The 57,671-nt window shown below is 65.9% G+C and carries 47 protein-coding genes and 1 tRNA gene (2 of these 48 cut by a window edge); 26 read left to right on the top strand and 22 right to left on the bottom strand.

What is annotated here, in order from left to right:
* The 5 genes from AC3WJR_RS11815 to AC3WJR_RS11835 form a co-directional block, all read right to left on the bottom strand.
* Positions 1–642: the 5' portion of an HpcH/HpaI aldolase/citrate lyase family protein gene (locus AC3WJR_RS11815; RefSeq protein ID WP_492725208.1), read on the bottom strand. 177 nt of this gene lie to the left of the window's left edge; 642 of the gene's 819 nt are visible here — the first part of the coding sequence; it begins with the start codon at positions 640–642; its stop codon lies beyond the left edge, outside the window.
* Positions 639–2,177, bottom strand: coding sequence for an efflux transporter outer membrane subunit (locus tag AC3WJR_RS11820; protein WP_492725211.1), 1,539 nt, complete (start codon positions 2,175–2,177; stop codon positions 639–641). The genes AC3WJR_RS11815 and AC3WJR_RS11820 overlap by 4 nt, the downstream gene beginning before the upstream one ends.
* On the bottom strand, positions 2,174–5,374 hold the full coding sequence (locus AC3WJR_RS11825) for an efflux RND transporter permease subunit (protein ID WP_492725213.1): 3,201 nt from the start codon (positions 5,372–5,374) through the stop codon (positions 2,174–2,176). The genes AC3WJR_RS11820 and AC3WJR_RS11825 overlap by 4 nt, the downstream gene beginning before the upstream one ends.
* Before the next feature lie 10 nt (positions 5,375–5,384).
* Complete coding sequence (locus tag AC3WJR_RS11830; RefSeq protein ID WP_492726128.1) at positions 5,385–6,653, bottom strand: efflux RND transporter periplasmic adaptor subunit; 1,269 nt, start codon at positions 6,651–6,653, stop codon at positions 5,385–5,387.
* Positions 6,654–6,798: 145 nt separating this feature from the next.
* Positions 6,799–8,067, bottom strand: a complete 1,269-nt coding sequence (locus tag AC3WJR_RS11835) for a metal-dependent hydrolase family protein (RefSeq protein WP_492725215.1) — start codon at positions 8,065–8,067, stop codon at positions 6,799–6,801.
* Positions 8,068–8,115: 48 nt separating this feature from the next.
* Between AC3WJR_RS11835 and AC3WJR_RS11840 the strand changes: the two genes are divergently transcribed.
* The 4 genes from AC3WJR_RS11840 to AC3WJR_RS11855 all read left to right on the top strand — a co-directional run bounded on the left by AC3WJR_RS11840 (position 8,116) and on the right by AC3WJR_RS11855 (position 16,305).
* Positions 8,116–10,332, top strand: a complete 2,217-nt coding sequence (locus tag AC3WJR_RS11840) for a penicillin acylase family protein (protein WP_492725217.1) — start codon at positions 8,116–8,118, stop codon at positions 10,330–10,332.
* A gap of 253 nt (positions 10,333–10,585) precedes the next feature.
* Positions 10,586–11,770, top strand: a complete 1,185-nt coding sequence (locus tag AC3WJR_RS11845) for an efflux RND transporter periplasmic adaptor subunit (RefSeq protein ID WP_492726130.1) — start codon at positions 10,586–10,588, stop codon at positions 11,768–11,770.
* Positions 11,771–11,774: 4 nt separating this feature from the next.
* Positions 11,775–14,942, top strand: a complete 3,168-nt coding sequence (locus tag AC3WJR_RS11850; protein ID WP_354281803.1) for an efflux RND transporter permease subunit — start codon at positions 11,775–11,777, stop codon at positions 14,940–14,942.
* Between the two features lie 88 nt (positions 14,943–15,030).
* Positions 15,031–16,305, top strand: a complete 1,275-nt coding sequence (locus tag AC3WJR_RS11855) for a DUF445 domain-containing protein (protein ID WP_492725220.1) — start codon at positions 15,031–15,033, stop codon at positions 16,303–16,305.
* Positions 16,306–16,327: 22 nt separating this feature from the next.
* Here the strand turns inward: AC3WJR_RS11855 and AC3WJR_RS11860 are convergent, their stop codons facing one another.
* Positions 16,328–16,999, bottom strand: coding sequence for an HAD family hydrolase (locus tag AC3WJR_RS11860; RefSeq protein ID WP_492725222.1), 672 nt, complete (start codon positions 16,997–16,999; stop codon positions 16,328–16,330).
* Between the two features lie 62 nt (positions 17,000–17,061).
* Between AC3WJR_RS11860 and AC3WJR_RS11865 the strand changes: the two genes are divergently transcribed.
* The 4 genes from AC3WJR_RS11865 to AC3WJR_RS11880 are packed head-to-tail and all read left to right on the top strand — an operon-like array spanning position 17,062 to position 20,566.
* Positions 17,062–18,159, top strand: a complete 1,098-nt coding sequence (locus tag AC3WJR_RS11865; protein ID WP_354281797.1) for an ABC transporter permease — start codon at positions 17,062–17,064, stop codon at positions 18,157–18,159.
* Positions 18,159–18,992 (top strand): ABC transporter ATP-binding protein, encoded by an 834-nt coding sequence (locus tag AC3WJR_RS11870; protein ID WP_354281795.1) that lies wholly within the window; start codon positions 18,159–18,161, stop codon positions 18,990–18,992. Before AC3WJR_RS11865 ends, AC3WJR_RS11870 begins: the two co-directional genes overlap by 1 nt.
* Positions 18,993–18,995: 3 nt before the next feature.
* A complete protein-coding gene (locus tag AC3WJR_RS11875) occupies positions 18,996–19,967 on the top strand; it encodes an MlaD family protein (protein WP_354281794.1) in 972 nt (323 codons plus the stop codon).
* Positions 19,964–20,566, top strand: a complete 603-nt coding sequence (locus AC3WJR_RS11880; RefSeq protein WP_354281792.1) for an ABC-type transport auxiliary lipoprotein family protein — start codon at positions 19,964–19,966, stop codon at positions 20,564–20,566. Before AC3WJR_RS11875 ends, AC3WJR_RS11880 begins: the two co-directional genes overlap by 4 nt.
* 15 nt (positions 20,567–20,581) lie before the next feature.
* On the opposite strand, the gene AC3WJR_RS11885 is transcribed toward AC3WJR_RS11880, so the two are convergent.
* Complete coding sequence (locus AC3WJR_RS11885; RefSeq protein ID WP_492725226.1) at positions 20,582–21,484, bottom strand: peptidylprolyl isomerase; 903 nt, start codon at positions 21,482–21,484, stop codon at positions 20,582–20,584.
* Between the two features lie 122 nt (positions 21,485–21,606).
* On the opposite strand from AC3WJR_RS11885, the gene AC3WJR_RS11890 reads away from it, so the two are divergent.
* Both AC3WJR_RS11890 and AC3WJR_RS11895 read left to right on the top strand, forming a co-directional pair.
* Positions 21,607–21,697: transfer RNA gene (locus AC3WJR_RS11890), tRNA-Ser, on the top strand.
* A 535-nt stretch (positions 21,698–22,232) separates the two neighbouring features.
* Positions 22,233–22,850, top strand: coding sequence for a PEPxxWA-CTERM sorting domain-containing protein (locus AC3WJR_RS11895; RefSeq protein WP_492725228.1), 618 nt, complete (start codon positions 22,233–22,235; stop codon positions 22,848–22,850).
* Between the two features lie 55 nt (positions 22,851–22,905).
* Here AC3WJR_RS11895 and AC3WJR_RS11900 read toward each other — a convergent pair whose 3' ends face one another.
* Entirely contained in the window at positions 22,906–24,237 is a 1,332-nt protein-coding gene (locus AC3WJR_RS11900) for a dicarboxylate/amino acid:cation symporter (RefSeq protein ID WP_492725230.1), read from the bottom strand.
* Positions 24,238–24,402: 165 nt separating this feature from the next.
* On the opposite strand from AC3WJR_RS11900, the gene epsC reads away from it, so the two are divergent.
* From epsC to AC3WJR_RS11935, 7 genes are all read left to right on the top strand, one after another.
* Positions 24,403–25,380 carry a serine O-acetyltransferase EpsC gene (gene epsC / locus AC3WJR_RS11905; protein ID WP_492725232.1) on the top strand — a complete coding sequence of 326 codons (978 nt, stop codon included), beginning with the start codon at positions 24,403–24,405 and terminating at the stop codon, positions 25,378–25,380.
* Positions 25,377–26,162 carry a gamma-glutamyl-gamma-aminobutyrate hydrolase family protein gene (locus tag AC3WJR_RS11910; RefSeq protein ID WP_492725234.1) on the top strand — a complete coding sequence of 262 codons (786 nt, stop codon included), beginning with the start codon at positions 25,377–25,379 and terminating at the stop codon, positions 26,160–26,162. The genes epsC and AC3WJR_RS11910 overlap by 4 nt, the downstream gene beginning before the upstream one ends.
* A complete protein-coding gene (locus tag AC3WJR_RS11915) occupies positions 26,159–26,422 on the top strand; it encodes a hypothetical protein (protein WP_492725236.1) in 264 nt (87 codons plus the stop codon). The genes AC3WJR_RS11910 and AC3WJR_RS11915 overlap by 4 nt, the downstream gene beginning before the upstream one ends.
* A gap of 204 nt (positions 26,423–26,626) precedes the next feature.
* Positions 26,627–29,113 carry a TonB-dependent receptor plug domain-containing protein gene (locus AC3WJR_RS11920; RefSeq protein WP_492725238.1) on the top strand — a complete coding sequence of 829 codons (2,487 nt, stop codon included), beginning with the start codon at positions 26,627–26,629 and terminating at the stop codon, positions 29,111–29,113.
* Positions 29,114–29,195: 82 nt separating this feature from the next.
* Entirely contained in the window at positions 29,196–30,206 is a 1,011-nt protein-coding gene (locus AC3WJR_RS11925; protein WP_492725240.1) for a cell wall hydrolase, read from the top strand.
* 250 nt (positions 30,207–30,456) lie between these two features.
* Positions 30,457–31,116, top strand: coding sequence for a sugar transferase (locus AC3WJR_RS11930; RefSeq protein WP_354281764.1), 660 nt, complete (start codon positions 30,457–30,459; stop codon positions 31,114–31,116).
* Positions 31,103–32,557, top strand: a complete 1,455-nt coding sequence (locus tag AC3WJR_RS11935; RefSeq protein WP_492725242.1) for an O-antigen ligase family protein — start codon at positions 31,103–31,105, stop codon at positions 32,555–32,557. The genes AC3WJR_RS11930 and AC3WJR_RS11935 overlap by 14 nt, the downstream gene beginning before the upstream one ends.
* Here AC3WJR_RS11935 and AC3WJR_RS11940 read toward each other — a convergent pair.
* From AC3WJR_RS11940 to AC3WJR_RS11960, 5 genes are read right to left on the bottom strand one after another with little or no spacing between them, the layout of a single operon-like run.
* Positions 32,464–33,147 (bottom strand): hypothetical protein, encoded by a 684-nt coding sequence (locus AC3WJR_RS11940; RefSeq protein WP_492725244.1) that lies wholly within the window; start codon positions 33,145–33,147, stop codon positions 32,464–32,466. The genes AC3WJR_RS11935 and AC3WJR_RS11940 overlap by 94 nt on opposite strands.
* Positions 33,144–35,303, bottom strand: coding sequence for a GumC family protein (locus tag AC3WJR_RS11945; RefSeq protein ID WP_492725246.1), 2,160 nt, complete (start codon positions 35,301–35,303; stop codon positions 33,144–33,146). The genes AC3WJR_RS11940 and AC3WJR_RS11945 overlap by 4 nt, the downstream gene beginning before the upstream one ends.
* Positions 35,304–35,328: 25 nt before the next feature.
* Positions 35,329–36,645 carry an outer membrane beta-barrel protein gene (locus AC3WJR_RS11950; RefSeq protein WP_492725248.1) on the bottom strand — a complete coding sequence of 439 codons (1,317 nt, stop codon included), beginning with the start codon at positions 36,643–36,645 and terminating at the stop codon, positions 35,329–35,331.
* A complete protein-coding gene (locus AC3WJR_RS11955) occupies positions 36,642–37,169 on the bottom strand; it encodes a hypothetical protein (protein WP_492725250.1) in 528 nt (175 codons plus the stop codon). The genes AC3WJR_RS11950 and AC3WJR_RS11955 overlap by 4 nt, the downstream gene beginning before the upstream one ends.
* Before the next feature lie 42 nt (positions 37,170–37,211).
* Positions 37,212–37,736, bottom strand: coding sequence for a polysaccharide biosynthesis/export family protein (locus AC3WJR_RS11960; protein ID WP_492725252.1), 525 nt, complete (start codon positions 37,734–37,736; stop codon positions 37,212–37,214).
* A gap of 410 nt (positions 37,737–38,146) precedes the next feature.
* On the opposite strand from AC3WJR_RS11960, the gene AC3WJR_RS11965 reads away from it, so the two are divergent.
* The 3 genes from AC3WJR_RS11965 (at position 38,147) to AC3WJR_RS11975 (ending at position 40,205) form a co-directional block, all read left to right on the top strand.
* The gene (locus tag AC3WJR_RS11965) at positions 38,147–38,290 is read left to right on the top strand and encodes a hypothetical protein (protein ID WP_354281750.1); all 144 of its coding nucleotides are present in this window, start codon (positions 38,147–38,149) and stop codon (positions 38,288–38,290) included.
* A 101-nt stretch (positions 38,291–38,391) separates the two neighbouring features.
* Positions 38,392–39,009, top strand: a complete 618-nt coding sequence (locus AC3WJR_RS11970) for a transglutaminase-like cysteine peptidase (RefSeq protein WP_492725254.1) — start codon at positions 38,392–38,394, stop codon at positions 39,007–39,009.
* 101 nt (positions 39,010–39,110) lie between these two features.
* Entirely contained in the window at positions 39,111–40,205 is a 1,095-nt protein-coding gene (locus tag AC3WJR_RS11975; RefSeq protein WP_492725256.1) for a glycosyltransferase, read from the top strand.
* Here AC3WJR_RS11975 and AC3WJR_RS11980 read toward each other — a convergent pair.
* Positions 40,202–41,299, bottom strand: coding sequence for a glycosyltransferase family 4 protein (locus tag AC3WJR_RS11980; RefSeq protein ID WP_492725258.1), 1,098 nt, complete (start codon positions 41,297–41,299; stop codon positions 40,202–40,204). The genes AC3WJR_RS11975 and AC3WJR_RS11980 overlap by 4 nt on opposite strands.
* A gap of 302 nt (positions 41,300–41,601) precedes the next feature.
* Between AC3WJR_RS11980 and AC3WJR_RS11985 the strand changes: the two genes are divergently transcribed.
* The 4 genes from AC3WJR_RS11985 to xylA all read left to right on the top strand — a co-directional run bounded on the left by AC3WJR_RS11985 (position 41,602) and on the right by xylA (position 47,109).
* Positions 41,602–43,101, top strand: a complete 1,500-nt coding sequence (locus tag AC3WJR_RS11985) for an oligosaccharide flippase family protein (protein WP_492725260.1) — start codon at positions 41,602–41,604, stop codon at positions 43,099–43,101.
* A gap of 104 nt (positions 43,102–43,205) precedes the next feature.
* Positions 43,206–44,315 carry a glycoside hydrolase family 43 protein gene (locus tag AC3WJR_RS11990; RefSeq protein ID WP_492725262.1) on the top strand — a complete coding sequence of 370 codons (1,110 nt, stop codon included), beginning with the start codon at positions 43,206–43,208 and terminating at the stop codon, positions 44,313–44,315.
* Positions 44,316–44,323: 8 nt separating this feature from the next.
* Positions 44,324–45,778, top strand: a complete 1,455-nt coding sequence (gene xylB, locus AC3WJR_RS11995; protein WP_492725266.1) for a xylulokinase — start codon at positions 44,324–44,326, stop codon at positions 45,776–45,778.
* 20 nt (positions 45,779–45,798) lie between these two features.
* Positions 45,799–47,109, top strand: a complete 1,311-nt coding sequence (gene xylA / locus AC3WJR_RS12000; protein ID WP_492725271.1) for a xylose isomerase — start codon at positions 45,799–45,801, stop codon at positions 47,107–47,109.
* A 95-nt stretch (positions 47,110–47,204) separates the two neighbouring features.
* Here the strand turns inward: xylA and AC3WJR_RS12005 are convergent, their stop codons facing one another.
* The 7 genes from AC3WJR_RS12005 to AC3WJR_RS12035 form a co-directional block, all read right to left on the bottom strand.
* Positions 47,205–48,428, bottom strand: a complete 1,224-nt coding sequence (locus tag AC3WJR_RS12005) for a glycosyltransferase family 87 protein (RefSeq protein ID WP_492725275.1) — start codon at positions 48,426–48,428, stop codon at positions 47,205–47,207.
* A gap of 196 nt (positions 48,429–48,624) precedes the next feature.
* Positions 48,625–49,209, bottom strand: a complete 585-nt coding sequence (locus AC3WJR_RS12010) for a nucleotidyltransferase family protein (RefSeq protein ID WP_492725277.1) — start codon at positions 49,207–49,209, stop codon at positions 48,625–48,627.
* On the bottom strand, positions 49,206–50,138 hold the full coding sequence (locus AC3WJR_RS12015) for an XdhC family protein (protein WP_492725279.1): 933 nt from the start codon (positions 50,136–50,138) through the stop codon (positions 49,206–49,208). The genes AC3WJR_RS12010 and AC3WJR_RS12015 overlap by 4 nt, the downstream gene beginning before the upstream one ends.
* 119 nt (positions 50,139–50,257) lie before the next feature.
* Complete coding sequence (locus AC3WJR_RS12020; protein WP_492725281.1) at positions 50,258–52,465, bottom strand: xanthine dehydrogenase family protein molybdopterin-binding subunit; 2,208 nt, start codon at positions 52,463–52,465, stop codon at positions 50,258–50,260.
* 24 nt (positions 52,466–52,489) lie between these two features.
* Positions 52,490–54,715, bottom strand: coding sequence for a xanthine dehydrogenase family protein molybdopterin-binding subunit (locus AC3WJR_RS12025; RefSeq protein WP_492725283.1), 2,226 nt, complete (start codon positions 54,713–54,715; stop codon positions 52,490–52,492).
* Complete coding sequence (locus tag AC3WJR_RS12030) at positions 54,712–55,686, bottom strand: FAD binding domain-containing protein (protein WP_492725285.1); 975 nt, start codon at positions 55,684–55,686, stop codon at positions 54,712–54,714. Before AC3WJR_RS12030 ends, AC3WJR_RS12025 begins: the two co-directional genes overlap by 4 nt.
* Positions 55,683–56,204, bottom strand: coding sequence for a 2Fe-2S iron-sulfur cluster-binding protein (locus tag AC3WJR_RS12035; RefSeq protein ID WP_354281726.1), 522 nt, complete (start codon positions 56,202–56,204; stop codon positions 55,683–55,685). The genes AC3WJR_RS12030 and AC3WJR_RS12035 overlap by 4 nt, the downstream gene beginning before the upstream one ends.
* A 147-nt stretch (positions 56,205–56,351) precedes the next feature.
* On the opposite strand from AC3WJR_RS12035, the gene AC3WJR_RS12040 reads away from it, so the two are divergent.
* Positions 56,352–57,374, top strand: a complete 1,023-nt coding sequence (locus AC3WJR_RS12040; RefSeq protein ID WP_492726132.1) for a glycerophosphodiester phosphodiesterase — start codon at positions 56,352–56,354, stop codon at positions 57,372–57,374.
* Positions 57,371–57,619 carry a hypothetical protein gene (locus tag AC3WJR_RS12045; RefSeq protein ID WP_354281722.1) on the top strand — a complete coding sequence of 83 codons (249 nt, stop codon included), beginning with the start codon at positions 57,371–57,373 and terminating at the stop codon, positions 57,617–57,619. Before AC3WJR_RS12040 ends, AC3WJR_RS12045 begins: the two co-directional genes overlap by 4 nt.
* Before the next feature lie 39 nt (positions 57,620–57,658).
* Here AC3WJR_RS12045 and AC3WJR_RS12050 read toward each other — a convergent pair whose 3' ends face one another.
* On the bottom strand, positions 57,659–57,671 hold the end of the coding sequence (locus AC3WJR_RS12050) for an alpha/beta fold hydrolase (RefSeq protein WP_354281721.1). Its footprint extends 692 nt past the window's final position; the window shows 13 of its 705 coding nt (coding positions 693–705); its start codon lies off the right edge, out of view — the gene reads right to left on this strand; it ends in the stop codon at positions 57,659–57,661.

Below are 57,671 nucleotides of genomic sequence, written 5' to 3' on the forward strand. Positions count from 1 at the left end.
CTGCGCGGGGTGGATCAGCGTCTTGCCGTCGAAGCCGAACGCCGCACCCTGCGCGCACTCCGCTGCAAGTTCGGGGGTGTCCGCAAGCACGTTCGACACGCCATCAAGCGCGATCAGCCGATGCGCTCGCGCCGCCGTGACGATTGCGACCAGATGCGGCAGCAACGGCAACCGATCGCTCCCCGGCGTGCAACGCATGTCCTTCGCCAGATCATTCGTCCCCGCGATCAGGCACGCCAGCCCCGGTGCCGCCGCAATCGCTGGCAACGCGAGCATCGCCGCGCACGTCTCGATCATCGCCCATAACGGCACATCGCCCAACGTCGCGCGCGCCAGCGCAAGATCGTCGGGGTGCGAAACCTTGGGCAACAGCACCGCATCGAAGCCCGCGCCGCGCGCCGCCTCCAGATCCGCCTCGCCCCATTCGGTATCGAGCGCGTTGACGCGCAACACGAGCAACCGATCGCCGAACCCGCCGGTCCACGCCGCCGCAATCGCCTGCGCGCGCGCGTCCACCTTGCTGTCGGGCGCGACCGCGTCCTCCAGATCGAGGATCACCGCATCGCACTCGAGCCCGCGCGCCTTGTCGATCGCGCGCGCATTCGACGCGGGCATGAACAAGGCGCTGCGGATCCGCCTCATGGCTGCACCACCGGTTCGCGCCGCACCGGCGCGGGGGAATCTTCCCAGCCGCCGCCGAGCGCCTTGAACAGGCTGATCTGCGCATCCGCCACCGCAGCGTCCGATTGCGCGAGCGCGGCGCGCGCGTCGGCACGGTCGCGTTCGGCCTGGATCAGCAACAGGAAGCTGTCCGCACCATAATCGAAGCGCAGTTGCGACAGTTTCGCCGCCGCGCTGCTCGACGCTTCGGCACGGCGCAATGCCGCGTTGCGATCGAGCGCGCCCGAATACCGCGCGAGCGCCTGTTCGACCTCCTGCAATGCCGTCAGCACGCGCCCATCGAACGTGGCAAGGCTCGCATCTGCGCCTGCCCGCGCCTGACGGATCCGCGCCCGCGCGATCGTCTGGTTGGGGAAGCTCCACGAGATCAGCGGCCCGGCCGAATAGGTGACCGCGCTGCTCTTGAACAACTGGCTCCCGCGTTGCGCATTGAGCCCGATCGACCCGAGCAGCGAGATCTTCGGATAGAGCTCGGCAGTCGCGATCCCGATCCGCGCGGTGTCGGCGGCGAGCGTGCGCTCGGCCTGGCGCACGTCGGGACGCCGCCGGATCAGCGCAGCACCGTCGCCGATCGGCAGGATGTCGCGCACCGTCGGCGGCGTGGAGCACGCGTTGGCCGCTGCATCGATCTGCTCGGGCGGCAAGCCCGTCAGCACCGCAAGCGCATACAGCGACGCGCGCCGCTCCGCCTCGAAGCCGGGGATCGTCGCCTGCGTCTGCGCGAGCAGCACGTCCGCGCGATCGACATCGCGCCGCGTGCCGCGCCCGGCGGTGAACAGCGTGTTGGTCAGCCCGAGCGTGCGTTGCTGGAGCTTGACCGTTTCCTCGGCGACCCCGCGCTGCTGCGCATTGCTACACGCGCTGGCATAGGCGCGCGCCGTCTCAGCGGCGACCGAGACGCGCGAGGCGTCGAGCTGTGCCTGCGCCGCCTGGACGTCGCCGCGCGCCGCCTCGATCGCGCGGGTGATGCCGCCAAACAGGTCGACTTCATAAGAGGCGTCGAACCCGAGCTTGAAACTGTTAAAGACGAACGACTGCGGCGTCACTGCACCGCCAGTCCCCGTACCGGTTCCAGTTCCTGTCCCGGTCCCAGTCCCGGTTCCAGCCCCAGTTCCGACGCCGGTCCCCGCCCCTCCGAAACCAAGGCTTGCCGTATTGATCTGCGCGCGCGTGAAGCTCGCGTTCGGCCCGGTCGTCGGCAGCCGGGCTCCGCGCTGTTCGGACAGAACGGCGCGGGCACGCTCGAGGTTGCCCGCCGCAATGCGCACGTCGGTATTGTGCGCCAGCGCATCTGCGACCAGCCGGTCGACCACGGGGTCGTTGTACAAGCGCCACCAATGGTCAGGGAGCGGCGTCGGGGTGATCCCCTTGCCGATCCCGGCCTCGGCGAACGCGCCACCCGTGGGCGGCACCGGCGTCGTCGGCGTCTTGTAGTTGGGCCCCACGACGCACGCCGAAAGCGCGAACGCGGGGAGGACGGTCAGAATACGCTTCATGCCGGTTTTCCTTCCGGAGCGGGCAGCTGGGCGGGCGCGTGATCGTCCGTCCCCGGCCGCTTTCGGCGCAGTTTCGAGGCAACCCAGTCACCCCCCTTGCGGCTGATGACGTAGAAGCTCGGCGTGAACAGCAGGCCGAACGTCGTCACGCCGATCATCCCGAAGAACACCGCCACGCCCAACGCCTTGCGCATTTCCGCGCCAGGCCCCGACCCGAGCACCAGCGGCAACACGCCGAGGATGAACGCGATCGACGTCATCAGGATCGGGCGCAGGCGCTGCTCGGCGGCATGTTCCGCCGCCGCATACAGTTCCATCCCGGCATCCTCATTGGCGCGCGCGAATTCGACGATCAGGATCGCGTTCTTCGCCGCCAGACCGATCAGCACGACCAGCCCGATCTGAGTCAGGATGTTATTGTCCATTCCCATCAGGTTCACGCCCACGATCGCCGCGAGCAGGCACATCGGCACGATCAGGATGACTGCGAACGGCAGCACCAGACTCTCATAATTCGCCGCCAGCAGCAGGAACACGAACAACACCGCCAACCCGAACACCAGCGAGCCGGTATTCCCCGCCTGCTGCTGCTCGAACGCGATCTCGGTCCATTCGTAGCTCATGCCCTTGGGCAGCGTCTCGCCCGCGATCTTGGCCATCGCCTGCAAGCTCTGCCCGGAGGAATAGCCGCGCGACGTGTCGCCCTGCAATTCCGCCGACGGGTAGAGGTTGTACCGCACCACGCGGTACGGCCCGGTATCGTTGCGCAGCGTCATCACCGCATCCAGCGGCACCATGTTGCCCGCAGCCGAGCGAGTCCGCAAATGCCCGACATCGGACACCTGGTCGCGGTAGGGCGCATCCGCCTGCGCGGTCACGCGGTAGGTGCGCCCCAGATAATTGAAGTCGTTGATGTACGACGACCCCAGATAGCTGCCGAGCGTCGAGAACACGTTCGACACGGGCACTCCCAGCTGCTCGGCACGCTCTCGGTCGATGTCCGCGAACAGGCGCGGGGTGCGGTTGTTGAAGGTGGTGAACGCCGCGGTGATTCCAGGCGTCTGGTTCGCCTTCGCCATCATCCCGAACGCGGCACCTTCCAGCGCCTTAAACCCGAGATTGCCGCGATCCTCGATCAACATCTTCCAGCCGCCGCCGGTCCCGATCCCGCGCACCGGCGGTGGCGGGATGACGAGCAGCAAGCCCGCACTGAGCGGCGCGAACGCCTGTCGCATCTCGTTGGCGATCGCATCCGCGGCGCCACGGTCGGCATGGGGTTTGAGCGTGATGAACATCGCGCCGCCATTGGACGCGGTCGAGAAGGTCGCACCATCGAGACCCGCGAACGCCACCGTATCCTGCGTCGCAGGGTTCTTGTGCGCGATTTCGGCCGCGCGCCGGATCAGCTCGTCGGTCCGCTGGAGCGATGCGCCCGGCGGCAACTGCGCCGCGACAATCAGATACCCCTGATCCTGCGCGGGAATGAACCCGGTCGGGGTCGCGGTGAAGCGCCAGCCGGCCAGCCCGATCAGGATGACATAAGCGATCCCGATGATCGCAAGGCTGCGGATCGCGCGTGCGGTGAACTTGCCGAAGCGATTGCCCAGCCAGTCGAACCCGCGGTTGAAGCCGCGTGCGAACCGCGTCCCCAGCCCGCGGATACCGGGCTTGGGCTCGGCATCATGCTTGGGCTTGAGAATCAGCGCGGCGAGCGCGGGCGACAGCGTCAGCGAAACGAATGCCGAGATGGCGGTCGCCGAGACGATCGTCAGCGCGAACTGCTGATAGAATTGCCCCGAGATGCCCGGAATGAAGCTCGTCGGGATGAACACCCCGCACAGCACCAGCGCGATCGCGATCAGCGCGCCCGACACTTCGTCCATCGTCTTGTGCGCGGCATCGAACGGGGAGAGGCCCTCCTCTTCCATCAGGCGTTCGATATTCTCGACCACGACGATCGCGTCGTCGACCACGATCCCGATCGCGAGCACCATGCCGAACAGCGACAGGTTGTTGAGCGAGAAGCCGAACGCCGCGAGCACCGCGAGGCTGCCGAGCAGCGACACCGGGATCGCAATGATCGGGACGAGCGCCGCGCGCCAGCTTTGCAGGAACAACAGCACGACCAGCGCAACCAGCACCAGCGCCTCGACCAGCGTATGCTCGACCGCTTCGATCGACGCCTGGATGTATTCGGTCGGGTTGTACGGGATCGAATAGGCGAGCCCCGGCGGGAAGGTCTTGGCGACGTTGGCGACTTCCGCCTTCACCGCATCCGCCGTGCTGAGCGCGTTCGAACCCGGCAACTGCGTGATGCCGATCGCGGTCATCGACTTGTTGTTGAGCATCGCGTTGATCGTGTAATCCTGCGCGCCCAGCTCGATCCGCGCGACGTCGCGCAGACGCGTCAGTCGCCCCTGGGCATCCCGCTTGACGATGATCGCGCCGAATTCCTCGGGCTTGGTCAACCGTCCGGTCGCCTGGATCCCGAGCTGGAACGCGGTCCCGCCCTCATTGAACGGCGGCTGCCCGACCGAACCCGCGGCGACCTGTGCGTTTTGCGCGCGGACCGCGGCGGTGATCTCGTCGACCGTCAGGTTGCGCGATGCGGCACGGTCGGGATCGACCCAGACGCGCATGTTGTAATCACGCCCACCGAACACGCGCACGCCACCCACGCCGGGAATTCGCGACAGGCGATCGATCAGCTGCGTGGTGGCGTAATTGGAGACGTAGGAGGAACTCAGCGACCCGTCGGGCGACGTCAGTGCGACCACCATCAGGATGTCGGGAGAGTTCTTGCGGACCGTCACGCCGATCTGGCGGACTTCCTCGGGCAGGCGCGGCTCGGCGGTGGAGACGCGGTTCTGCACCAGCACCTGCGCCTGGTCGACGTTGGTGCCCTGCTTGAACGTGACGGTGATCGCGAGCGCGCCGTCACCGGTCGCGGACGAGGACATGTAGATCATGTTCTCGACGCCGTTGATCGATTCTTCGAGCGGCGCGGCGACGGTGGCGGCGAGCGTTTCCGCGTTCGCCCCCGGGAAGGTCGCGTTGACGACCACGGTCGGCGGCGCGATCTCGGGATATTGCGCGACCGGCAGGCCCGGATAGGCGACGACCCCGAACACGATGATGAGGATCGACAGGACCGCCGCGAAGATCGGGCGATCGATGAAGAAATGGGGGAATTTCACGGGCTGCGCCTTAGTTCGCTGTCGCGTCGGAAGCGGGGGGTGCGCTTTCCTGGGTCGACTGCGGCGCGGTGTCCGCGGCCTTGGGCTTCATCTTGACGAGGTTTTCCTTGACCGTCGCGCCCGGTTGCAGCGTCGTGATGCCGTCGATCACGACATGCTCGGTCGGGGCGAGCCCCGACTTGACGACGCGAAGCCCCTCGACCTGCGGGCCGGTCTCGACCGGACGGGCGATGACCTTGCCTTCCTTGCCGACGACATAGACGAGCTTGCGCGTCTGGTCGGTGATGACCGCTTCATCGGGCACCAGCATCGCGCGGTAATGGCCCGATCCGAGCAAGCGTGCGCGACCGAACAGCCCCGGCGTCAGGAAGCCGTCGGGATTGGCGATGACGGCATGCGCGCGGATCGTCCCCGAATTGGGATCGATCGCATTGTCGACGAATTCCATCTTGCCGTGCCACCGGAAGCCCTTCTCGTCGGCAAGCTGGACGTCGACCGGGTTGTGCGTCGTGCGCGACGAGCCACGCTCGCCGGTCTTCGCCTGACGCAGATATTTGAGGTAGAAGCTTTCGGCCCCTTCGAAGGAGAACCAGATCGGGTCGGTCGAGACGACGCGGGTGAGGACGCTGGTGGCCTCGGTCGCATAATTGCCGGTGCTGACGCGCCGGTCCGACACGATCCCGGTGATCGGCGAACGCACCGTGGTGAAGCCGAGGTTGAGCTGCGCGGTCGTCACATTGGCACGCGCGGCGCCAAGGTCGGCCTGCGCGGTGCGGACCGCGGCGAGCTTGGTCTCATATTCCTCGCGCGCGATTGCTTCGGCCTTGAGCAGCACGTTGGCGCGGGTGAGTTCGGATTGCGCATTGGTCACCGACGCCTGCGCCTTGGCGACCTGCGCGCGCGCTTGCGCCAGTGCGGCCTGATACGGGCGCGGGTCGATCGTGAACAGGGCATCGCCCTTCTTCACGCGCTGCCCGTTGGCGAAGAAGATCCGCTCGATCGTGCCCGACACGCGCGGGCGCAGCTCGACGTCCTGGATCGCCTCGAAGCGGCCTACGTATTCATCCCAATCGGTCACGTCGCGCTGCAAGGGTATGGCGACACTGACCTGCGGCATCGGGGGCGGCGGCGGTGCCTTTTGCGAACAGGCCGCAAGCAGACCGAAAGCGGCCGCACCAACAACCGGGCGCAAGATGCGCGCATGTGAACTCGTCAATGTCTGATCCCCATTTGGCGCATCGCTCGGCGGCCGGCCAGTGCGGCTCTGCTCTTCCGGCACGCCGCCGCTATGCAGGGACAAAAGTGCTGCCGCCGATGCTGCAATGCAAGAAGAATATACCGCCCGATCGGTACATATTTGCTAACACACTGTTTAAACGCCGTTATTATTCGGTGCGTGAGACAGCCGGGGCGAGATCGTCTCCTCAGCGCGGCACGACTGCCCCGCCCTTCATCACCCAGTCGACGTGCTGCACCGCCCCTGCATCCCGCATCAGGTGGCCCCGTACCGCGATCAGGTCGGCAAGCAGACCGGGCTTGATGCTGCCGCGATCGGTGAGGTGGAAGGCGCGGGCATTGCCCGATGTCGCAGCGATGAGCACATCGCTGATCGGCATTCCGGCTTGTGCCAGCAGCACCATTTCGCGCGCATTCTCGCCATGCGCGAACACGCCGACGTCGCCCCCCATGCAGATCGGCACCCCGGCCGAGCGCGCCAGCGCCAGCGACGCGCGGTTCTCCGCAACCGCCTGCGACACCGGATCGCCGCCGCTCCAGCCACGATAGCGCGATACCGCATCGGAGGCGGCGAGCGTCGGGCACAAGGCGATCCCCCGCGCCGCCATCGCCCGAAAGATCTCGGCTGTGCCACCATAGCCATGTTCGATCGTGTCGGCCCCGGCGGCGATTGCGCGACGCATGCCTTCGGGGGTGGAGGTATGGACCGCGACGGTCCGTCCAGCATCATGCGCGGCGGCGACCGCAGCGGTCATTTCGGCTTGCGAGAAGGTCGCGCGGCTGGGCTCGCCCGGCCCCCAGCGATAGTCGCCGTACAGCTTGACCACGTCCGCCCCTGCCGCGATCTGGCTGCGGACCACGCGGACCACGTCGTCCACGCCGCTCGCTTCCTCCGCGCCCTGCGGAACGTCGGCGCCTGGCTCATAGCCCTTGGGCCCGTACGCCCCCTTGGCCACGATCGCGCGCGTCGCGACGAGCATCCGCGGCCCCGGCACGATCCCCTGCGCGATCGCCTGCTTCAGCCCGACATCAGCATAGCCCGCCCCCTCGGTTCCGAGATCGCGTTCGGTCGTGAAGCCCGCGAGCAACGTTGCTCGCGCGCTCACCGTGGCACGCGCGGTGCGCAGCGCGAGCGGTTCGTGGAGCACCTGATCGTCCCACGATGTCTCGTTATAGGGGTGGAGGAACAAGTGCCCATGCCCCTCGATCATCCCGGGCATCAGCGTTTCGCCCGGCAAGTCGATCGTCTCCGCGCCCGCCGGCACCGCGAGCGCAGGCCCGACCGCGACGATCCGTTCGCCCGTCACCAGCACCTGCCATCCGGCATGCGCGACCGGATCGACCCCGTCGAACACCGCCGCGGGCCGCAACAGGATCGTGCGCGTCGGTGCAGGTGCTGCCCCCATCGCCAGCAAGGCCACCCCGATCAGCCACGTCTTCGCGATCCGCCGCATCATCCACCCCAAGAGTTGTCGCGAGGCACGATGCCCGATAGCGTCGCCCCCATGGATACCCCCGCCCCCGCCATGCGCAAGCGCGCTGCTCTCCTTCTGGCGGCAACGCTGCTGTCGACCGCGGCTGCGCCAGCGCCCGCGCCAGCGGACCGGGCCCGCTGGAAGGCGGAAGCCGCCCGCGTCACGATCACGCGCGATACCTGGGGGATCGCGCATGTCCGCGGCACGACCGACGCGGATGCGGTGTTCGGCGCGATCTACGCGCAGGCGGAAGACGATTTCGCTCGCATCGAGGCCAATTACCTGACCGCACTCGGCCGTACCGCCGAAGCCGAGGGCGAGACCGCCTTGTGGGCGGACCTCCGCCAGCGCCTGTTCGCCGACCCGGTCGATCTGCAAGCGCGCTATGCCGAGAGTCCCGCCTATCTGCAGGCGCTGATGCGCGCGTGGGCGGACGGGCTCAACTACTACCTCGCGACGCACCCCGGGACTCGCCCCAAGGTGCTGACGCGGTTCGAACCTTGGATGGCGCTGTCGTTCACTGAGGGCAGCATCGGCGGCGATATCGAACGCATTTCGCTGACCGACCTCGCCGCTCTTTACGGAGGCCAGCGCATCGCGGTGGCCGAGGAAGACGCCGGCCCCGTCCCCCGCGAACCCCGCGGATCGAACGGCATCGCGATAGCGCCTCGCAACACGGTCGACGGGCACGCGCTGCTGTTGATCAACCCGCACACCAGCTTCTACTTCCGCGCCGAATTGCAAATGACCAGTCGCGAGGGGCTCAATGCCTACGGCGCGTCGACCTGGGGGCAGTTCTTCATCTACCAGGGCTTCAACGAGAAAGCCGGGTGGATGCATACCTCCTCGGGCGTCGACAATGTCGATTCCTTTGCGGAGGACATCACCCGCGCCGGCAACGCGATCACCTACCGCTATGGCAGCGAACAGCGACCGGTCACGACGCGAGCCATTACCCTCGCCTTTCGCAAGGCGGACGGCAGCTTCGCGCGCCGCAGCTTCACGACTTATGCCACCCACCACGGCCCGATCGTCGCGGCACAGGGCGGCAAGTGGATTGCACAAGGGCTGATGTGGAAGCCCGTCCCCGCACTGGAGCAAAGCTGGCTCAGGACCAAGGCGCAGGACCTTGCGAGCTACATGAAGGTCGCCGAGCGTCAGGCCAATTCATCGAACGACACGCTGTTCGCGGATGCCAAGGGGCAGATCGCCTATCTTCACCCGCAATTCGTGCCCGTTCGCAACGACGGGTTCGATTATGCCAAGCCGGTCGACGGCGCGAACCCCGCAACCGACTGGAAGGGCCTGCACACCGTCGCCTCGCTGCCGAATGCGATCGACCCCGGCGTCGGCTGGGTGCGCAACACCAACGACTGGCCGTGGAGCGCTGCTGGCCCCGACAGTCCCAAGGCCAAGGACTATCCCCGTTATATGGACACGTTCGGCGAGAACCCGCGCGGGGTCCATGCCGATCTGCTGCTCACGGGCAAGCACGACTTCACGCCGGAACGGCTGATGGCCGCCGTCTATGACAGCTACCTGCCCGCCTTCGCGCGGCTGATCCCCCCGCTGCTCAAGGCGTATGACGCGCTGCCCGACAAGGACGCGCGCCGCGTGAAACTAGCGGGGCCGATCGGCGTGCTGCGCGGCTGGAACTATCGCTGGGGTGCGGACTCGGTCGCGACCACGCTCGGCGTGCTGTGGGGCGGCAAGATGTGGCGTGAGGCAGGCACCTTCATTCAAGCCGAGCAGATCAATGTCCCCGATTACATCGCCACCCGCGTTCCCGACGCGCGCAAGCTCGACGCGCTGGGCGAAGCCGCCGACCAACTGACCCGCGACTTCGGGACGTGGCAGGTCGGCTGGGGCCAGATCAACCGCTTCCAGCGGCTCGACGACTCGATCCAGCCGCATTTCGACGATGCGAAGCCGAGCATCCCCGTACCCTTCACCTCGGCGCAATGGGGCAGCCTCGCGTCGTTCGGCGCGCGGCCCTACTCCAATACCAAGAAACTGTACGGATCGAGCGGCAACAGCTTCGTCGCAGTGGTCGAGTTCGGACCCAAGGTCCGCGCCTGGGCGGTGACTGCGGGTGGCGAAAGCGGTGATCCTGCGTCCCCGCATTTCCGCGACCAGGCAGAACGTTATGCCGGCGGCGCGCTGCGTCCGGTATGGTTCTACCCCGCCGACATTACCGCGCATACCGCACGCCAGTACCGCCCGGGGGCAGCAGCACGCAAACGTTGAACAATGCCGCCCGGCACATCCAACGTGGCAACGCTGTCAGATGCCGCAGCGCAACACACGTTCAATTCCTGCGGTCAGGCTGTACGCTCGCCTTGCAGCGCGGTTGGAAAAGCGGCATGTAACGCACGAAAATTACCCCTCTTGAGGTTGGTGGTTTATTCCTATAACACAGTGTTGCAAGCACGAAGGCTGCTCTCGGGCGGTACGGGCGGGGGGTAGGGTCGCAAGACCCTAAGGATCTGGATTGACTCAGATGAATTACGAGACGCGTGCGATCGGCAATGAGGAGGTACTTGGGCTCCCGAGTCCGGACGCGCCGCGCCGGGGACGGACCGGGCTGATCATCGGGATCATTACCGTCATCGCGATCGTGGCGGCGATCGCGTATTTCACGATGGGGCGCGCAAAGCCGGTCACGAAGGCGGTCGAGCAATTACCGCTCGTGTCGGTCGTGGTGCCGGGGCGGTCGAGCGTCGCGCGCGTCGTCTCGGCGACCGGATCGCTGGCCGCGCGCCGCGAAATGCCGATCGGCGTCGCGGGTGACGGTGGCATGGTGACGCGCGTCCTGGTCGAGCCCGGCCAGTGGGTCGCCAAGGGGCAGGTCCTCGCGCTGGTCGACCGCTCGGTCCAGACGCAGACGGCTGCGTCGCTCAACGCGCAGATCGCGGTCGCACGATCGGATGCCGCGATCGCGCAATCCGAACTCGATCGTGCCCAGACGCTGGTGACGCGCGGGTTCCTCTCCAAGGCCGATCTGGAACGCAAGGCAGCGACCCGCGATGCCGCTTTGGCGCGCGTCAAGGTCGCGCAGGCGACGCTCGGCGAGGCCAATGCGCGCACCAACCGGCTCGACATTCGCGCTCCTTCGGCGGGTCTTGTGCTGACCCGCGCAGTCGAGCCGGGGCAGATTGTCGGCCCGGGCACGGGGACGTTGTTCCGACTGGCCGACGGCGGCCAGATGGAAATGCGGGCGCAGATCAGCGAAGCCGATTTGCGCGGCCTGCGGATCGGCGCACGCGCTCAGGTCACGCCGGTCGGCGGCAGCGACAGCTTCACCGGAGAAGTGTGGCAGGTCTCCCCCGTGATCGATCCGACAAGCCGGCAAGGCATCGCGCGCATCGCCCTGTCGTATAATCCCGCGCTCCGCCCCGGCGGGTTTGCCTCGGCTTCGGTCGTCTCGGGCATGACCGACGTGCCGCAGCTGCCCAACTCGGCGATCCAGAGCGACGAAAAGGGCAATTTCGTGTATGTGATGGGTGCCGGCGACAAGATCGTCCGGCGCGCGATCAAGGTTGGCGAAGTGTCGGACAGCGGCGTCTCGATCGTCGAGGGGCTCAACGGCACCGAGCAAGTCGTCCTGTCGGCAGGAGCCTTCCTGACGCCGGACCAGAAGGTCAGACCGACGCGCGTCGCGGCGGCCACGGCAAAGCAGGGGTAGCACGATGAGCTTCCGGAACATCTCGGCCTGGTCGATCCGCAATCCGGTCCCGTCGCTGGTCCTGTTCTTCATGCTGACGATGGCCGGCATCGTCAGCTTCACGCGGCTCGACGTCAACAACCAGCCCGACATCGATTTTCCGGTCGTCATCGTCGAGATCAGCCAGCCCGGCGCCGCGCCGACCGAGCTCGAGACGCAAGTCACGCAGCGAGTCGAGGCGGCACTGCGCAGCCTCCAGGGAATCGACGAGATCGATTCCACCGTGACCGAAGGCGATTCGCAAACCGTCGTCCAGCTCGCGATCGGCACGCCGATCGACCGCGCGGTCGAGGACGTCCGCTCCGCAGTCGCGCAGATCCGCAGCAACTTGCCCGACGGTATCCTCGAGCCGCAGATCATGCGCGCCAACACCACCGGCAACGATCTCGCGAGCTATGCCGCGATCAGCACCGACATGACGGTCGAGCAGCTCAGCTGGTACATCGACAACAATGTCGCCAAGGAATTGCTGTCGGTACCGGGCCTTGCCGGCGTCAACCGCAACGGCGGCGTCGATCGCGAGATCCGCGTCATCCTCGATCCCGCCAAGCTTTCCGCACACGGTCTGACCGCATCGCAAGTCAACCAGCAGTTGCGCCAGGTCAACCTCAACGCCGCGGGCGGCCGCGCACAGCTCGCCGGGTCCGAACAGTCGGTCCGCGTGCTCGGCAACGCGCAAAGCGCGTACCAGCTCGGCCAGACGCAGATCGCCACCGGGCTTGGGCAGACGCTCAAGCTCGCAGATCTTGGCCGTGTGCAGGATCTCTACGCCGAGCAACGCTCATCGTCCGCGCTCAACGGCCAGCAAGTGCTGTCGTTCGATTTCCAGCGCGCCAAGGGCGCGTCGGACGTCACGGTGTTCGAGGAAGCCGAGAAGAAGCTCGCCGCGCTCGAGGCGCGCAACCCCAAGGTGCATTTCAAGCGCATCTCGGACTCGGTCAAATACACCAAGCAGCAATATGATTCGGCAATGGAAGCGATGGTCGAGGGCGCTTTGCTCGCGGTCGTCATCGTGTTCGTATTCCTGCGCGACTGGCGCTCGACGATCATCTCCGCGCTCGCGATCCCGCTGTCGGCGATCCCGACCTTCTGGGTCATGGATCTGCTCGGCTTCACGCTCAACAACATGACCCTGATGGCGCTCAGCCTCGTTGCGGGCGTGCTGGTCGATGACGCGATCGTCGAGATCGAGAACATCGTCCGGCACATGCGCATGGGCAAATCCGCCTATCAGGCCTCGATCGACGCCGCCGACGAGATCGGTCTCGCGGTGCTCGCGACGACCATGGCGATCGTCGCGGTGTTCCTGCCGGTTGGCCTGATGCCGGGCATTTCGGGCCAGTTCTTCAAGAACTTCGGCCTGACCGTCGTCGCTTCGGTGCTGATGAGCCTTGCGGTCGCGCGTCTCATCACGCCGATGCTCGCCGCCTATTTCCTCAAGGCGCAAGGCGAGGCTTCGCATGGCGAGGGCTGGATCATGGATCGCTACATGGCGATCCTGCGCTGGACGCTGCTCCATCGCTGGTCCGCGATCCTTGCGGGTGCGGTTGCATTCGGGGCGACGATCTATCTGTTCATGTCGATCCCAGCGACGTTCCAGCCGCTGCGTGACAGCGATTCGAGCACTGCGAACGTCGAAATGGTGCCGGGTACGACGCTTGCGGAAACAAAGGCCGTCGTCGCGCAGGTCGCGGACATCCTCCAGAAACAGCCAAGCGTCGAATCGGTCTATTCGCGTGCCTTCGTCGGCAACGGTCGCGTCACCGCGATCTTCAAGCCGAAGAAGGAGCGCACGATGAAGAGCTACGACTTCGAACGTGCGCTCGCCCCGACACTCCAGACGATCCCCGACGCGCGCGTTTCGTTCCGCTCGTCGAGCGGCTGGGGTAGCGGTGGCCGTGCGCTGACCGTTACGCTCGGCAGCGACGATCCCAAGATCCTTGCCGAAACGGGTGCCAAGCTGGTCGAACAGATGAGCAGACTGCCCGATATCGTCGCGCCGCGGATCAGCGGGGACCTCAAGCGTCCCGAGATCGTCATCACGCCGCACATGGACCTTGCCGCGAGCATGGGGGTGACGACCGCCGCCATGTCGAGCGCGATCCGCATCGCGACGCTTGGTGACATCGACCAGAACAGCGCCAAATTCTCGCTGTCCGATCGCCAGATCCCGATCCGCGTCGCGCTCGACCAGGATTCGCGTCAGCGGCTGTCGACGATCCAGAACCTGCCGGTGCAGACCGCGAGCGGAGGATCGGTCCCCTTGAGCGTCGTCGCCGACATCGGCTTCGGTGCAGGCCCGACCAAGATCGAACGCGTCGCGCAGCAGCGCCAGCTGACGATCGGTGCGGATCTCGCGCCCGGCGTCGTCAGCGGCACCGCGCAGAAGGAGATCCACGAACTCCCGCTGTTCAAGACGATGCCGATCGGGGTCAAGGAACTCGTCCTCGGCGAGTCGAAATGGCAGGAAGAGCTGATCCAGAACTTCATCATCGCGCTGGTTGCGGGTATTTTCCTGCTCTTCGCGGTGCTGGTCCTGCTGTATCGCCGCCTGTTGCCGCCGTTTATCAACATAATGTCGCTGCTGGTCGCACCGCTTGGCGGGTTGATCGGGCTGGCGGTCACAGGCACGCCGATCTCAATGCCGGTCTATATCGGGTTGATTATGCTGCTCGGGATCGTCGCCAAGAACTCGATCCTGCTGGTCGACTTCGCACTGGAGGAGATGAACAAGGGCGTCGACGTCGTCACCGCGATCATCGACGCCGGACACAAGCGTGCACAGCCAATCGTGATGACGACCGTCGCGATGGTCATGGGGATGATGCCGACCGCGCTCGCGCTGACCGGCGACGGATCGTCGCGCGTGCCGATGGGGATCACCGTGATCGGCGGGTTGATCCTCTCGACCGTGCTGACGCTGCTGATCGTGCCCGCCAGCTTCAGCCTTGCGGTCGGGATCGAAAGCCGGGTGGGACCCGTCTTGCGGCGTCGCCTGCTTACCTATCGTCCCGGCGACGATGGCGGCCCGCTGATCGAACACCGTCCCCCGACCCCGCCGCAGCTAGGTCCGGGCGACCCGGGGCGGATCCCGTACAAGCCCGGCGACGACAAGCCGCAACCCGCGGAATGATCTGACGATCCTCCGAACCTCGCGGAAAAAGCGTTCGTTGCACACAGCGACGCTTGAACATTCCGCGACTTCGGGGATTGGTCCCGCAATGCGACGTTCCCCCCCAACCCGTGCGTTCGAAGCACCACCGGCGGGGCTGGTGCGCATGCGCTGGATCGCGGGCGGTCTGCTCGTGGCGATGGCCATCACCTTCTTCGTGGCGCGCACGCTTTACGATCCACGCACGTCGTTCGGCGCCTCCATGGGGTTCGTCCGCGCCTTTGCGGAGGCAGCGATGGTCGGCGGGCTGGCGGACTGGTTCGCGGTCACCGCCCTGTTCCGCCACCCCTTCGGGCTCCCCATCCCGCACACCGCGATCATACCGCGGAACAAGGATCGCATCGGCACCACACTCGCTGCGTTCCTGCGCGACAACTTCCTGATTCCGCGCGTCGTCGCGCGGCGGATGAACGGGCTCGACATCGCGGGCGCGGCAGGACGCTGGCTCGCCAATCCGCCCGGCGGCGACGGTCGCTTACGACGCGGCGCATCGCGGCTCGCGGCGCACATGCTCGAAGCGTTCGATCAGCAGCGGCTCGGCGGGATGGTCAAGGCCGGAATCGGCCAGCGCCTGCGCGCGCTCGATGCCGCACCGCTGCTCGGTCAGGCACTGACCGCGGCGATCGCGGAAGACCGCCACCTTCCGCTGCTCGACGGAATCGTCCGCTGGGCGGCGCGCGTGCTGGAAGCAAACGAGCATCTGGTGCGCGCAATGGTGAGCGAACGCTCTGGATCGATGATGCGCTGGACCGGTCTCGACGAGACGCTTGCGAACAAGATCATCGCCGGGTTGAACGGCCTGCTAACGGGCATCGCAGCGGACCCCGATCACCCGCTACGCGAAAAGGCCGAAGAAGGTCTCGCCAAGCTCGCGGATGATCTGATGCACGATCCCCGGATGCGCGAGCGCGTTGCGGCGGTGAAAAGCGAGATCATCGACAATCCCGCGATGCAACGCTGGCTCGACGGTCTTTGGGAACAGGCGCGCACCGGAATGCTCAAGCTTGCACGTGATCCCGACCGGGTTTTGGCGGGGCCAGTCGGCGATGCGCTGCGCCAGTTGGGCGGCACGCTCCAGACCGATCCGCGACTGCGCCTGACGATCAATCGGTTCGTGCGGCGCGCCGTCGTCGGCCTGGCGGCGGACTATGGCGACGGCATCGTCCGGCTGGTGTCCGAAACGGTGCAGGGGTGGGATGCGCAGACTATCACGCGGCGGCTGGAAAATGCGGTGGGCAAGGATCTGCAATATATCCGCGTCAATGGAACGCTGGTCGGCGGACTCGTCGGCCTCGCGATCCACGCGATCGACGTCACGCTGTGACGCCCGCTCGTCTCCGGGGGCGCTACCGTGTCCAGTCCTCGACCGCCCAGCCGCGCAATGCCGCCATCGCGCGAAGCGGCGGATGCGGGTTCACCGCAATCCCCACGTCCGCCCACTCCAGCGCAGGCGCGTCCGAGGCATGATCGGAATAGAAGCGGATCACCGCGTCCTCGCGGGCAATCCCCTGCTCCGCCATCCACGCCTCGATCATGCGGAGCTTGGCGGGCCCGTAGCAATTCTCCCCGTCGATCCTGGCGCGAACCCGGCCGTTCTGTCGGACCACGTTGGTCGCAATCACCGCATCGAACCCGAGTTGCTCACCAATCGCCTCGGCATAAAAGCCGTACGACGCGGTCGCCATGACGATGCGGTAGCCCGCTGCGCGGTCCGCCGCAATCTGGTCTCGCGCTCCGGCATAGATACCCGATTCGGCGACGGTAGCAGCAAAGCGACTCGCGGCGCGCTTCGCCGCGGCCTCGGTCATGTTGCCGCCAAGCAGCAGGCGTTGCGCGATTTCCTTCAGCCGCGCCCGCCCCATCAGGCGAAGTGTATAGCCCAGCCCGGCAACCGCCACGATCGGGAACAAGCCGAGCCGCCACGGCGCATTCGCGCGTGCGGTGGCGACCAGGAACGGCGTCCAGGTCGGTGCATAGGTGAGCGTTTTGTCCATATCGTAGACGGCAAGATGGTGCATGGCAGCGTTCAAACCACACCAACGCTTGCCGATCCACCCCGATTGCAGCAAGGAAGGCGCGCATGACCGATACGGCCGCCTTCTCCCAGGACAGCGACACGGTACGCTTCACCGGCAGCCTCGTGCTTGCCCGGATTGGCGACCTGCCCGAACGCCTCCGTGACTCCACCGAAAAGGTCGCGCATATCGACCTGAGTGGGGTGGAACGGATCGATACGGTCGGTGCCTGGATCGTCCACCGCTTCGCCGCGCAGCACAAGGCCGACATCATCGGGCTCGACGCGGACGGCGAACATCTTCTCGAACAGGTCGCCAACGCCGACCAACCGGTTGCAATGCGCCCTGCCCCCGTCGGCAGCTTCCAGCGAGTCGTCGGGGAACTGGGCGATTCGGTCGTCCAGGCGGGGCACACGCTCTATGGCCTGCTCGGATTCTTCGGTGCGACGCTGATCGCCTTCTGGAATGTCGCGACTCACCCGAAGCGGTTCCGCTTCAACGCGGTGGTTCAGCGGTTCGAGGTCGTAGGCGTGACCGCGCTCGGAATCATTGGCCTGATGAGCTTCCTGATCGGAATCGTCATCGCGCAACAGGGCTCGGTCCAGTTGCAGCAATTCGGGTTCGAAGTGTTCACGATCAACCTGGTCGGGCGAATCACGCTGCGCGAATTGGGCGTACTGATGACCGCGATCATGGTCGCTGGCCGCTCCGGCTCGGCCTTCGCCGCGCAATTGGGCACCATGAAGCTGACCGAGGAAATCGATGCGATGCGCACGATCGGCGTATCGCCGATGGAAGCACTAGTGCTCCCTCGCGTCATCGCATCGGTGGTGATGATGCCGTTGCTCGGCATGTACGCCTCGATCATCGCGATCGTTGGCGGCGGATTGTTGTGCTGGGTTTCGCTCGACATTCCCCCCGTGACGTTCGTCCAGCGCATCCGCGAAGTCGTGCCCGTCACCGATCTCTACGTCGGGCTGATCAAGGCACCGTTCTTCGGGTTGATCATTGCGATGGCAGGCTGCTTCCAGGGAATGCTGGTCGAGGGCGATGCCGAACAGGTCGGCACGCGCACGACCGCGGCAGTGGTTCAGGCGATTTTCCTCGTCATCGTGCTCGATGCCTTCTTCGCCGTGTTCTTCACCTCGATCGGGTGGTCGTAATGGAAACCGGTAACGCCAAGGGCAAAGAGAACGACGACGTCATCGTCGTCCGCGATCTGGTCAACGGGTTCGGCGAACAGCTGGTCCACGACGGGGTCAATCTGTCGGTCCGCCGCGGCGAGATCATCGGGGTCGTTGGCGGGTCGGGCACCGGCAAATCGGTGCTGATGCGCTCGATCATCGGACTCCAGGCACCAAAGTCGGGGTCGATCGAGGTCTTTGGCGAATCCACGCTCAATCGTGAGACGACCGAACTGTCCGACCTGACCAAGCGCTGGGGGGTGCTGTTTCAGGGCGGCGCGCTGTTCTCCACGCTGACGGTTGCCGAAAACGTGCAGGTCCCGCTGCGCGAATTCTATCCGGGGCTCGATCCTGTCCTGCTCGACGAAATTGCCGCCTACAAGGTGGTGATGAGCGGCCTTCCAGCCGACGCCGGCCCCAAGTTTCCGTCCGAACTGTCGGGCGGAATGCGCAAGCGTGCTGGCCTGTCGCGTGCGCTGGCGATGGACCCCGAGCTGCTGTTCCTCGACGAACCGACCGCAGGGCTCGACCCGATCGGGGCTGCGGCGTTCGACGAGCTTACGCGCTCGCTCCAGAAAACGCTTGGCCTGACTGTCTTCCTCATCACGCACGATCTCGACACGCTCTACGCTATCTGCGACCGGATCGCGGTGCTGGCGGACAAGAAGGTGATCGCGGTCGGGACGATCGACGAACTGCTCGCGCTGGACCATCCGTGGATCCAGGAATATTTCAAGGGACCGCGCGGCCGCGCCGCGACGGCGACACTCGAGCGCAACGAACATGCTGACGCTGCAGCGGAAGGGCAATAGCTGATGGAAACCCGCTCGAACCATGTGCTGGTCGGATCGGTCGTGCTCATCCTGCTGACGGTGATGCTGCTGTTCCTGGTGTGGATCCTCCGCTGGGGCACCGCCACCGACAAGGAATATGACATCTTCTTCAAACAGTCGGTCGACGGTTTGGCGAAGGGATCTGGCGTCGCCTTCTCAGGCGTGGTGTCGGGTCAGGTGAAGGAGATCGCGCTGTGGAAGCCCGATCCCTCGCTCGTCCGCGTCCGCATCAGCGTCAATCCCGACACGCCGATCCTGATCGGCACGACCGCGTCGTTGCAGGGCAGCTTCACCGGCACCAGCACGGTCCAGCTCGACGGCGCGGTCAAGGGTGCCCCGCCAATCACCTGCCCGGCCGAGAATCCGCTCGCGGATTGCCCCAACGGCGTACCGACGATCCCGACCAAGCCTGGCGGACTCGGCGCGCTGTTGAGTTCCGCGCCACAGCTGCTCGAGCGGATCTCGACGCTGACCGAGCGCCTGTCGGACATGCTGTCGGACAAGAACCAGCAATCGATCGCGGGCATCCTTGCCAACACCAACCGCCTGAGCGCGGCGCTGGCAGATCGCGGGCCTGAAATCGCGGCGACGCTCGCGGAAACGCGCGTCGCGATCCAGAAGGCCGGTGTCGCCGCACAGCAGATCGGACAGCTCGCGGATACGACCAACGGCGTGCTGAAGGACGACGTCAAGCCGGTGATGGCGAACCTCAACAAGACGATCGCTTCCGCACAGCACAGTGCCGAGACGCTCGATGCGGCGATCGGTGATGCGCGCCCGGGGCTCCAGGCCTTCTCCAAGCAGACGATCCCCGAAGTCGGTCAGCTCGTCCACGACCTGCGCCAGATGTCGATGGCGTTGACCTCGGTCGCCGAAAAGGTCGATCGCGGTGGTGCGGGAGCGCTGGTCGGCCAATCGAAGCTGCCTGATTACAAGCCCGGAAAGGGACAGTGACCATGATCCGTTCGACCTCCAAATCGCTGCTCGCGCTGACGGCGCTGGCGTCGCTGTCCGGCTGCATCAGCTTTGCTGCAAAGCCACCGCCGTTCCTGATGACGCTGACCTCCGCCAACACGCTGCCGGTCAACCAGACGCAGTCGTCGAGCACGTCGCCGACGATCACGATCCAGGTCCCCGCCGTTGCCCAATCGCTGGCGGGCGTGCGCGTGCCGGTGCAGTCGAGCACAACGACGATCGCCTATGTCGCCAATGCGCAATGGGTAGAGCCGCCGTCGCGGATGTTCGCGCGACTGCTGTCAGATACGATCCCGCCGCGCACCGGGAAGATCGTGCTGAGCAGCGCGCAATCCTTCTCGGATCCGGGCGCGGTTCTCTCGGGCGAACTTCGCTCGTTCGGCGTGGATGCGGGCACCAACATGGCGGTCGTCGCCTTCGACGGCTCGTTGATCCGCAGCACCGGCAAGGTCGTCGAGAAGCGCCGCTTCGAAGTCCGCGTGCCTGTGAGCAAGGTCGAGGCGGGTCCAGTTGGCGCAGCGCTCAACACCGCTGCCAATCAAGTCGCGGTCGAGGTGGCGGACTGGGTCGGGCGGTAACGAAGCGCCGCCACCTTAACCGGTTGGCACGACTTTCCGTACCGGGCCCATCAGGTTGCACAGGTCCGCCGTCCCCGCTGGGACGGTAAAGAACGGCAGCCCGCGATTGGCGCGCGCTTCCAGCGTGGCGGCAAAGGCGGGCGTGCCTGGGCGCAGATACTGATAGGCGAGCTGCTCGGCGGCCGGCAGATCCGCCGCGATAACGATCCGCTTGATCGGCACGCGCATCTTCGGGTCCTCATACAGCCCAAGCCCCCCGCCGGTCCCGCGCGGCAACGCCGACAGCGCCCCCATTCCGTCGATCACGCGCCCCACCACAGCGATGTTGCGGTCGAGGTGGCGCGGCGCATGGCCGATCACGGTGTACAGGTCCCCGCCCGCCCCCGTATCCGGCGCCAGATCGCGCGCGACGCCGACCATGCCGTAGCAATGCGGCAGCCACTGCCGCTTGCCGTCCCCCGCCAGCGGCCAGCCGCTCGTGCTGAAACCTGTGCGAGACGCATAGGCGTCGCTATACGGATTGGCGACGACGGAACCGTGCGCGCCCCACGCCCACTCATATTCCGCCGGGGGCCGCATCGTGATCCCGGCGGCGGGCGGCTTCTTTTCGGTCGCATCGCCCCATTGCGTGACGTAATTGTCCTGTACGCGGTACACCGTAGCATCGCCCCACCAGCCGCTGCGCACGATGGTGCGGATGTTGGCGACGTGGACGGGCGCAAACTCGGGTGCGAGCCAGATGACGCTGCGCTGCCCGTCGGCGAAATCGATCAGCAGCAGATCCTCGGGCTTGATCGCTCCCCACGCCTCGGCGGGTGCCGCCGCGGCGATCTGTGTCGCCGTTTGCTTCGGCGGCGCAGTGGCGGGCGCGGCCTGCGCAGCGGCTAGGAGCGAGACGAGCAGCGGGATCATGGTCATTTCGACATCGTGACATGCGCGTCTGCCATGATGCAATCCCCACCTGATTTGCACGCACCGTATCGGCACGCTTGCACAGTGCCCGACGACGCTCTAGGGCCACGTTTCTGTCCAGGACATGCGGAGCGGTGGCCGAGTGGTCGAAGGCGCTCGCCTGGAAAGTGAGTATACGTCAAAAGCGTATCGAGGGTTCGAATCCCTCCCGCTCCGCCACTTGTTCGCCCCTCGCCGTCATCCGGGTCTTGGGCCAACACTACCGGACCTGTCGGATCGGCAGACATATTGTCACGAAATGTTTCTATCCATCGGCGGCTGACATCAAAGCAAACGATTCAAGCAGTTAGCACTTTTTCGCAAATTGCCAAACATTATCAGAATTTATCGGCAATCTTTGAATAACCGTTTGTTTTTAAATCAATAACCGCTCAGACCAACGGAGCAACTTAGGAAGCTTTTGGCAGGATTCGACCATTTCTCTCAAACTTTAGTATTAGGTACCTGAAAAACCGACTGTCGACCTGCTTTACGACTCCTTTCTGCTACCGGTCCCAAGGCTGACGCAACCTGCGTCTGGCATGGCTTTTGCTCGTTAACCATCGCCATCGTTGGCGTGTCGTCTGGGAAGACTGTCATCCTGTGCTGCCCGTTCGCGTTGGTCGGAGACGGATCGTCGTCTCCGTTCATTCGCATGCGCAAGACCTCGGTCCGTCATCGACATCTTGGCATGCCAAGCAGGGGATGTTCTGTCATGAAGACGCTTTACCGCTGTTTATCCGGGCTGGCTGTTGCGGCCCTCGCCACGACCCTTGGCGCGACGACGGCCAATGCCGTCGCCTTTACCGATACGATTCAGGCACCGACGGGCTTTTTCCTGCCCGCCGGGGTCGATCCGTTCGCGGCACCCTATTATCGCGAGGCGGATCAGGACTGGGGCTGGCGGCACAATCCGATCACCACGCCGTTCAGCACCGCGACGTTGAACATCAGCGCGTTCGACGTCGACTCGCCGTTCGAGATCGATACCATCTATGCCTATGACAATGGTGTTCGCACGCGGATCGGAAACCTGACCGGCCTGGACGATACCTATTCGTTCGCGAGCTTCACACTTGGCGCGACGTTCTTCGACGACATTGCGAACGGGCTGCGCGTCGAGGTCGATATCGACGCAGAGGACGACGGCTGGGTCCTGACGCTGGTCAAGTCCGCCGTCTCGGTAGACGGCGGCGCTTTGCCGCCCCCGATGCCAGGCGCAGTTCCCGAGCCGGGGACATGGGCGATGTTTCTCGGCGGGTTCGGCCTGATGGGTGCCGCCATCCGCCGCCGCAAGCGGCAAGCGCCGACCCTCCAAACGACGCTCGCCTGAGACCTGCCACCCCTGCGCCGCAGTAGAGGCGCAGGGGTGTACGCTCCGGGGCTTGTCAGGCGATCGTGGCTGCCGGGACCGTGGCGCGATCCTGCCCGAATGCCGTGAGATCGAGGATCCCTGCCCGCTTCGCGACGATCGTCGGTACCAGCGCCTGCCCCGCGACATTGACCGCGGTGCGCCCCATGTCGAGGATCGGGTCGATCGCGAGCAACAGCCCTGCCCCCTCCAGCGGCAGCCCCAGCGTCGACAGCGTCAGCGTCAGCATCACGGTCGCGCCGGTCAGCCCCGCAGTTGCCGCCGATCCGATCACCGAGACGAACGCGATCAGTCCGTAGTCCGAGGCGTGCAGCTGCAACCCGAAGAATTGCGCGACGAAGATCGCCGACAGTGCGGGATAGATCGCCGCACAGCCGTCCATCTTGGTGGTCGCGCCGAGCGGCACCGCGAAGGCGGCATAAGCGCGCGGCACGCCGAGCCCGTGTTCGGTCACTTGCTCGGTCATCGGCAGCGTGCCGACCGACGATCGCGAAACGAACCCCAACTGGATCGCGGGCCAAGCATGGCCGAAGAAGCGCAGCGGGCTGAGCCCGTTCGCGAGCAGCAGCAGCGGATAAACCACGAACAGCACCAGCGCGAGCCCAAGGTACACCGCGCCAGCGAACGATCCGAGTGCGGACAGCGAACTCCAGCCGTAACGGATCACCGCATCGCCAATCAGCGCGGCGGTACCGATCGGCGTCAGCGCGATCACCCAGCGCAGCAGCCGACGGAAGACGACGAGCGCGGAGGCGTTGAACGCGAGGAACCCCGCCCCGCCCTCACCGCTGCGCACCGCCGCCGCGCCGATCGCGATCGCCGCGACGATGATCTGGAGCACGTTGAACGACACCGAGGTCTTCGCCACGCCGTCCTCAATCGTGGTCGACGCGCCGATCCCGAAGACATTGGCGGGCACCAGGCCCTTCAGGAAATCGAGCCACGATCCGCTGCTCGACGGCAGCTTGGCGGCGGTGCGGTCGATCCCGGCGTGGAGCCCCGGTTCGATCACCAGACCGAGCACGATCCCGATCGTCACCGCGATCAGCGCGGTCAGCGCGAACCACAACAGCGTCTGCACCACCAGCTTCGCGGCATTCTCGAGATCACGCAGCGCCGCGATCGACGCGACGATCGCGGTGAACACCAATGGCGGGACGAGCGCCTTGAGCAACTGCACGAAGATCTGCCCGGTGGTGTGCAACGCTTCCCCGAGGATCGCCGCCGAGGGTCCGTCGAACGCGCGTCCGGCAAAGCCCAGCGCAAGGCCGATCGCCATGCCAAGCAAGACTTGCGCGCCAAACGGCAGGCGCAAGGCGGGGCGCGAAGCCGGCGCGGATAAGGACATGGACGAACTCCGATTGCGTAAGACGTCCCGTCGCGCGGGCGCGCAGGACGCGATCCTTGTGGACCAAGCCGGCCGTAACGTCCGCAAAGGCATGCTTGCGCCAACCGAAGCAATTCTTTCATATCATACCACCGTAGTGGGATATGATCGGGGCTGGAGGTTCCGATGACGACCCACGCCGCTTTCGCCAAGCACCCGCACCCCACCACCCCACCGTCTCCCGTTTATGCGGCGGTCGCGGATCTGCGCGCGGCGCGCGATGCGTGGCGCAGTCGCCAGGACGAGGCCCGCGACGTCGCGAGCTTTCCGTCGCGCAGCGCGCTGGAACAGGTCGTCGCGTTGCTGTCGGCGACACTGTATCCGCGGCGTCTCGGGCATTTCCGCGGGTCTGCGCTGGAGGAGGACCAGTTCGTCGTCGCGCGTCTGCTCGCCGCGCTGACCGAACTCGAACGCGAGATCGGCGCCGAACTCGGCTATTGGCAACATGAGGCAGGACCGTTCGACCCAGATCATGCTGCGACGATCACCCGGCTGTTCACCGCGACGCTGGGCGACATCCGCCGCCTGGTCGACAGCGACGTGGACGCCGCGTTCCTCGGCGACCCTGCCGCGCGCAGCGTCGACGAAATCCTCGTCTGCTATCCCGGCGCGATTGCTAGCCTGCACCACCGGATCGCGCACGAGCTCCACAATCTCGGCGCACCGATCGTCGCGCGCGTCATCTCCGAGATCGCCAACGAGCATACCGGGATCGACATCCACCCCGGCGCGACGATTGGCGAGAGCTTCTTCATCGACCACGGCACCGGCGTGGTGATCGGCGAAACCGCGATCGTCGGCGCGCGGGTGCGGCTGTACCAGCACGTCACGCTCGGCGCGCGAAGCCCGGTCGGGCTGACCCGTGACGACGTGCGCGAGCGCCATGCACGACATCCGATCATCGGGGACGACGTGGTGATCTATGCCGGGACGACGATCCTCGGCCGTGTGGAGATCGGCGCACGGTCGACCATCGGCGGCAACGTCTGGCTGTTGTCGGACGTGCCCGCGGACAGCGTCGTCGTGCAGCCCGAAGCGATCCGCCTCAATGATGCCGCCGGGCTCGACCTGCGTGACGTGCTCCAGCGGGCAGCGACGCAATGATCGACGCGCGCTTCCGGAAGTCCGCGACCCCGCCGGGCCGGACCGCCCGCCCGGTGATCGGCGTCTTGTGCTGTAATGAGACGAGCGCACGCCCGGTGCAGGCAGTCGCCACGCGCTTCATCACGCCCTTGTCGCAATATTCGGAAGCTGCGGTGGTGCTTGTCCCCGCCGTCCGCGACGACGCCAACATCGCCGCGCTTACGCTGTTGCTTGACGGATTGCTGCTGACGGGGTCGCGCTCCAACGTTGCGCCCGATTGCTATGGCGGTGCGCCTTTGCCAGCGGGCCAGCGCTGCGATCCCGACCGCGACGCGGTGGCGCTCGCACTCGCGGGGGGCATGATCGAGGCGGGCAAACCGGTGTTCGGCATCTGCAGAGGTTTACAGGAAATCAACGTGCTGTTCGGCGGAACGCTGTCCGCCGCGACCTGCGCGGAACGCCATCATCGCGGGTCTTGGGACGGATGTTATCAGGACCTGTTCGGACATTGCCACGATGTCGAGCTCGGCGCTGGCGGATTGCTCGCGGAGTCGACCGGGCGGCGGCGGATGCGCGTCAATTCGGTCCACGAACAGGGGATCGACCGGCTCGGTAACGGTCTCGCGATCGAGGCGATTGCCGCGGACGACGGGCTGATCGAGGCGGTCCGTGCGCGCCCGTGCGGTGCGGACGTGCTGGGCGTCCAGTGGCACCCCGAATGGGATGCCGATCGTTCCGCCGAAAGCCGCGCGTTCTTCGGTTTGATCGGCCAGTCGCTGCGCACCGCGGCGGCGGCACGATGACGGTTCACCACCACGAAAGGGTAATGATGCTGAAAACTGTTCTCACCGCGGCGGCGCTCGCCACCACCGCGCTCACGATCTCCGCCTGCGCCAAGCAGGACGAAGCGGCCAACACCGTGGTCATCAACGAAACCGTGCCGAACGACCCGGCGGCGACTGACGAAAACGCCACCGCGGTAGACGCCGTCGGCAACGATCTGACGGTGGCCAACGATTCCGCCACGCTCAACACCGCTGACGGTGTCGGCAACGCGCAATAGCCTTTCGACCCGACGGGTCGATCCCAACACGCTGGGTAAGCTCCCGCGTCCCCTTGGCCTGGCACCCAGCGTGCCGGGCCAATTTTTTCGAGATGGCCGCATGGGATTTCTTTGCGTCGCAATCCGTAGCGATCTGCCACGGGGCCGTCATAAACGTGGGCCAGCATACTGCGCCCGCATGGATATTCCAAAGGGACCGCTTTCATGATCACCCACCGGGCGCTGTTCGCCGTTGCCGTTTCGACGCTCGCGCTGGCGGTTTCGACCAACGCACAAGCGCAAGTCGCGACAGCACCCGCGGATGCCACCGACGCGGCAGCAGCCAGCACGCCGGACGCCCCCGCCGAGCCGACCGACATCGTCGTCACCGGCACGCGCACGATCGGGCGCTCGCGGCTTGACAGCGCGGCACCCGTCGACGTGCTCAGCGCCGCCACGCTCCAGCGGCAGGGCACGACCGAACTCGCCAGCGCGCTTGCGGCGGTCGTCCCGTCGATCGATTTCCCGCGCTCGTCCGCCGTCGACGGCACCGATTCCGTCCGCCCAGCGACGCTGCGCGGCCTGTCGCCGGACCAGACGCTGGTGCTCATCAACGGCGTGCGCGCGCATACCTCGGCGCTCATCAACACCAACGGGTCGGTCGGGCGTGGTGCCGCGGCGGTCGATCTCAACACCATCCCCTCGGTCGCACTCGACCGGATCGAAGTGCTGCGCGATGGCGCGGCGGCGCAATATGGCTCGGACGCGATCGCGGGTGTCGTCAACCTTCGCTTGCGCGAAGCGCGGCACGGCGGCGGCGCGACCGTGACCTACGGCCAGTACATCACCGACGTGATCACCGCGCGCGGCAACCGCAACGAGCGTGACGGCGAGACCGTCACGGTCGCAGGCTGGCAGGGCATTGGGCTCGGGTCGGACGGGTTCCTGACCGTGTCTGGCGAATATCTCGACCGCAACCCGACCAGCCGTGGCGACTTCGACCCGCGCAAGACTCCCGTCCGCATCCGCTCGCGCTACGGCGACCCGGACGTCCAGCAGTACAGCGGCTATATCAACGCAGGGAAACCGCTCGGCGACACCGGCTGGACGCTCTACGGCTTCGGCGGATACCAGTATCGCGACAGCACAAGCGCCGCGACTCCGCGCGTCAACGGCGGCACCGACAACAACGCCAACGCCGCCGCGCTCGCCAGCCTGTATCCCGACGGGTTCACCCCGCTGATCAACGTCGTCTCGAACGATCTGACCGCGACCGGCGGGATCCGTGGCGAACTGTCCGGCTGGAAGGTCGACTTCAATGTGTCCTACGGGCGCAACCAGCTGAACTTCGCGACCCAAAACTCGGGCAACTCCACCTATGGCGCGGCATCGCAGACCAATTTCTACGACGGCAAGCTGACCTACGACCAGCTCGTCGGCGGGATCGACGTCTCGCGCGAGCAACCGCTCGGCGCGGGCACGATCAACATCGCCTGGGGTCTTGAATATCGCCGCGAAGGCTTGAAGATCGGCGCGGGCGAGCCGACCTCGTACAACCGTGCCCCCGGCGCGAGCAGTGCGCTCGGCTCGGGCGCGCAAGGGTTCCCGGGCTTCCAGCCCTCCAACGTCGTCAACGAACATCGCGACAACGTCTCGGGCTATGTCGACCTCGAAGCCAAGCCGATCGACGGGCTGACGCTCGGCGCGGCAGTGCGCGGGGAAAGCTATTCCGACTTTGGCGAGACCGCGACCGGCAAGCTGACCGCGCGCTATGATTTCACGCCCTGGTTCGCGCTGCGCGGCACTGCCTCGACCGGCTTCCGCGCGCCGTCGCTCCAGCAGCAGTTCTTCACCACCACCTCGTCGGTCCTGACGAGCGGCGTCATCGTCGAAACCGGGCTGTTCCCCTCGACCAGTCCGGTCGGCCTCGCGCTCGGCGGCCAGGCGTTGAAGCCGGAGCGCGCGCGCAACCTGTCCGCCGGGTTCGTGGTGCGTTCGGGCGGGTTCGATCTGTCGGTCGATGCGTATCACATCAAGATCCGCGACCAGATCGCTTTGTCCGAAAACCTCAGCGGCGGGGTCGTGATCGGGCGCTTGCGCGACGAGGGGATCACCGCGGTGACGGCGGGGCGCTATTTCCTCAACGGCATCCGCTCGACCACCAAGGGGATCGACGTGGTCGCGCATTACCGCAAGGCGACCGGGGCGGCAGGCACGTTCGACCTGACCGCCGCGACCAACATCAACGACATCAAGGTCACGCGCGCGCCCGCCGCGGCGACGATCACGTCGTCGGCGGGGACGACCACGCTCCCGATCTTCAGCCGCCAGCGGATCGTCTCGTTCGAACAGGGCACCCCGCGCGAGAAGGTCGTCGGCACGATCGACTGGTCGCTCGACCAGCTCGGCGCGACCGCGCGCGCGTCTTATTACGGCGACGTCAACCAGCCGAGCAGCACCGGCTTCGCGGCGGACGACATCCACACCGGCCGCCACACGATCTTCGACCTCGAGCTGCGCTACAAGGTAATGCGCAACCTCAACCTCGCGGTGGGGGCGAACAACCTGCTCGATACCTATCCCGACTTCGTCCGGCTGGCGTCGTCGCGCGGGACAGTGCTCAACGGCAGCGGTCTGGTCGCGTTTCCCTATTACTCGCCGTTCGGGTTCAATGGCCGCTATGTTTACGGACGCGTCGGGCTGAACTGGTAACACCCCACGCTCGGTACGAGGGCACGCCGGGCCGGGCGCGTTTCGATTGACATCGTTACGCGACTGGTATGATTCACACAGAATGATCGCGCCGGTTCGCCTGTCGATGCTCTACCTCGGCGCCGCGCTGCTGTGCCTGTCCGGTGCGGCAGCGGCGCTCGTCTATCTCGCGATCGCCGATCGCCCGGATGCGCTGGCGATCGGCGACGTCCCGGCGCGACCATCGGATGGTGTGGATGTATCGGCGGCACCCGACGATCTGCCGCTCGAGACGTATCTGCCGCAACAGAAGCAAGCGCTGGGACCGGTGCAGGCGCTTGCCGAAAACTACGCGCGCGCGTTGACCCCGGTCAATCCGATGCCCCCGCCGTTCGTCGCCACCACCCTGTCCGCGACGGATCGCAGCGCGGCGGCGACCTGTCTTGCGACCGCGATCTATTATGAAGCGAACGGCGAACCGCCGTCGGGCCAGCGCGCCGTGGCGCAAGTCGTGCTCAACCGGGTGCGGAACCCGCATTACCCCAAGACGGTCTGCGGCGTGGTCTATCAAGGCGCGGAACGCCCGACCGGGTGCCAGTTCACCTTCGCCTGCGACGGATCGCTGGCCCGGCGACCGGCGGCGGCAGGACTAGCACGTGCGCGGGCGGTTGCCGATGCCGCGCTGAACGGCGTGGTCTCACCGACGGCGGGACAGGCGACGCATTATCACTCGGTATGGATCGTGCCGCGCTGGGCGGGGGAATTGGCCAAGGTCGCGATCATCGGACATCACGTCTTCTATCGTCCGCCCCGGCCCTATGGCGGCTATCCGACGACATATTCGCTGGCCACCGATCCGACGCCGATCGCCAGCATATCGCCCGAGCCTGCCACCCGTCCGGTCGATCCGGCTTCCGGCGCGGGTCCGATCCCTTCCGCCGCGACATCCCCGACCGTGACGACGATCGCCGCGCCGGAAAGCCCGTTGCACGGCACGACTCCCCCCGGCGAAGCAGTCGTCCCGCGCGCCACGCCATCCCCGCGCTCGTCACCGGTCGTCTACTTCCCCCTTCCCCGCCGCACACCGCCGGCGCTGGCGATTCCTACGCAGTAAGGGAATCGCATCGATCCTGCGGGTCAGCCATTGCCGGGCGAAGGCGATGCCGCCAAATGATGGTCGAGACATACCGCAAACAGCGTATAAATGCTGTTTTATCAGCGCCTTGGCTCTGATTTGTTTGTCGCGGGCAAATCATTGCGATACGCTAACGACATTCTTCGGCACCCCGCCCGATCGTATCCAGGGCCTTTCCTCGAAGACTGTACCGCGGACCAGCACAGACCTTGGCAACATCGGGGAGACTATGGTTCAGCTCGCTACGACCGCCGCCCCAACGATCGATTGGCCCACCATTCCGCGCGATGCGATGCGCATCCTGGATATCGTCATTACGCTTCTATTACTGATGTTCTTCGGGCCATTGTGCCTTGCGGTAGCGATCTGCATCAAGGCGACCAGCCACGGCCCCGTCATCTATCGACAACGTCGCATCGGCTATCTCGGGCAGGAATTCTACTGCCTCAAGTTCCGGACGATGCGCCACGATGCCGACGCGCGGCTGGCGGCGTTGCTGCAACACGACCTGCTCGCGCGGATACAATGGTCATACGACCACAAACTGCGCCACGATCCGCGCATCACCCCGCTCGGCAAGTTCCTGCGGCGCTCGAGCATCGACGAACTGCCGCAACTCATCAACGTGCTGCAGGGATCGATGAGCCTCGTCGGTCCACGCCCGATCGTAGCGGCAGAGATCCCGCGTTATGGTCGGCGGTTCGTGCACTACACCGCGATGCGCCCAGGGATCACCGGGCTGTGGCAGGTCAGCGGGCGCAACGACACGACCTACCGTCGCCGGATCGCGCTCGACGTCGTGTTCGCCCGCCGCCGCAGCCTCGGGCTGTACGGGCGGATCATGATGCTGACGGTGCCCGCGGTGCTGCTGCAACGTGGATCGCGCTGACACCGACCCGTGGCGACGACGTTCGCGGGTCCGATCCGCGCGCCTGTCGAACGGGCTGGCGCGCAGTCTCGCGGTGATCCTGATCCTGCCGTTCGCGCTTGGCGGTGCCAACACTGCGGTGCTGACCGCGGCTACCGCGATCGTGTATCTCGGATGGGCGGCGCTGGCCCTGGCGCTGGTGCCAAGCGACGCCCGGTTGGTCGCGCGCATGGCACCGGTCGTGCTGCCGCTGATCCTGCTGCTGGGCTGGACTGCGCTCCCGTTCCGTCCCGACCTCGCGCCGCGGCTGATCACCCCCCCGGCCGCACCGGATCTGCTCGGGGTCGCGTGGTGCCATGCCTTTTCGCTCATAGCGCTGCTGATCGGATGCGCCGTCGCCGCGCGACTTCCCGGCTTCACGCGAACGACCGCGACATGGCTGTGCCTGTGCGCCGCCGCGCTCATCACCGCGACCCTCGCGCTGCGCGCGTTCGGCACGACCGAGATGGTCCAGCGGCTCGTCGTGGATCATCGCCATCACCGCTTTGCCGGGCTGATCGGCAACGCCAACGCGGCAGGCATCTTCTACGGGATGCTCAGCCTGCTGTTGCACGGCGTCGCACGCATGCGATGGCGCGACTGGCAGACCCTTCCACGCGGGGACTTGCCGACCGGCGCGATACTCGCCGTGTTCGGCATGATCGTAACGCTCGTGCTCGTCGCCCTGTCGCAATCGCGGACCGCGGTTGCGGCGACACTGGTTGCGCACATCGCCTGCGGCATCGGCTACCGGTCGCAGCGACGCAGCGGACACGTGCTGGTCCGGTGGAGCATCCCTGCGCTGCTATTGCTCGCCACGGGCGTGGCCTTGTGGGCGTCGGCAGGGGCGGTGCTCGGCCGGTACGGCGCGCTGGGCGCAAACGGGTCGGGCCGCATCGCGATCCTACGGCACGCCATCGCCCTCGCCAGCCAGGCACCACTGACGGGTTACGGTCTGGGCGGGTTCGACACCGTCAACCAGCACCAGCTGACGCCCGATACCGTGCTGCTGGTCGGCGACTTCGGTGCGGCCCATAACGCACCGTTGCAGCTCGCGATCGAGGCCGGATGGCCCGGTCTCGCGCTGGTCGCGCTGGCCCTCGCCGCCCTGCTTTGGCGCATCGCACGCGCGCCCTCGACCCCCGCAAACCGGTCCGACACAATCGGTCGCACGATGCTGTTGGCGGTCGCGGTCGCCGCGACGGGATCGCTGGTCGACATCGCGCTCAACGTACCCGCGATCGCGGCATTAAGCGCGGCGCTGCTGGGGATCAGCTGGGGCCGCACGCTCCGCGAAAGCGCGACATACCCCGCCCGCCCCCACGCGACTCACCCCAATCCGTGGCCGACCGCCGCCATGCGCAACGCAAAGGCGACCCCCGCAGGCGTATCCCCCAGCAACCGCTCGATCGCGCCGCGCTGACCGTTGTCATAGCGGACTTGCCAGACCGCCTCCTCGATCGCCGCACGCCGCGTCGCCGGATCGAGCGCAGTCCAATACACCCGCGCAAACGCGATCCGCCAGATCGCGGCGGCGTTGTGGAACGGCCGTTCGCGGTAGCTTGCCGAAAACGCGTCGATCGCGGCGGGGGTGGGCTTCTTGTGGACCAGCAGCTCGCGCTGGGTGACCAGCAACAAGGTCGCATCCCAGCCGGGGCGGACATCCCGGAGATGGCGGATCAGCCCCTCCGCACGAACCGCATCGAGCGCGCGTAGGGCAGGGGTTGCGCCTGCGCGCGCGCCATCGAGCGCAAGTTGCGCCAACGGGGCCGCGGCGCGGACCGGAAGGTTCGCGGGCGCACGGTCACCATAGGCTTCCAGCACCGCGTCGCGCGCCGTCGCCGATCGATCAGTCGCCGCCCGGGTGATGACCACCGCCAGCCACTCGTCCTGCAGCATGTGTCCGGCAAAGACACATCCCGCCAGACACGCGGCGCTCGCCAGCATCGCAACCGGCGAGACACGCCGCCCTCCGTCGCCGTGTTGCCAATTTCGGCGCAAGCGGCGCGTCACGGGTTGTAATAGCGGCTGTACTGCGCCGAATAATATTGCCCGCCCAGTGCTTCGGAATGCGGATCGACCATCGTCAGGACCCCGCCGAGAACCACCGCGCCGTCCTGCTCCAGCCCCGCAAGGGCACTGTCGATCGCCGATACGGGGGTGGCGTTCCATTTGACCAGCAGCAGCACGCCGTCGGCGAGCTTCGCCAGCGTCCGCGCATCCGCGACGCCCAGCAACGGCGGCGTGTCGAGCAGGATATGATCATAGCGTTCGCGCGCATGATCGAGCAGCATTGCCATCGCACCGGTATCGAACAGGTCCACCGGCGTGAACGTCGGCGTCCGCACGCACAGCAGGTCGAGCCCCGGAATATCGTCCGGGACGATCGCCGCCTCGAGCGTCACGGTGCCCGCCAGCACCTCGATCGTCCCCGCGGCCGGAGTCAATCCGACACCGTCCGCCAGCCCCGCACGACGGACGTCGCAATCGATCAACAGGACGCGATCCCCCGACAGCGCCATCACCCGCGCCAGCGACAGCGCACTGGTCGTCTTGCCCTCCGACGGAAGCGTCGAGCCGATCGCGATCACCTTCACCCCGCCGGGGCGGATGACGGTACGGATCGTCCGGAATGCTTCGGAATAAGCGGAGACCGGCCGGTGCAGCAACGTGTCGGCAGGCGCGCAACGCCGTCCCGCGGGGTCGCGCAGGCGGCGCGCCGTCAATTGCGGGATCGCTGCGATGTGCGGTACCCCCAGCATCGTCTCGATCTCCTCGGGGGTGCGGATCGTGCTTTGCACCGCCTCCGCCACCGCCGCGGCACCGATTCCCAGAACGAACCCGACGAGCATTCCCGCGACGCCGATCGCAGGGCGATTGGGATAGGTCGGCCGCGCGAGCACCACCGCGCTTTCGAGAACGCGTGCCTGGGGCTGGCTGCTGCGCTGTGCCTGCGCGGCCTGTTGCACCGTCCCCGCCATGCGATTGTACGCGGTCGTCGCCGCATCCGCCTTGCGTTGTAGACCGTCGGCGCGAACCGCCGCCTGATTGTTGAGCGCGATCTCCTGTTTGAGCGCGGTGAGCTGCTGCGCGAGATCGGTTGCCTTGGCGCTGGCGGACCGGGCCTCGCTGCGCAGCCCCTCGATGATCCGCGTCTGCTCCAGCCGGATCTGCTGGTCGAGCGCCTCGATCTGCTGCTTGCTCTGGACCAGTGCGGGAAACTTCTCGCCGTAGCGCGCGGCAAGCTGCGCGCGCTGGCGCTCGGCTTCGGTCCGCTGGCGCCGCAGGTCGGTGATGACGGGGGCGGACAGGACCGCGGACACCGCATCCGATCCACCCGCGGCGATCTGCCGCTCGGCCGCGGCGACGTTCGACCGGAGCGCCGCCGCCTCCGCCTTGGCCGACGCAAGCTGTTGCGAGATCGGGCCGACCTGCTGGTCGTTGATCGTGCCGACTCCGCCGCCCTGCACGATCCCGCTGTCCGCACGATAGCGCGCGACGCTCGCCGCGGCGGCTTCGGCTTCGCGGCTCAATCGGAGCAATGCGGTCTGCCCGGTTTCGGTCTGCCGCGTGGCGGTGCTCGCCTGGAAATCCGCAGTGCTGTCGATGTAGGCGAGCGCGACCGCATTCGCGATCCGCGCCGCCTTGGCCGCGTCGCGCGCGCGGAACCCGATCGCGAGGACGTAGCTGCGTTCCTGTTGCGTCACCGTCAAACGTTGCACCACCGCCGACGTCGCGGTTTCGATCCGGTGGGCGATCGCGACCGGGCTTGCCGGTGCCGGGTTGCCCTCAGGGGTGAACTCCGGATCCCCTTGCAGGCCGAACCGCGTCACGACGCGGCGCGCGACGTCACGCGACCGGATCGTCGCGATCTCGCTGTTGACCAGCGCCTGGTCGAGCGGCTGGTCCTTCGCCGTCTCGAAATCGAGCGGGGCCAGTTTCGCAGGCGTGATCCGGACGCGCGCCACCGCATCATATTGCGGGGTGATCAGCAATGCCGCCGCAACCGCCGCCAGCACCGTCAGCAGCATCGTCGCGCCGATCACGCGCCAGCGGCGACGAAAAATGCCGCCCAGCGACGCCAGCGTGACCGGCTTGGCCCCGATGTGCCGGCTCTGGTCGAGACGACTGCTCTGGCTCCCCATGCGGGCTTCGGTCTTCATGTCCATGCGGGATCTCTCACCATGATGGCCGCTATCGCTGCACGACAAGGGACAGGACGAACCGGGTTTCGTGATAGGACGGCCCCGATCCCGTTCCCTTCGCCGACCGAAGATCGTGCAGAACCGACGCACCGATCCCGATCGCACGCGTCAGGATATAGCGCGCACCGCCGCTCGCACGGACGATGTCGAGCGTGGCGTCGGTGTTCTTGAACACGTCATGCTCGTAACCGATCTGCGCGTTGAGCAGGACGTAGCGCAGCAGTTCGTGATCCAGTCGCAATGCGACGGTGTTGTTCACGAACCCGCCGGAATTGATGAACGACGCGTCCTCGATCAGGCGTCGCCCGGTCAGCGTCACGGTCGTGATCGGCGTCGGGAAATACTCGACGCGCGCTTCCGCGGTCACCCCGCCGATCGGACGGTAGAGGGCTGCATCATACCGCCGCCGAATGTATCCCACGCCCAGCGACCCGCGCAGCAGCGTGCTGAGATCGAAGGTAGCCCCGCCCAGCGCGCGGAACGTGTCGGAACTCCGGTTGGGAATGCCCGTCGCGAGCGGCCGGGCATAGTCGATCCGGTCGTAACTCCCTTGCGCGAACATCGACGTATCCGGGCTGATCGCATATTCGACCCGGCCCGATCCACTCATCGTGTGCGAATTGCGGTTGTTCTGGCTGATGACCCCGTTGTCGAACGTCAGCACGTCATCGAACCCGAGCGCAGCGAAAGTGAATCCCCCCTGCACCCGCAGACGCCCGGGGGCGTAGCCCGCATTGAGCTGGACCTGCGTACTCTGATATTGCGACGCCGCCGCGGCGGCACTCGGATAAGCGGCAGAGGTCGGCGGCTCGGTCGCACGTGCGGTGCGGGCCGAACCCGATAGGGTCATCTGCCCGCCGATGTCGTAGCGTCCGGATCCGACCACGCGCCAGCTATCCTGGTTGCGCCGCGCCTCGGTCAGGAACCGCTTGATGTCCGCGCCCGCCTCGATCGTCAGCGAATGGCGGGACCAGTTGCTCGCGAACCGGGCGTTCGGCGCGATCGTCGCCGTCGCATCGGCCTTTCGGTCCGACGAGGTCTGGTAGACGTTATCTTCATACCCGATCGCCGTCTCGACGCGCGGAAACAGCGTGAAACCGCCGATCTTGATCCCCAATGCGTCGAATTCGGGACGCGACCGGTCGAGCACGCCGGTGTTGCGCCCGCGATCATATTCGATCGGCAAATTGGGGACGACGAAACTGTCCCCGACACTTTGCGCGGCCACCGGCGTGGCCACGACCGTCCCCGCCAGACCGATCGCCGCGCTCAGGACGATCGGGGGGACCCTTACGGACCGGGTCACGCGCCCGGCCCGCCAGCCGTCGCAGTCTGGGGCGGGGTGTAGTTCGAGCTTCCCCCCGACAGGCCAAGCGTCGTTCCCTGGTCGACGATGGTCTGCGCATTCGCGAGCGCCGCGGTACCCTCGATCTCGCAGCGTTCCAGCGCGCCCGAGATGTTCTTGAGCGCGACCGCCGCGGCATCGCTCAACTGCCCCGCCTGCGTCGCCGCCTGGGTCAATGCCGCCTTCGAATCGCCGCAGCCCGACTGTGCCTGGCTGATCAACAGCGACAATTGGGCCTCGATCTGCCCGGATTGCGTACCGCCCGCCTTCAACGCGGCGATCAGCGTCGCCGCGAGCGATTCGATCTGCCGATCGCGGTCGGGCTGTGCCGGCGGGTTAGCCGGGGCCGGCGAGTTAGTCGGGGCCGGCGTCGGTGTGGGCGCGGTCTGCGCCGCGCCGGTCGCCGCCTGCGCGGGCCTGTCCCCCGCGAGCCAGGCACCCGCGAGCGTCATCATCAAGATCCGGATCGCAGCTGAATCGATCACATTGCCCTCCACCGACGATTGTCGTCCCCAATGCCAACGCGGTTACAAATAGCGTTCCCCGACCCTGATCGTGTCGCCGGGACGGACTCTCAGATCCGGCGTGATGCGGGCTTTCGCCGACTCCGCTTCGCCCGAATGCTTGATGAAGACTTTCCGCTTGTCCGCGCGGTAGGTGTACCCCTGCGCCGTCGCCACCGCCCCATCGATGGTGAGGCCGGATGAGTAGGGATATTCACCGGGCTTGTTGACCTCGCCGAGGATGTAGAACGGCCGGAACGTCAGGATGTCGATGCTGACCCGCGGCTGAAGCACATACCCGTCCATCAGGTGCCGCCGGATCACCGCCGCGACCTCGGTGGCGGTCTGCCCGACCGCGCGCACGTCGCCGATCAGCGGCAGCGACAATGCGCCGTTCGCGTTGACCGTGAATTCGCCCGACAGCGACGGTTCGTCGAACACGATGATGCGCACCTTGTCAGCCACGCCAAGCGGGTAATCGGTGTCCGCCGGGTCCTGCTGCGCCATGGTCTGCGCCGCCACCGGTAGCGCCAGCATCCCGCCGGGCACGAACGTCGCGCCGGACCATACCAATATTGATGCAATAACTTTCCAGGCTATCCGCACGTCGCATCGCCCCATCGATCAACTGCCGTACACCATTTTACGTATATCTACTTGGCCATATCAAGTATCGTTCAAGACGATTCCGGTTATGCCGTAATATTACTACTCCTATGATGCACCAATTTCCAATGCTGTTTTTGACGCGACCTGCGGGACCGAGGCCAACATGCTCGATCGAAAGCCTGACATTCGAAAGGACGAACGCAGGCCCCTGTACCAAAAACGGTGCAGTCGTTACGGTTGCGAGCCGTTAACCAGGAATCGCAATGCACGCGCAAAGCCTAAGCCCCGGACAGAAAGAGGCCCCCTACGAGGTGAGCGGACAAGCGCCGACGCGGGCTAGCGCGCGCGACATGCGCGACCGTTCCTGCGATACGCATCCCCCTCTCCAGGACGACCGCTGGCCGCCGCTCGTCCGTGTCTGCGTGACGGTCGGATGCGGCGTGCTCGCCTGGGCCACGCTGCTCGCGCCGGCGTGGTATCTGCTCTCATACTAAAGCCTATCCTCTCGTTATTTCGCACTATTTTGCGACCAACTATAACCTTTCGCTAACACCCCCACGGCCAAGGCTCCGCGACTTTCATCGCGGAGCGGATCGTGGCGAGATTTCTTGGGGTGTTCTTGGCGTGCCTGATGGTCGGCATGCACGGTGCAGAAGCAAAGCCAGCGCAGCAGCCGTTCGTACCATCCGGCACTGCGACCGACATGCCCACCGGCCTCGCCGAGCTGTGCCGCGCACAACCGGCGACATGCGACCGGCTTGCTGCCACCCCGGCCCCAACCGTGAGCACGGCCGTCAGCACGACCGGGCCGGACTCGCCCGATGCCGACAAGACCCGGCTTCGACTGCTCAAGCGGATCGACGGCATGGTCAACGCGCGCGTACGCCAGCAAAGCGACATGCTGAGCTACGGCGTGGGCGAATTGTGGCGCCCGAGCGGCTCGGGGCGAAACGCGGTGGGCGATTGCGAGGATCTGGCGATCGAGAAGCGGCTGGAACTGATCGACGCGGGTTTCCCGCCCGAACGCCTGTTCTTCGCGGTCGTCTATCAATCCGGCATCGGGCTCCATACGGTGCTGGTCGCACGGCTGGATGGCGGCGACATGGTGCTCGACAGCCGTTCGAGTTTCGTCGAGCCATGGCAGGACACGCGGTACCAATGGCTGATCGCGGAACACCCCGGAATGCCGACCCGCTGGACCACGGCTTCCTGAATCGCGCCGTTGGGACAAGGACGCCGACCTGATCCCTCGCGCCAATCTGGACTTCATCCCCTAATTGCCGCACCAATGGCACAATTGGGGTGGAGAAGAGATTGCGTATCGCAATCGTTCATTACTGGCTGGTCGGCATGCGGGGTGGGGAACGCGTGCTCGAACATCTTTGTCAGATGTATCCGGATGCAGATATCTTTACGCATGTCGTGGACCCGGAGAGAATTTCATCGATCATCCTGCGGCACGACATCCATACGACCTTCATCGCCCGACTACCCTTCGCGAAGCGGCAGTATCAAAAATACCTTCCGCTCATGCCGCGCGCGCTCGAGCTGCTCGACCTCGAGGCCTATGATCTTGTCATCAGTTGCGAGGCGGGGCCCGCGAAAGGCGTCATCACGCGCCCCGATGCGATCCACCTGACCTATTGCCATTCACCGATGCGCTATCTGTGGGATCAATATCCGCAATATCACGCCGCCGGTGGCTTCGGCGCCCGCGTGATGATGCCGCTGTTTGCACCGTCACTACGGCAATGGGACATGACGAGCGCGGCACGCCCCGATCGGATCATGGCCAACAGTGCGTATATCAAGGCCCGCATTGCCAAGAGCTGGCGGTGCGACGCAACGGTCGTCTATCCTCCGGTCGATACCACGCTCTTCACGCCCGCCGGGGACGCAAGCGACGAATATCTGTGGGTCGGCCAGCTCGTCCCGTACAAACGACCCGATCTCGCAGTCGACGCCTTCACCCGCAGCGGACGCAAGCTGCACGTGATCGGGGAAGGCGCGATGCTCGGCCAATTGCAGGCACGTGCTGGCCCGACGATCCGGTTTACGCGCCACGCCGACTTCGCAAGCCTGCGCGCGGCCTATGCGTCCGCACGCGCGCTCGTCTTTACTGCGGAGGAAGATTTCGGGCTAATCCCGGTCGAGGTGATGGCGTCCGGCCGCCCCGTCCTCGCCTTCGCACGCGGGGGCGCGATGGAGACGGTCGTTGCCGGCGAGACCGGCCTGTTCTTTGACCACAAGACGATCGAATCGCTGCTGGACGGCCTCGACCGGTTCGAGGCGTGGCTGCCGCGGTTCGACCCGCTTGCTGCGGTCACGCGCGCGCAGGCGTTCGGCCCGAACCGCTTCCGCCGCGCCTTCACCGCCGTGCTGGACGAGGCGATCGCCGATCGCTTCTAGCGTCGTTCGCGCGCGACGTCGCGCAGCACCTCCATCAGCGAGTCGCCCGCGCGGGCCCAAGTGAAGTGGGCGGCACGCAACCGTCCCATCGCCGCATATCGCGCGCGCAGCTCGGGATCGTCCGCCATCGCGCGGATCGCGCCAATCCAGTCCGCGTGTCGGTCGGGATCGGCATAGAGCGCCGCAGCGCCACAAACCTCGGGCAGCGCGCCCCGATCGCTCACGACCGTGGGACATCCCGAGAGCATCGCCTCCAGCGGCGGCAGGCCGAAGCCCTCGGTGCGCGACGGCATCGCATAGCACAGCGCGTTTTGGGTCAGCGCGCGCAATGCACCGTCGGACACACGCCCCGCAAACACGACGTTGGGCGGAACTGCCAGCCCCGCCGCGATCGCAGCCGGTCGCCCCTCGGTGCCGAACAGCACGAGCGTGAGATCGGCGAGCCGTTCCGAAGCGAACGCTTCGAGCAGTACTTTCAGGTTCTTGTGCGCCTGCACGCTCGACAGCGCGAGGACGTAGCGTGCCGCGCCTAGCCCCAGCTTGGGCAGAACCGAAAGATCCGCGACAGTCTGCACCGCATGATCGACGCCGTTGTGGATCACGCGAATGCGATCGGCGGGGGCCACGTTCCATCGCACCAGTTGTTCGGCAGAGTAGCGGGAAACCGTGAGGATCCGCAGCGCGCGGGCACCGATCACCGGCTGCACGGTACGATAGAAGTGGACGAAGGCGCGCGAGTAGGACTGCGGACTGGTAAAGACCTGTGTGTCATGGATCATCGTGATCGACGTTGCCGACGCCACCGGGGCAAGGTTGCACAAGTTGAGCAAAAGCTTGCCGCGCGTCTTGGCGGGAAGCTCCAGCTGTTCCCACCATTGCCCCGCCAGAACGCCTTTGCGATCGATCGGCATCCGCGGCAGTCGATCGGTCAGCGCCACCGTATGTGGTGCCGCGATCGAGGCCGGCTTTCCGAACAGATCCTCGATCTCCGGCTGATGGCAGATCAGCTGTTCGACCAGGCCGAACGCCACCCGGTGCACCCCCGTCATCGCCGCCGACAGGAATTTTCCGTTGATGACGACTTCACTTCGCATGCAAACCCCGCCGATTATCGCCAACGACAAAAATCAAACGTGCACGCGCCACCGCCATTACTACGATGACCGCAATGCGACATGGGGCATACTTTACGCCACACCTTCATCTGTTCTGTATTTACAGATTACGCAACCGGGTCATATGGAGTATTGCTCTATCCATCGACGATCTTTTACCTGCTGATGTAATACTGCATATGGGGAACGACGAGCCTTGCCCGAACCGATCCGGCGACCGTGACGACACCGACGCTCCGGACCCGTCTGGTCGCGGCAGCGCCGACAACGATCCGCAGCGCATGACTTCCCGCGCGCAAAGCGACATCGCCACCCGCATTGCCGCCGGAACTGCATGGTTGGTCGCAGCGCGTCTGGCGGCGCGCGCGATCGATTTCCTCGGCCTGTTGATCCTCGCCAATCTGCTCCTGCCGGCCGACTTCGGCTTGGTCGCGGTGGCGCTGACCGTCGTGCAGATCGCCGAAGCGGTGTTCGAACTGCCGGTCGGTCAGGTTCTCGTCCGGTCCGAGATGATCACGCGCGATTTGCTCGACACGGCATTCACGGTCGGACTCCTGCGGGGCGCGCTGCTCGCGGCGCTGATGATCGCCGCCGCCGAACCGTTCGCAATCCTCTATCGTGATCCACGCCTGGCGGCGCTGCTGTGCCTGCTTGTCATTGCCCCGGCTTCGCGCGCGGTGGTCAGCCCCGCTATGACGCACTTCGCAAAGGCAATCGATTTCCGTCGTGACCTGCTGATCGAGCTCGTCGGGAAGGGGATGGCGCTCGGCTGTTCGATCTGGCTCGCGCTGGTGTCGCGCAGCTACTGGGCCATTGCGATCGGCACGATCGTCAATCCGGTGGCGATGGCTGCCGCGTCCTATGCGGTCGCTCCATACCGGCCGCGTCTGTCGCTGACGCGGTGGGGCGAGTTTGCCCATTTCGTCGGATGGTCCACCGCATCCCAGCTGATCAGCGCGATCAACTGGCAGATCGATCGCCTGCTGCTCGGCCGACTGGTCCCGTCAGCAGCCCTGGGGGCCTATGTCCTCGCGGGGGACATCGCAGCGGTGCCGGAACAGGCGTTCGTCAAACCGATCGGCCGTCCGCTGATCGCCGCCTTTACCCAGCTGAGGCAGGATCCGCCCCGCCTGATGGCGGCCTATTTGCGGACCGTGACGTCCGTCCTCACCGTGGGGATTCCGGTCATGCTCGGGCTCAGTATCCTGGCCCAGCCCGCGGTCCATCTGGCGCTCGGGCCGAAGTGGCAGTCGAGCTGGCCGATCCTGCAATGGCTCGCCGTGTCGCTGATACCACCACTGTTGACCGCGCCGCTCGGCGCGCTTGCGGTCACGCTGGGCAGGACCGACATCTTCCTCCGGCGCAACCTGATCGAATTGGCGGTGACGGTGCCGTCGATCATCGCCGGCGCGTATGTCTATGGAATTGCAGGCGTCATCGCCACGCGGCTCGGGCTTTCGCTGCTCATGGCGCTGGTCGCGGCCATCTTCGTCCGCCAGCTCCTCGGGGCTTCGATCCCGCGTCAATGCGCCGGTCTCTGGCGTCCGCTCGTTGCGGCTGCGGGATTGGCGCTGGCGCTGTTCCTGCTGCGCGGTCGCTTGCACGGTCTGGACGGTTTGCCACTGGCACTGGGGATCATCGCGTGCGCTGCGGTTGGCCTGGCCGTCTACGGTACGATCCTGCTGCTGTCATGGGAGTGGAGCGGTCGACCGAAAGGGATCGAGACGCTGCTTGCCGGATGGGTTACATCGTCATGGGCGCGGTTTCGGTCACGGGTTTGACGGCATGGAGCCTTGCTCCGACGAATGTCCTTGTCGAACCCCGCTGGTAGCGCTACCTTTCAATCAACCCGCGCCGGCGAGCGCGAGATTCGGGAGATGTTGCGATGAACAAGGGCATGTTTTTGGCCGCTGCAGGTGGCCTGGCCGCGATCGGCCTGGCGTCAGGCGCGGCGCTGATGGCGCAGGAGCATTCCGCCCCTACCCCGTCCGACCCCAAACTTTTCCTGTCGCAGCCGCTGGTCAGCTCGATCTACACCGCCGATCCTTCGGCACACGTGTTCGGCGGAAAGATCTACGTCTATCCCAGCCACGACATCCCGGCCCCGATCGCGGACGACGATCTCGGCAACCAATATGCGATGCGCGACTATCGCGTGCTGCGGATGGACAAGGTCGGCGCCAAGGTCACGATCGGCCCGGTCGCGCTCGACGTGAAGCAGGTGCCGTGGGCCTCGCAGCAGATGTGGGCACCGGATGCCGCCTATAAGAACGGCACCTACTATCTGTACTTCCCGGCGCGCGACAAGACCAAGGACAAGAACGGCCTCGGCAAGTTCATGATCGGCGTCGCGACCTCCAAGAACCCGATGGGCCCGTTCAAGGCCGACCCCAAGCCGATCGCGGGCGCGTTCTCGATGGACCCCGCCGTATTCACCGACGCGGACGGCAAGAGTTACATGTACTTCGGCGGGATCTGGGGCGGCCAGCTCCAGCGCTGGAAGGACGGCAAGTTCGACCCCAACGGCAGCGACACCGATCTGATGCAGGACACGCAGCCTGCCCTCAGCGGCAAGGTCGCGCGGATGAACCCTGACATGAAGAGCCTCGCCGAGACCCCGCGCGACGCGGTGATCCTCGATGAGAGCGGCAAGCCGGTCCTCGGCGGCGACCATGAGAAGCGCTTCTTCGAGGCGTCGTGGATGTTCACGCGCGGCGGCAAATATTATTACACCTACTCGACCGGCGACACGCATTTCCTCAACTACGCGACCGGCACCAGCCCCTACGGCCCGTTCACCTATCGCGGGCATATCCTGAAGCCGGTGCAGGGCTGGACGTCGCATCACTCGATCATCCAACATGACGGCAAGTGGTGGCTGTTCTATGCCGACACGCAGCTCAGCAACAAGAACCACTTGCGCAACGTCAAGGTGACCGAGCTCAACTTCAACGCCGACGGGACGATCAAGCTGATCGATCCGATGGTCAAGTAAGGCAGCCGATGTTTCTCGGAATCGATATCGGCACGTCGGGCGTCAAGGCCGTCGTCCTCGACACCCATGGCGCGGTCGTCGGTCAGGGCGTCGCCGCGCTCACCGTCCAGCGTCCCCAGCCCTTGTGGTCCGAACAGGACCCCGAGGACTGGTGGAAAGCCACCAGCGCAGCGGTCCTTGCGATCGACCCGAGCGTTCGCCGCGCAGTCCGCGGGATCGGACTCGCCGGGCAGATGCACGGCGCGACCTTGCTCGGCGCGGATGACAAACCCTTGCGCCCAGCGATCCTGTGGAACGACGGACGCTCCTTCGCCGAATGCGCCGCGCTGGAAGAGGCGACGGGTGACTTCCGCACCGTCGGCGGCAACATCGTGATGCCGGGCTTCACCGCCCCCAAGCTCGAATGGGTCCGCCGCCACGAGCCCGAGATCTTCGCGCAGGTCGCGACGGTGCTGTTGCCCAAGGATTACGTCCGGCTGCGGATGACCGGCGAGAAGGCGTCCGACATGTCGGATTCGGCGGGTACTTTGTGGCTCGACGTAGCGGGCCGCCGCTGGAGCGAGACGCTCCTCGCCGCCTGTGGCCTCACCGAGGCGCAGATGCCGCGGCTGGTCGAGGGCACCGACGTCGCGGGCACGCTCCGCGCCGACATCGCCGAAGCCTGGGGCATCCCGCAGGTTCCGGTTGCAGGCGGCGCTGGCGACAATGCCGGTGGCGCGGCCGGCGTCGGCGTCGTCACCGATGGCAAGGCGCTGCTGTCGCTCGGCACGTCGGGCGTTATCTTCGTCGCCAACGACGCGTTCCGGCCCAATCCGGCGCGCGCCGTCCATGCGTTCTGCCACTGCCTGCCCGACATGTGGCACCAGATGTCGGTCCACCTGAGCGCAGCCTCGTGCATCGACTGGGTCGCGCGGCTGACCGGCGCGACCGGTGCCGCCGAACTGTTCCAGCGCGCCGAGGCGGCTGGCGTCGCGAACGGTCCCGAGGGTTTCCTCCCCTATCTCTCGGGCGAACGCACGCCGCACAACGATGCGCAGGTCCGCGGCGCGTTCTACGGACTCGACAATGACACCGACGCCAACCGGCTCGCGCAGGCGGTGCTCGAAGGCGTCGCCTTCGCGCTGGCGGACGGGCTCGACGTGCTGCGTGAAGCGGGCACCGAAGTCGCCGAACTCGCGGTCATCGGCGGCGGCGCACGCTCGCGCTACTGGGGCGAGACGCTCGCGGCGGCGATGGACGTGCCGCTCGTCTACCTCCAGGGCGGCGAAGTCGGCCCCGCCCTCGGCGCAGCCCGGCTTGCGCAGATTGCGGTCGACGGCGGGACCCCGGCTGAAGTCTGCGTCGCCCCACCCGTTTCGCACCGCATCACCCCCGACGCGGAATTGACCGCACGGCTCGCACCGAAGAAAGCTGCGTTCCGGGCTGCCTATGCCGCGATTTCCCCCCTCACCGCATCCAACTGACCCTTTGAAGGAGCGCCCCAATGGCCAATGATTTCTTTGCCGACATCCCCCAGATCAGCTTCAAGGGGCCCGAGACCGACGACGAGCTGGCGTACCGCTATTACGACAAGGACCGGGTCGTCATGGGCAAGCGGATGGAAGACCATCTGCGCTTCGCCGCCTGCTTCTGGCACACCTTCTGCTGGCCGGGTTCGGACGTGTTCGGTGGCGGGACGTTCAACCGCCCGTGGCATGCCGGCGCGAACGACGCGGCAGCAGCGGCGGCAAAGCGTGAAGTCGCGTTCGACTTCTTCACCAAGCTCGACATCCCCTTCTACGCGTTCCACGACGTCGACGTGATGGCGGATGCCGCCAACATCACCGAGCATCGCCGCAACTTCGCCGAAGCCGTCGACCATCTCGAGAAGCTGCAGGCCTCGTCGGGTCGCAAGCTGCTGTGGGGCACTGCCAACCTGTTCAGCCACCCGCGCTTCGCCGCCGGTGGTGCCACCAACCCCAACCCGGAAGTGTACGCGTTCGGCGCGATGCAGGTCCGTGACGCGCTCGAAGCAACGCATCGCCTCGGCGGCGCGAACTACGTGCTGTGGGGCGGTCGCGAGGGTTACGAGACGCTGCTCAACACCGACATGAAGCGCGAACTCGACAATTTCGGGCGCTTCCTGTCGCTCGTCGTCGAGCACAAGCACAAGATCGGCTTCACCGGCACGATCCTGATCGAGCCGAAGCCGTTCGAGCCGACCAAGCACCAGTATGATTTCGACACCGCGACGGTGTACGGTTTCCTCAAGCGCTACGGCCTCGAGAATGAAGTGAAGGTCAACATCGAGGCGAACCACGCTACCCTCGCCAGCCACACGTTCGAGCATGAGATCGCGACCGCTGCCGCGCTCGGCATCTTCGGTTCGATCGACGCGAACCGCGGCGATCCGCAGAATGGCTGGGATACCGACCAGTTCCCCAATTCGGTCGAGGAACTGACGCTCGCCAATCTCGAGATCATCCGGGCTGGCGGCTTCACCACCGGCGGGTTCAACTTCGACGCCAAGGTCCGCCGCCAGTCGATGGATGCGGTCGATCTGTTCCACGGCCATGTCGGCGCGATCGACGTCGTCGCCAAGGGCCTGCTCAATGCGGCAGCACTGATCGAAGACGGTCGCCTCGATGCGATCAAGACCGAACGCTATGCCGGTTGGGATGCGGACTTCGGGCAGAAGGTCGGTGGTCTCGATCTGGCGGGGATCGCGGATCTCGCGGTCGAGCAGGGCATCGACCCGCAGCCGCGCTCGGGCCGTCAGGAGCGGATCGAGAACCTGATCAACCGCTTCATCTGATCGGTCGCTCAACGGGCAAACGAAAAGGGCCGCGAGCAAACATGCTCGCGGCCCTTTTTGTGTTTACGGTGTGCAATGCCTTCCGCGTATCGAGGTCACGTCACCGCGGATTGGAAACCATCCCGTGTGGCATGTCCGTTACCGAAATCGAATATCCACGCGCGCCGCAACGCCAGGGAGAATACCGTGATCGTCGCGATCCAGTTGACCGGCACCAAGGTCAGTTCCATCATCTGGCGACCAAACAGGGGAGCCAGATAGGCAAGCGCGAGAATGCTTTTTTCCTGAGCCAGCCACCCGCGCGTTCGAGCATCGGCAACGATAAAGCAGAGCGCACCGCCCAGAATGACCAGATCATAATCCAGGGCATAGGGCGTTGAAAGCAACGCCGCACTACACACGGCCGAACCGCGCACGCACGCACTTGCCCAGCGCGCCGTGATCGCCGCTCCAGTGATCGCAAGCACTGTCGTAACGCCCTGCACCGCATAGGCGAGGGGCACCGCTCCCCCCCACGCTCGGACCAATGCAAAGGCCGTGATGATTTTCTCCCATCCGGTCTGACCGGTTTCGATGACGATGGCGCGGGTCGGACCCAGCGATTCATAAAATCCGGCCCATACCGGCCACCCCCAGACCGCCAACGTGAGCGCAACCAACCCGCACGATGACAGCGCCGCGCCCAGAAAAACCCGGCGATCCCGCAGGACAATCAGCACCACCGGAAGCAGGACCGCAAACTGCGGTTTGTAGACGAGACATCCCAGCAGCAGCCCGGCCACCCACGGACGCCGATCGATCAGCAACAGCCCACCCGCCAGCAAGCTTGCGGTGAGAAAGGCGTTCTGGCCGTGGCCGATACAGACGAAGCTGGCCGGTGCCGCAATCACCGCAAGTGCGGACCTGCGCCCGGGTACGATCCGGCGCGCTACTGCCACCGCTGCGGCAAGCGTCGTCCCCTGCCACAGCGCCAGCGCGGCGAGATACGGAAGGGTTGCGAGTCCGCTTGCAACCAAAAGAAATGGGGGTGGGTAATGCCATCCGTAAAAAGGAACCGTGCGGGAGTGATTCAGCATCTGCTGTACCCGATAATGCTCCGGCCAGACCCACGCGGCAGCGGCGCGGCCGTGATTGGCGATCCAACCGGCGGCATAAACGTCGGAGAAGTCGGTCCCGATCGGGCGCCCCTTCCAGTCCAGCGTGCCATGACTGGTCAGCAGTAGCGCCGCATAGGAAATGATCGTAACCGCCAGCAGCGCCCCGCAGACCGATCGTATGCGCGAATCCACCCAATCGCCACTATGCCAGCTACTGTTCATGGGCGAACGGTAGCAGCGCTCGCCTAACATACCCTTCCTGTCTCCAGGGGGTGTGTTCCACATCCTGGCGAACCGCCGCCGACGCGCGCGGATGGCGTCATGCGGGCGCGATTGCCGTAGCCACCGGATCGGACGAACGGAATGACCGCTCTATGAGCTTAGGACAGAGGCAACAGGTCACTCCCTGCCCCAACCCTCACCGCAAGCTCCGCAACCGATCCAGATCCTCGGGCCGGTCCACGTCGAGCAACTCCGCTTCCGGCGCGATCACATGTCGCCCTGCCCGCACCATCGCGCGCGCGCCCTCCTCGCCCTCCAGCGTCAGCAACGCCTCGAACTGATCCGCCCCGAACACCGCGGGTGGGGTCGGATGGACGCCGTTGCTCGACGCGATCACCGCATCCCGCCCCGATGCCGCCTCCAGCAGTCGGTAGATGTGCGTTGCCGTCACGCGCGGCATGTCCGCCAGCGCGATCACCACCGCGTCGCACCCGATTTCGCGCGCAGCTGCCACGCCGAGCTTGACCGAGCCCGACATGCCGTCCCCCGGATCGTCATTGTGGATCACGCGGTAGCCGCGGCTGGCGAAATCGAGGTCCGACCCCGAGCATATCGCGAGCCGCGCCTTGAACGGCATCGCTTCCAGCGCGGTCACGACATGGAAAGCGAGCGGCTTGCCGAGGAAGTCCTGCTGGAGCTTGTCCAAATCCCCGAACCGAACCGAACGCCCCGCCGCCAGCAGGATCAGCACACAACGATCCGGGGTCAGCACCGCGCTCATCCCTTCCTGCGTTCGTCCGCGTTGAACGCGCCCACCATCGCCGCCGCGATCGACAGCGCGATTTCTGCCGGGCCGACCGCGCCGATGTCTATCCCGACGGGCGCATCGATCCGGTCAAGATCCGCCTCCGACACGCCCGCCGCGGCGAGCCGCTCGCGCCGCGCCGCATGGCTTCGGCGCGAGCCGAGCGCCCCGACATAGGCAGTCGGATGCGCGAGCGCCGCGATCAGCGCGGGATCGTCGATCTTGGTATCGTGGCTGAGCGTCACCACCGCGGTCGCGGGGCCGGGATCGAGCGCCTCGACCGCCTCGTCGGGCCAGCGATCGTCGAGCGTGACGCCGGGGAAGCGCTCCTCGGTCAGGAAGCGCGCGCGCGGATCGATCACGGTCGTCGCGATCCCCATCTCGCGCGTCAGCCCGGCGAGCGCCTGTGCGATCTGCACCGCTCCGACGATCAGCAACCGGCGCGGCGGATCGTAGCGGTTGACGAACGCCGCACCCTCCTGCGGGCGGAGCGAGCTCTGGCCCGACGCGAGATCGGTCACGACCTGCAGCGCCTTGCCGTCGTCGCGCGCTTCGGCGATCCGGTCGAACAGTTCGGGGTCGAATCCTTCCGCGGACACCGGCTGGACCAGCACCGAAATCTCGCCCCCGCACGGCAGCCCGACTTCCCACGCGGCGGCATCCGCAATGCCGTAATTCTTGAGCTGGAACGGCGCCCCCGCGATCACCTCGGCAGCGGTCGTGAGGATGTCATTCTCGACGCACCCGCCCGAGACCGATCCCTCGAACCGGCCATCGGCATGGACGAGCATATGGCTCCCGCGCGGACGCGGCGCGGAGCCCCAGGTCGACACCACGGTAGCGAGCGCGAGCGGTGCGCCCTTCCACTGGGTGGCGGCATTCAGCACGGAATCATTGTCAGCCATCTCTACTCCCTCTCCCGCTTGCGGGAGAGGGCCGGGGAGAGGGGCGTGCCTCAAACCGGCCATCACCCTAGTCACACTGCCCTCTCCCCGACCCTCTCCCCGGAAGGGGAGAGGGAGAACTACATATCCGGCAATCCGCCGAGGATCTTGTCGAGCGTCAGCGGGAAATCGCGCACCCGCACCCCGCACGCATTGTAGATCGCGTTGGTCACTGCGGCGCCTGCGCCCGAAATCGACAGTTCGCCCAGCCCCTTGACCCCGATCGGGTTGGCATGGCGGTCGATATGCTCGACGAACAGCACGTCGAGCGGCGGCACGTCGGCGTGACTCGGGATGTGATATTCGCCGAGGTCGTGGTTGACGAACGCGCCGTGCCGCTGGTCGAGCACAGCATCCTCCATCAGCGCGTAACCGATGCCCCAGATCATCCCGCCGATCGCCTGGCTCCGCGCCAGCTTGGCATTGAGGATCCGCCCCGCCTCGAACACGCCGAGCATCCGCCGGACGCGCACTTCGCCGGTGACGCTGTTCACCGCGACCTCGGCGAATTGCGCACCGTGGGCGGCCTGGCTGAAGGTCTTGGCGTTGCTCCCCTGGCTGATCTTGCCGAGCGCGACCAGCGGCTCGCTCCCGACCAGTTCGGACAACGGCACGCGGCGGTTGCCCGCGATCGCATGGCCGTCCTTGAGCGTCATGTCCTTCGGGTCCGCCTGCATCCGCTCGGCAAGCGTCGCGACGATATCCTCGCACGCGAGCGCGACCGACGATCCGGCGCTTGCCGCACCAAACGACCCGCCCGAACCCGCGCCCGGCGGCAAATCGGTATCGCCGAGGATCACATCGACACAATCCATCTGCAAACCGAGCGATTCTGCGGCAATCTGGCCTAGAATCGTGTAACTTCCGGTACCGATATCGGTCATATCGGTCTCAATTCGCGCACGTCCGTCGGGCGAAAGCGTCACGCGCGCCTGTGAATCGACCAACAGGTTGATCCGGACCGCGGCCGCCATCCCCATGCCGATCAGCCACTCGCCGTCGCGCACCTGCCCCGGCCGCGGCGACCGCTTGGCCCAGCCGAACCGCTCCGCGCCCTTGTCGAGACACTCGACCAGAGCGCGTGTCGAGAACGGCGCGCCCGTCATCGGGTCGACGGGCGGCTCGTTTAACTTCCGAAAATCAATGGGATCACGCCCGAGTGCCTCAGCCATCTCGTCGATCGCGGTCTCAAGCGCGAGCATTCCGACCGCTTCCCCCGGCGCGCGCACCGCGCCTGCCTGAACCATGTCGAGCGTGACGATCTTGTGCGTGAAGTGCCGCACGGGCGCATCGTACAAGGCGATCGACCCCAGCGCGACCGGCTCCATGAACCCGCCATCCGGCCCCTGACTCACCACGCTGTCATGCGCCAGCGCAGTCAATTTGCCATCCTTATCAGCGGCTAAGCGGATGCGCTGATGCGTATCGGTGCGGCGATAGACGTTATGGAACAGCTGGCTCCGCGCCATCGCGATCTTGACCGGCCGCCCGACCTTCTGCGCCGCGATCGCCGCAAGCACCGCTTCCGGCCCGAGCATCTTTCCCCCGAAACCGCCGCCGATATAGGGCGACAGGATCCGAACCTTGTCCGCTTCAATCCCCACCGACTTGGCCAGAATGCCCTTGGCGGCGTGAAGGATCTGCAAGCTCGAATGGAGCGTCAGCGTGTCGCCGTCCCAGATGGCGACGGATGCATGCGGCTCCATCGCGGCATGCACTTGATTTGGCGTGGTATAAACCTGATCGATCGTCACCACGGCATCCGTCATCGCGGCATCGATATCGCCCTTGGCCATATCCTGCAGGCGGCTGTCCTTGGGCGGACCACTCGCGTCGGCGACGTTCGCCATCGTGTCGAACCGGCCCTGCGCGGGCTCGATCGTCATCGTCACCGCCTTGGCGGCATCACGCGCGGCTTCGAAGCTGGTCGCGACCGCGACGCCAACAATCTGATCCCAATGGTCAATTTCGTCGTTACCGGCATGCGCCGGAACGAACGCCGCCGCCTGCCGCGGAATGCGCGGGTCATCGAGGATGACGTCGAGCACGCCGGGCAGGCTGCGCGCGGCATCGGCATCGAAGCCGCTGATCTTGCCCTTGGCGGCGGGGGCGGTGATCAGATAGCCGTAGGCCACCTCCCCCGCGACCGAATGTTCGTAGCCGTAGCGTGCCGCACCACTGACCTTGAGCGCGCCTTCGCTACGGTCGAGTGCGGCACCCAATACTCCCTGAACGCCCCGGTCCAACGCGAGACCGGAATGATCGGCGTCCATCTTGAAGTCGGCCATGATATTCCCCGCCAGGGCCTGCCCTTAGAGTGCGGGCAGGCCGTCCAACACCTTGTCGAGCGTAAATGGGTAATCGCGCACGCGAAAGCCAGTGGCGTTGTAAACGGCATTGGCGATCGCCGCACCCGCACCCGAGATCCCCAGCTCACCGATCCCCTTGGCATGCATCGGATTTGCATGGATGTCGCGTTCCTCGAGGAACTCGACTTCCAGCTGCGGCACGTCCGCGTTCACCGGCAAGTGATATTCCGCGAGGTCGCGGTTCACCAGCTTCCCGTTGCGCGGATCGTGGATCAGGTCCTCGGTCAGTGCGGTGCCGATCCCGAAGGTCATCCCGCCGAGGCACTGCGAACGTGCGGTCTTCACGTTGAGGATCCGCCCCGCCGCAAATACGCCCAGCATCCGGCGAACGCGGATTTCCCCCGTGACCGCATTGACGCCGACCTCTGCGAAATGCGCGCCATAGGAGGACTGGGTCGTTTCCTTTTCCTGCTTGCCCGGCTTGATCGACCCGACCGCGACGATCCCCTCGCCCGCCAGCTCACCAAGCGGGACGCGACGGTTGTCGGCAATCGCGTGACCGTCCTTGAGCGTCAGCGCATCGACGTCGACGCCCATCGCCTTGGCGATCTTCTCGCGGATCGCTTCCGCCGCGAGATACACCGATGTGCCGCTAGACCCTGCACCGAACGAACCGCCCGAACCCGCCGCAGTCGGGAGATTGGTATCGCCCAATTGGACCTCGACATGCTCCAGCGGAAGCCCAAGGACTTCGCCCGCGATCTGGCCGAGGATGGTGTAGGTTCCGGTGCCGATGTCGGTCATGTCAGTCTCGACCGTGGCATGACCCGTGGCCGACAGCGTCACGCGCGCTTCCGACGGCTGGAGCATGTTGGCACGCGCCGCCGCGGCCATGCCGATGCCGACGAGCCACTCGCCTTCGCGACGGGTACCCGGGGTCGCGTTGCGCTTGTCCCAGCCGAAGCTGGTCGCACCCACGTCCATGCACCGCACGAGTTCACGCGACGAATGCGGCACGCCCTTCTCAGGGTCCTTTTCCGGCTCGTTGATCTTGCGGAATTCGATCGGGTCGATCCCGAGCTTCTCCGCCAGCTCGTCCATTGCGCCTTCCAGCGCGAGCATCCCGACCGCTTCACCCGGCGCACGCATCGAGCCCGACAGAAGCCAGTCGAGCCGGACGATGTCATGATTGATTTCGCGGTTTTCCGCCGAATAGAGGAAGTGCGTCGCCTGTCCCGTCGGCTCGAAATAATCGTCGTCGGGAAGATTGGAGGTGAGCGTTTCATGCCCCAGCGCGGTCAGCTTGCCGTCTGCGGTCGCACCGAGACGGATCCGCTGCTCGGTGTTGGACCGGCGCACGGTCGCATCGAACACCTGCTGGCGGGCCATCACTGCCTTGACCGGGCGACCCAGCGCCTTGGCAGCAAGCGCCGCCGCAACCGATTCCGGCGCGATGCCGAGCTTCGAGCCGAACCCGCCGCCGACATAACGCGCGACGATGCGGACCTTGGACTTGCTGACGCCAAGCGCTGCGGCAAGCTGCTCCACGTCGTTACCCGGCATCTGGTACGAGCCGTGGAGCGTCAGCATCCCGTTGTCGTCCCATGTCGCGATGCTGGCGTGCGGCTCCATCGCCGCGCTGTTCTGGCTCGGCGTGGTGAAGGTCGAGTCAACCGTCACCGCTGCTTCCGCCATGGCCTTTTCAAGATCGCCCTGCGAATAATGCGGCGGGATGTCGCCCTTGGCGGGCTTCTCGGCCTCGCCTTTCAGCGCCTCGAAATCATAGCGGCCATCGTCCGCCGCATCGTGCTTGATCACGACCTGCTGCGCCGCATCGCGCGCCGCCTCGAAGCTCCCGGCCAGCACGATCGCGACGATTTCGCCGAAATACTGGACGTTCTCGACGCCCTGCGGTGCCTTTGGTGCCAACCCCTGCGCAGGGGCGGTGAGGAACGTGTCGAAATCGGTGACCACGTCGATCACGCCCGGCAACGCCTTGGCAACGTCCGACTCGATCCCGGTGATCTTGCCCTTGCCGAACGGCGCGCCGACCAGCACGCCATAGGCCAGATTCTCGATCTGATATTCGGCGGCATAGGTCGCCGCGCCGGAAACCTTGAGCGGGCCTTCCTTGCGGTCGAGCGGCTTGCCGATGATCCCTTGCGTGCTCGTATCGAACAGGCTGTCCGGGGTCGGCTTGTCCATCTTCAGCGAATTGGTGGTGCTCATGCGGACACTCCCGTCAGCTCGCGCAGGCTCGCAATCAGGGTGCGGCGCGTGAGCGGAATTTTGAAATCGTTGGTACCGTAGCCCTTGGCGTTCTTGAGCAACGCATCCGCCGCTGCACCGAACACCGTATCCGACGGTGCCTGACCGACCAGCGCGGCCTCGACCGCGGGGTCACGCCACGGCATCGGACCGAGCCCGCCGAACGCCAGCGACGCCGATGCGATCTTGCCGTCCTCGACCGAGACGATCCCGGCGACCGACACCAGCGCGAACGCATAGGATGCACGGTCACGGACCTTGCGGTAGATCTGTTCACCCTTGGGCGGCGTCGGCAACTCGATGTGCGTGATCAGTTCGCCCGCCTCGAGGACGTTCTCGATATGCGGCGTGTCGCCTGGGAGACGATAGAACTCACCGATCGCGATGCGACGACGATCGCCGTCTGCCTTCAGCGTCACGATCGTCGCATCGAGCGCGCGCATAGCGACCGCCATGTCGCTTGGATGCGTGGCGATGCAATGCTCGCTGGTGCCGAGGATCGCGAGGATTCGATTGACGCCACCGATCGCCGAACAACCGGTGCCCGGCTCGCGCTTGTTGCAAGCGGTCGCCTTGTCATAGAAATAGTAGCAGCGCGTCCGCTGGAGCAGATTGCCCCCGGTCGACGCCTTGTTACGCAACTGCCCGGAGGCACCTGCGAGTAGCGCACGGCTGAGCACTGGGTAACCCTCGATCACGCGCGGGTCGGCGGCAAGATCGCTGTTGGGAACGAGCGCGCCGATCGTGAGACCGCCGTCCTCGCGCTGTTCGATCTTCGCGAGATCGAGCCGGCTGATGTCGACCAGCGATTCCGGCGTTTCGATCTGGAGCTTCATCAGATCGAGCAGGTTGGTCCCGCCCGCGATGAAACGACCGCCCGCGGCAACTGCGGCTTCGGGGCTGTCCGCCCGGCTGTAAGCAAAGGTCTTCATGCGTCCGCTGCCTCTTTCTTGGCGGGCGCAAGGCCCGAAACTTCGGAGATCGCGTCGACGATGTTGGGATAGGCCGCGCAGCGGCAGAGGTTGCCACTCATCCGCTCGGAAATCTCGTCACCGCTGAGCGAGACGCTGTCGAGCTTGTCGGTGACGTGGCTGGGCCAGCCCTTCGACACTTCGTCGAGCATGCCGACCGCCGAGCAGATCTGCCCCGGCGTGCAGTAACCGCACTGATATCCGTCATGCTTGACGAACGCCGCCTGCATCGGATGCAGATTGTCCGCGCTGCCAAGCCCTTCGATCGTCAGAATGTCATCATCCTGATGCATGACCGCGAGCGTGAGACACGAATTGATCCGGCGCCCGTTCACCAGCACGGTGCACGCACCACACTGGCCGTGGTCGCAGCCCTTCTTGGTGCCGGTCAAGCCAACGTGCTCGCGCAGCACATCGAGCAGCGACGCGCGGATATCGGGTTCTACGGTACGGGTTTCGCCGTTGATGGTGAATTGCATGGGGCAGCGCCTCCTTTTCAGTACGGGTTAACGAACATGAATGATTTGGTTTCCGCAGAAACACGCGGGTTTCGGCTTTATTCTCACCCCGTCCGACGCGGCGTGCGATGCCTTGCGGCACTGTCGCTGCTGGCGGCGGTTCCGGCAATGGCGCAAGGTGCGCCGATGCCCCCGAAACAATCCCAACCGCTCTCCCCGCCAATCGTCATCGCGCACCGTGGCGCAAGCGGGTTGCGTCCCGAACATACCATCGCCTCCTACACCCTCGCGATCGAGCAGGGGGCCGATTTCATCGAGCCCGACCTGGTCCTGACCAAGGACAATGTCTTCGTTGCGCGACATGAGAATGACATCACCGGCACGACCAACGTCGCGACCCATCCCGAATTCGCCGCACGCCGCACCACCAAGCTGATCGACGGCGAGAGCCATACCGGCTGGTTCACCGAGGATTTCACGCTCGCCGAGTTGAAGACCCTTCGCGCGATCGAACGCCTGCCCAAATTGCGCCCCGACAACGCGAAATTTGACGGCCAGTTCGAGGTGCCGACGCTCGCCGAGGTGATCGCGCTCGCCAAACGCCATTCGGTCGGCGGGCGGGTCGTCGGGATCTACCCGGAGACCAAGCATCCGAGCTATTTCGCGGGCATCGGGCATCCGATGGAAGCACTGCTCGTCGCGCAACTGAAGGCAGCGGGCTGGGACAAGCCGTCCGACCCGGTGTTCATCCAGTCGTTCGAGGTCGACAATCTCAAGCGGCTGCACGGCATGACCGGGCTACGACTGATCCAGTTGATGGATGCGCGTGGCGGTCCCGCCGACCACGCTACCCCGAGCTACGCCGCGATGATCACCCCCGCCGGCCTCAAGGCGGTCGCGGCTTATGCTTACGGCATCGGCCCGGGCCTCGCGATGATCGAGGACGGCGACGCCGTGCCAACCACATTGGTGGCGGACGCGCACGCCGTCGGGCTGCGGCTCCACCCCTGGACGTTCCGCGCGGAAAACGCCTTCCTGCCCAAAAGCTTGCAGGTCGGCACCGATCCCGCGACGCACGGACACGTCGACACCGCGATGCGACGCTATCTCGCGCTTGGCGTTGACGGTTTTTTCACCGACTTTCCGGGTATTGGGGTAGAAGTGCGTAACGCCCTGAAGGAAAAACGATGAAGTACCTCCCCCTGATCGCCGCCGCGATGCTGCCGCTCGTTGCGGGTGGCTGTGTCCGGACCGCTGCCAGCATCGTGACTTTCCCGGTCAAGGCCGCAGGCAAGACGATCGACTGGACCACGACCAGCCAGTCCGAATCCGACCGGAACTACGGCCGCAAGATGCGCAAGCAGGAAGAACGCGAAGGCCGCGAGCGCCGCAAGGCGCAACGCGAGTGCCGCGAGGACCGTCGTCGCGATTGCTGATCGATCCGCCTCCCTGACGGTCGGCCTCGCGCCGCACCGTCAGGCGGCTTGC

Source organism: Sphingomonas sp. FW306-05-A (assembly GCF_058782275.1).

What these genes read in the sequence shown, in the direction of transcription:
- AC3WJR_RS12015 (WP_492725279.1), bottom strand. Translation starts at nt 50,138, where the DNA reads ATGGCTGACAATGATTCCGTGCTGAATGCCGCCACCCAGTGGAAGGGC.
- xylA (WP_492725271.1), top strand. Translation starts at nt 45,799, where the DNA reads ATGGCCAATGATTTCTTTGCCGACATCCCCCAGATCAGCTTCAAGGGG.
- AC3WJR_RS11965 (WP_354281750.1), top strand. Translation starts at nt 38,147, where the DNA reads ATGCGCGACCGTTCCTGCGATACGCATCCCCCTCTCCAGGACGACCGC.
- AC3WJR_RS11985 (WP_492725260.1), top strand. Translation starts at nt 41,602, where the DNA reads ATGACTTCCCGCGCGCAAAGCGACATCGCCACCCGCATTGCCGCCGGA.
- AC3WJR_RS11895 (WP_492725228.1), top strand. Translation starts at nt 22,233, where the DNA reads ATGAAGACGCTTTACCGCTGTTTATCCGGGCTGGCTGTTGCGGCCCTC.
- AC3WJR_RS11930 (WP_354281764.1), top strand. Translation starts at nt 30,457, where the DNA reads ATGGTTCAGCTCGCTACGACCGCCGCCCCAACGATCGATTGGCCCACC.
- AC3WJR_RS11990 (WP_492725262.1), top strand. Translation starts at nt 43,206, where the DNA reads ATGAACAAGGGCATGTTTTTGGCCGCTGCAGGTGGCCTGGCCGCGATC.
- epsC (WP_492725232.1), top strand. Translation starts at nt 24,403, where the DNA reads ATGACGACCCACGCCGCTTTCGCCAAGCACCCGCACCCCACCACCCCA.
- AC3WJR_RS12035 (WP_354281726.1), bottom strand. Translation starts at nt 56,204, where the DNA reads ATGCAATTCACCATCAACGGCGAAACCCGTACCGTAGAACCCGATATC.
- AC3WJR_RS11875 (WP_354281794.1), top strand. Translation starts at nt 18,996, where the DNA reads ATGGAAACCCGCTCGAACCATGTGCTGGTCGGATCGGTCGTGCTCATC.
- AC3WJR_RS11870 (WP_354281795.1), top strand. Translation starts at nt 18,159, where the DNA reads ATGGAAACCGGTAACGCCAAGGGCAAAGAGAACGACGACGTCATCGTC.
- AC3WJR_RS11915 (WP_492725236.1), top strand. Translation starts at nt 26,159, where the DNA reads ATGACGGTTCACCACCACGAAAGGGTAATGATGCTGAAAACTGTTCTC.
- AC3WJR_RS12020 (WP_492725281.1), bottom strand. Translation starts at nt 52,465, where the DNA reads ATGGCCGACTTCAAGATGGACGCCGATCATTCCGGTCTCGCGTTGGAC.
- AC3WJR_RS12030 (WP_492725285.1), bottom strand. Translation starts at nt 55,686, where the DNA reads ATGAAGACCTTTGCTTACAGCCGGGCGGACAGCCCCGAAGCCGCAGTT.
- AC3WJR_RS11885 (WP_492725226.1), bottom strand. Translation starts at nt 21,484, where the DNA reads ATGACCATGATCCCGCTGCTCGTCTCGCTCCTAGCCGCTGCGCAGGCC.
- AC3WJR_RS11925 (WP_492725240.1), top strand. Translation starts at nt 29,196, where the DNA reads ATGATCGCGCCGGTTCGCCTGTCGATGCTCTACCTCGGCGCCGCGCTG.
- AC3WJR_RS11910 (WP_492725234.1), top strand. Translation starts at nt 25,377, where the DNA reads ATGATCGACGCGCGCTTCCGGAAGTCCGCGACCCCGCCGGGCCGGACC.
- AC3WJR_RS11820 (WP_492725211.1), bottom strand. Translation starts at nt 2,177, where the DNA reads ATGAAGCGTATTCTGACCGTCCTCCCCGCGTTCGCGCTTTCGGCGTGC.
- AC3WJR_RS12040 (WP_492726132.1), top strand. Translation starts at nt 56,352, where the DNA reads ATGGCGCAAGGTGCGCCGATGCCCCCGAAACAATCCCAACCGCTCTCC.
- AC3WJR_RS11835 (WP_492725215.1), bottom strand. Translation starts at nt 8,067, where the DNA reads ATGATGCGGCGGATCGCGAAGACGTGGCTGATCGGGGTGGCCTTGCTG.
- AC3WJR_RS11840 (WP_492725217.1), top strand. Translation starts at nt 8,116, where the DNA reads ATGGATACCCCCGCCCCCGCCATGCGCAAGCGCGCTGCTCTCCTTCTG.
- AC3WJR_RS11865 (WP_354281797.1), top strand. Translation starts at nt 17,062, where the DNA reads ATGACCGATACGGCCGCCTTCTCCCAGGACAGCGACACGGTACGCTTC.
- AC3WJR_RS12010 (WP_492725277.1), bottom strand. Translation starts at nt 49,209, where the DNA reads ATGAGCGCGGTGCTGACCCCGGATCGTTGTGTGCTGATCCTGCTGGCG.
- AC3WJR_RS11920 (WP_492725238.1), top strand. Translation starts at nt 26,627, where the DNA reads ATGATCACCCACCGGGCGCTGTTCGCCGTTGCCGTTTCGACGCTCGCG.
- AC3WJR_RS11850 (WP_354281803.1), top strand. Translation starts at nt 11,775, where the DNA reads ATGAGCTTCCGGAACATCTCGGCCTGGTCGATCCGCAATCCGGTCCCG.
- AC3WJR_RS12045 (WP_354281722.1), top strand. Translation starts at nt 57,371, where the DNA reads ATGAAGTACCTCCCCCTGATCGCCGCCGCGATGCTGCCGCTCGTTGCG.
- AC3WJR_RS12025 (WP_492725283.1), bottom strand. Translation starts at nt 54,715, where the DNA reads ATGAGCACCACCAATTCGCTGAAGATGGACAAGCCGACCCCGGACAGC.
- AC3WJR_RS11855 (WP_492725220.1), top strand. Translation starts at nt 15,031, where the DNA reads ATGCGACGTTCCCCCCCAACCCGTGCGTTCGAAGCACCACCGGCGGGG.
- AC3WJR_RS11845 (WP_492726130.1), top strand. Translation starts at nt 10,586, where the DNA reads ATGAATTACGAGACGCGTGCGATCGGCAATGAGGAGGTACTTGGGCTC.
- AC3WJR_RS11980 (WP_492725258.1), bottom strand. Translation starts at nt 41,299, where the DNA reads ATGCGAAGTGAAGTCGTCATCAACGGAAAATTCCTGTCGGCGGCGATG.
- AC3WJR_RS12005 (WP_492725275.1), bottom strand. Translation starts at nt 48,428, where the DNA reads ATGAACAGTAGCTGGCATAGTGGCGATTGGGTGGATTCGCGCATACGA.
- AC3WJR_RS11860 (WP_492725222.1), bottom strand. Translation starts at nt 16,999, where the DNA reads ATGCACCATCTTGCCGTCTACGATATGGACAAAACGCTCACCTATGCA.
- AC3WJR_RS11900 (WP_492725230.1), bottom strand. Translation starts at nt 24,237, where the DNA reads ATGTCCTTATCCGCGCCGGCTTCGCGCCCCGCCTTGCGCCTGCCGTTT.
- xylB (WP_492725266.1), top strand. Translation starts at nt 44,324, where the DNA reads ATGTTTCTCGGAATCGATATCGGCACGTCGGGCGTCAAGGCCGTCGTC.
- AC3WJR_RS11945 (WP_492725246.1), bottom strand. Translation starts at nt 35,303, where the DNA reads ATGGACATGAAGACCGAAGCCCGCATGGGGAGCCAGAGCAGTCGTCTC.